The sequence below is a fragment of the Acuticoccus sp. I52.16.1 genome (assembly GCF_022865125.1).
GTDB lineage: Bacteria > Pseudomonadota > Alphaproteobacteria > Rhizobiales > Amorphaceae > Acuticoccus.
The window spans coordinates 4790464-4848134 of the sequence record NZ_CP094828.1 but is presented as its reverse complement, the minus strand read 5'-3'; the positions used below and the strand labels follow the sequence as shown (position 1 = coordinate 4848134).

Genomic DNA, 57671 nt, shown 5'->3' with positions numbered 1-57671 from the left:
CGGGGGCGGCTCCAGTCCCTCGCCATATCGGCCGCGCGGTCGACGTCCTCGGCGAGCATCCGGCGCTCGGCGACGAGTGCCTCGGCCGCGGCACGGATGGCGGCGACATAGGCCTCCGCGGACCCGTAGCGCGCGAGGATCGACGGGCGCGGGTCGCGGAGCTGGGCGCGCTCGTCGTCATCCTCGGGGAACGGCAGGGTGGACCCGGTGATGCCGAGCATCGCCCCGTACCCGGCGCCCCGCCGGCGCACCGACCAGCCGACGTAGGTGGCGAGCGGCGCCTCGACCATCGGCGCGCGCACGCCCGCGACGTCGTTGCCGTCGGCGTCGACCGCCGGAACCAGCACGGGGTAGCTCTCCCCCTCGACGATGCGCGGCGGCTCGTGAGCGATGATGCCGCGCTCGACCTCCGGCCCGAAGTCGAGCCGCTCCAGCGTGGAGGGGCCGCGCGGTGTGACGACGCCGGGGATCGCCGGGAAGGCGACCCGCCACGTGTCGACGTCGACCAGCGTGCCGCCGGCCACGGTCGGATAGCGGCTCGCCGGCGGCTCGGTCCCCTCGCTCACCCAGGCGTCCAGCGCATCGAGCGTGGCGCGGAAGAAGGCCGACGTCGCCACCACGTTGATCGGCTCCAGGGCGAGGCCCGTCGTCGGCGTCGCGGTCGGCGAGGCGAAGTGCTGCGAGGACGCCCAGAGGTAGACGCGCACGTTGTCCGGCGGCGCGAGGTCCCGCCCCTCGGTATCGGTCACCACCAGCGAGGCGCGGCGGTGCCAATACTCGGACGCGGTGTCGGTGTGCATCACTTTCGGGTCGGTCTCGGGCCGCTTGCAGATGCCGTCGGTGATGCCGGTGAAGTGGTCGGTCGAGACCGCGTAGGCGAAGGGGAAGCGGTCGGCCGGGGTGAAGTGGTTCTCGTGCTCCTGGCCGGGCAGTAGGACGACGTTGGCGAAGCGGTGGTTCATCCACATCTTCCCCGCCCCGGCGACGTGCGGCAGCACCCCGTCGAAGACGCGCCGCCCGCCCGCGTCGTTGAAGCCGAGGTGGAGGAAGTCGCGGATGCAGCGGCCGGTCTGCGAGCGGCCCCAGGCGTAGGCGGTGTCGACCGTCACCGGCGACGGGTTGCCGGCCGCGTCCGCCGCGCCCGACTTCAGATGGTCGACGAAATCGCGCACCGCGACGTGGGCGAGGCCCAGGATCCGCGGGTCCTTCGCCTGGTACACCAGCTCGTAGATCCAGCCCGGCACGAAGCTTTCGGGGAGATGGATGTGGCTGTCGGACGGGATGACGGCCCGTTCCATCCCCTGATTGTCGACACCGCCGCCGCGGTCGACCCGCGCGAACGCCCAGCGGTCCGGCGCGATCTCCTCCCGCTCGCTCATCGCGAAGCGGCGGCGGGTGAGCCGGGCCTTCGTGGTGTCGAGCGAGGCGGCGGGGTTGGAGCGCGTCGAGATCAGCGTGGACAGCGGGAAGGTCGTCGTCCCCTCGGCGACGGCGATATACTCGGCGCGGGTGACGCCGGTGATCGGCTCGCCGCCGTCGGTCGCGACCGGAACGTCGAGCAGCATGCGTCCGTCGCCCGGGAGGAGATCGCCCTGCCAGCCGAGCCAGGCGATGGTGTAGCCGCGGCGCATCAGGAAGCCGTTGCCGGCGTCGGCGAGCGTGCGCAAGTCGTTGGAGGCGGGCGCGTCGTTGAAGAACTGGAGCGCGCGCTTGTTGCCGCGGTTGCCGTAATCGAAGAAGAGCCGCCCGTTGCCGCGGGCGGGGTCCGCCGGGCGCAGGATCGTCACGTCGGCGGACAGGGCGACGAGGCCGTCCGCGTCGCGCGGCGCGTAGGCGATGTCGGTCACGGCGGCCTGGGCGGGGTCGGCCGGGTCGATGCGGAAGTCGACGCGGCCGTTCAAGAGCTCGTAGGCGCCGGTCTCGGCGAAGGGCGCCCCGTCCGCGAACGGGACCGTTTCATGGATCGTGATGGTCAGCATGGGGTCAGTCCGCGGCCGCAGCGGCCGGTGTATGATCGGGGTGATGGCAGCGGTAGACGTGCGCCGTGCCGCGCGGCGCGGGCGCCTCCTCGCGGCACCGCGCGGTGGCGCTCGGGCAGCGGGGGTTGAAGGCGCAGCCTGGCGGCGGCGACAGCGGGCTCGGAAACTCCGCCTCCAGCGCCAGGTCCGGCAGGCGGGCTCCCGCGCGTGGCGGCAGCACGGCCTTCAGGAGCACGCCGCTGTACGGGTGGCGCCAGCGGGCGAAGATCTCGGCCGCCGGCCCACGCTCGACGATCTGGCCGAGGTACATCACCGCCACCTCGTCGGCGAGGTGGTGAACCACCGCCAGATTGTGGCTGATGAGGATCATCGTCAGGTTCAACTCCGCCTTCAGCCGGTGAAGGAGGTTGAGGATCTGGCTCTGCACCGAGACGTCGAGCGCCGATGTCGGCTCGTCGCAGATGAGGATCTCCGGCTCGCCGATCAACGCCCGCGCGATCGCCACGCGCTGCCGCTGCCCGCCGGAGAGCTGGCTCGGATAGGCGTCGACGAGATGGCGCGGCAGACCCACCTCGGCCGCCAGCGCGTCGACCTTCTGGCGCCGGGTGCGGGAATTGCCGATCCCCCTCACCTCCAGCGGTGCGGCGATGATCGCGGCGACCGTCTGGCGCGGATTGAGCGAGGAATAGGGATCCTGAAACACCGGTTGGACGAGCTGCGCCCGCTCCGTGCGGCCATAGTCGGCGACGCGCTTGCCGGCGATGAGCACCTCGCCCGAGGTCGCCGGCTCGATGCCGAGGAGCACCTTGGCGAGGGTGGACTTGCCGCACCCCGATTCGCCGACGAGGCCGAGCGTGGTGCCCTTGGCGATGTCGAGGTCGATCCCCCGCAGCGCGCGCAGGGTCTTCTTGCGTGCGAACGCCCCGCCGACCGCGTAGTCGCGCGTGACGCCCTGCATGACGAGTGCGTCGGTCATGACAACTCCTTGGCGCGCACCCAGGCGTCCGGATCGCGGCCGGACCCGTCGGCGGGCAGCACGCAGCGCATCGTCTGCCGCCCGGAGTCGCGCATCGCGACGGGGCCGGCGGCACACGCGGCGCGGCTGTAGGGGCAGCGGTCGAGGAAGCCGCACTGCGTCAGCTCGCCCGTCTGGCGCGGCACGACGCCGGGGATGAAGCCCAGCATCGCCCCCTGCGCCGTCTCGCCCGGCACCGGGATCGAGTGGATCAGACCTTCGGTGTAGGGGTGGCGCGGATGGGCCAGCACGTCGTCGCACGGCCCGGTCTCCACCACCTCGCCGCCGTACATGACGACGATCCGGTCGGCCATTCCGGCGACCACGCCGAGATCGTGCGTGATGAGGACGAGGCCGATCCCGGTGTCCCGCTGGATGTCGCGCAAGAGCCGCAGGATCTGCGCCTGGATGGTCACGTCGAGCGCGGTGGTCGGCTCGTCGGCGATGATCAGCTCCGGCTCGCACAGGAGCGCCATGGCGATCATGACGCGCTGCCTGAGGCCGCCCGAAAGCTGGTGCGGATACTGCGTCAGCCGCTCGGCCGGGGACGGGATGCCCACCTTGCCGAGGAGTTCGAGCGAGCGCTCGCGCGCCTCGGCCCGCGACACCTTGCGGTGCTGTTGCAGGATCTCGCGCATCTGGTCGCCGATCCGGTAGCACGGGTCGAGCGCGGTCATCGGGTCCTGGAAGATCATCGCGATGCGGTCGCCGCGGAGCTGGCGCCAGCGCCGGCGCCCGGCGTGCGCCAGGTCCTCACCCGCAAGCGCCACCCGCTCGGCCGTCGGCCGGGCCCGGCGCGGCAGCAGGTTCATGATGGCGAGCGCCGTCAGGCTCTTGCCGCAGCCCGATTCGCCGACGACGGCGACCGTCTCGCCCCGCGCGACGGTGAGGTCCACCCGGCGCACCGGGTGCAGCATCACGTCGGTCAGCGGAATGTCGACCTTGAGGTTCTTCACCTCCAGCACGGGCGCGCTCATGCCTTGCCCTCCGGCGTGGTGACGTCGCGGATGGCGTCGCCCACCAGGTTGATCGCGAAGATGAGCAGCACCAGCGCCACGCCCGGCACCGCGATCATCCACGGCCGGAACAGGAGCTGGTTCTTCGCCTCCGCCACCATCAGCCCCCACGACACGCTCGGCGGCTGCACGCCGAGGCCGAGGAAGGAAAGCGCGGCCTCCAGAAGGATCGCGTGCGCCAGCTCGATGGAGCCGACGACGACCAGCGGCCCGGTGATGTTGGGCAGGATCTCCTTGACGAGGATGCGCCAGGTGGACGAGCCGATCGTCCGAGCGCTGGTGATGTACTCGCGCTGAGCGAGCTGCTGGGTGGAGGCGCGCACGACGATGGCGAACCGGTCCCACAACAGGAGGCCGATCACCATGATCATCAGCCACAGCGACGAGCCGACCAGCGCGACGACGACGAGCGCCACCAGTACCACCGGCATCGTCAGGCGGATGGTGATGACGAAGTTGACGACGAGGTCCACCGTGCCGCCGAAGTAGCCGGCGGCGACGCCCATCACGGTGCCGATGAAGCCGGAGATGACCACCGTCAGGAAGCCGATCAGCAGCGAGATGCGGGCGCCGTAGAGCAGCCGCGCCAGCACGTCGCGGCCGAGGCCGTCGGTACCGAGGAGATGCTCGGTCGACCCATTCGCGGCCCAGAACGGCGGCACGTAGCGCGAGGCGAGATCCTGCGCGCCGGGGTCGTAGCTCGTCAGCAGCGGGGCGAACAGCGCGGCGAAGACGATGGCGAGGATGATCGTGCCGCCGACCCAGAACGAGCCGTGGCGCAAGGCGCGCTGCACGGTGATCCGGCCGGGAGAGCGAGCGACCTCGCGCGGGACGTTTTGCGAAACTGTGCTCATGGCGCTCACGAGATCCGGATGCGCGGGTCGAGCGCGGCGTTGAGGAGGTCGCCGAGGAGGGTCAGCAGCGCGTAGGACGCGGCGATCACCAGGAGGATCGCCTGGATCACCTCGATATCGGCCCGCTGGATGGACTCCCAGGCGAGATAACCGATGCCCTTCAGCGAAAAGATCGACTCGATGACGATCGACCCGCCCAGCATGAAGCCGAGCTGCACCGCGCCGAGCGAGACCACCGGAATGATCGCGTGGCGCAGCCCGTGCCGCACCACCACGCGCCACGGCGACAGCCCGTAGGCCCGCGCGGTGCGCACGTGGTCGGACTGCATGACGTCCATCATGCCCGAGCGCGTCAGGCGCATGATGGCGGGCGTCGCGTAGTAGCCGAGCGCGATCGCCGGCATGATGTAGTGCGCCCAGGTCGACCCGCCGGAGATCGGAAGCACGCGCAGGTAGACGCCGAAGAGGTAGATGAGCCCGAGCGCGAAGAGGAAGGACGGCAGCGCCTGCCCGGCGACGGCGAGCCACAGCGCGAACCGGTCGATCAGCGTGTTGGGCTTCAGCGCCGCGGCGACGCCCAGCGGGATCGACAGGCACATCGCGAAGGCGAGCGCCAGGATGCCGAGGCGTGCGGTCACGGGCATGTACTCGGCCAACACGTCCGCCACGTCCATGCGCAGGTAGTAGGAGCGGCCGAAGTCGCCCGAGAGGATGCCGCCGACCCAGTCGGCATACTGCACGACGATCGGACGGTTGAAGCCGTAGGCCTCGGCGACGGCGGCGACGTCGGCCGGGCTCGCCCCCTCCCCGGCCATCGCCGCGGCCGGATCGCCGGACAGATGCACGAGCAGGAACGCCACGACCGACGTCACGCCGATCACCAGCGCGGTCACGATGAGGCGCTTCAAAATGAAAAAGGCCATCGATACTCCGGTTCACAGGATGGCCGCCTCAAGCGGCCGCGGAACGGCCGAAAGCAACCTTGGCACCGTTCGTGGCGGCCTCGGCGAGGCCGCCACGAACGGCGAACGGGCGAGGCCGCGGGGCCTCGCCGGCAGTCTGTCGGCTCGGTTACTTCCAGTTGCCGAGATAGAAGTGTGCCATCTCGTCGTCCGTGATGGGATACTCGAACTCGGAGTTGAACGCGTAGGTCCGACCGTAGACGTAGAGCGGGATGTAGTAGGCCTCGTCGGCGATCTTGCCGAGCGCCTTGGCGTAGAGCGCGTTGCGCTCGGCGGTGTCGGTCTCGGTCTCGGCGGCGGCGAGCCACTCCATCACGTCCGGATCGCGGGCATAGTCGTCGGACGAGCCCTGGAAGTAGTGGCCGGTGGAGGCCGACGTGTCGAGCATGCCGTTGGAGCCGAACGTCAGGTGCGCGATCGGCGTCTTGTCGTCGACGATCAGCGGACGCAGCGCGCGCCACTGCAGGAAATTGAGGTCGGTCTCGATTCCGACGTCACGCAGGTAGTTCAGCACCGCCTCGGTGTAGGGACGGTCGCGGTAGGCGTAGAACGGGGTGGAGAAGCCGCCCTCGTAGCCCGCCTCGGCCAGCAGCTCGCGCGCTTTGTCGGGATTGTACTCGTACTGCGTCACATCGGTGGCGCAGCCGGCCTGAACGGGCACACACATCGATTCCTGCACCTTCGCGCCGGGGCCGACGAGGTTCTTGGCAATCGCCTCGCGGTCGATCGCGTATCCGACGGCCTGCCGCACGCGCTTGTCGGTGAACGGGTTGTCGGCACCGGTGCGGCCGGCCGCGTCGAGCGCCAGGAACGACATGCGCATCGTCGCCGCGCTCTCGACCGTGATGTTGTCCATCGAGCCCAGCATGTCGGCGTTCTCGGGCGGCACGCCCCAGATCCAGTCGACGCCGCCGGTCACGAGCTCGGCCATCTGCGTCTCGGGATCCTTGATCGTGCGGTAGACGATCTTGCCGATCGTCGGCTTACCCTTGGGGCTGCCGTCGAAGTAGTCCTCGTTGATCTCGAGGGTCAGCGACTGGCCGGGCTGATAGTCGGTCAGCTTGTAGGGGCCGGTGCAGACCGGGACGACGGCGCCCCAGTCGCGGCGCGTCCCGTCGGCGCCCGGCACTTCCGGCGCGCTGTCGTAGTGGCCCGAGGGGAAGATCGGCGCGGTGCCGGTGAGGTACTCGAACGCGGCCGGCGTCGGTCCCTTGGCGTGGATGCGCACCGTCAGCGGGTCCACCGCCTCGACGTTGTCGATCCAGTCGACGATGACGCGCAGCTTCATGTCCGAATCGGGCGCGGCGACGTGGTTCAGCGTGTAGGCCACGTCCTCGGCGTCGAAGTCGGTGCCGTCGTGGAACTTGACGCCCTCGCGCAGCTTCAGCTCCAGCGTCGTGTCGTCGGTCCACTCCCACGAGGTGGCGAGCAGCGGCTCGTACTCGTTGGTGATCGGATCGCGGTGGATGAGGCTGTCGCACTGCGCGTAGGTGGTGATCAGCGCCTCGCGCTGGTTGCCGTAGTAGATGTCCGGCGTGTCCATCTCGGTGGACGTCGTCCACGTGAAGGTGTCGTCGGCCTTGCCGGCGAGGGCCGGCGTCGCCGCGAGCACGGCAAGGCTCGCGGCCGAAAAGAGGGTCTTGAGGTTCATCGTGCTTCCTTGCGGTTGACGTCGCCAGCGGTCGGAGCCTGCACCGGCAATTCGAGGCGAGAGCCGGTGTCGGCACCGTAGTGGATGGAAATCATCGGCGGCCGTCCATGCGGCAGCTGGACGTAGTGGTCGGCGTCCGCGCCCGCGAAGGCGAGGCGGATGCGGCTGCCCGCGGCGAACTCCCAGGCCGTCGGCAGCAGCGCGAAGCGCATCACCTCGGGCGCGCCGGGCGTCAGCGGGCGGGCGCTGGCGGCGCAATAGTCGCGGAAGGGCCAGGACCAGACCTGCCGCGGGTCCGGCTCGGCGAGCGTCCGGTGCAGCGCGCGCAGGTGGCCTTCTGTGACGTAGCGCACGGTGCCGTCCGCCTCGACCTCGCACAGGTACGCGAAGAGCACCGCGTCGCCCTGGTCCGCGCTCAAGGTCACCTCGATCACCGGGTGACCGGCGACGGCGAGCGGCGCGGCGAGCGGCGCGGAGGTGTAGGCGCTGAGCCCCTCCATCCGCGCGCCCCAGTCGTCGTAGTAGGTGGTGGTGGCGATGGCGGCGAGCCGCTCGTGGCGCGTGTTGAGCCCGGTGCCGCGGTTGAAGTCGGCCCGCCAGACGTCCGTCCCGGTGCCGTTGGCGGCGCCCAGCGCACCTTCGGCGGCGAGATGCAGCGTCTCGGCCGCCGGCGCGGGCGGCCAGGACGGGGCGGCGTGCCAGGCCTCTTCGTGAAGGGCGAAGTAGTGCACCGGGGCCTCGTCCTTCAGCCCGGTATCCCGCTCCATCAGGTAGGTGTCGAAGAACCGCAGGATCTCGCCATAGAGCGGGAACTGCGCGGCGGTCTCGGCCCGCCAGGGGGAGACGTTGGTCCGCGCCCCGTGGTCCCACGGCCCGAGCAGCAGATGCTGCGGGTTGGGGAGCGTCAGGTGGCGCGCGATGGCGCCGTTGGCGAACCCCGCCCCGTCCATCCAGCCGGAGATGTTGTAGATCGCGCAGTCCGGCCGGATGGCGTCCGAATAGTGGTAGGGGCTGAAGGAGAAGGCGCCGAACGTGTCGTCGTAGGCGAGCGTCGAGTCCGCGTACGGGAACTCGCCGATGAAGTCCGGCATGTGGAAGTTGTTGCGATGCTCGGCGATCGCCTCGGCGAGCAGCGTGCCGTCGTCCTCGTCCACCGGCTGCGGGCCGCGATAGTCGGGATGGCCGAAGTAGGCCGTCTCGGCGAGGATGTCGCGCCGGTCGTGATCGAGGCCGATCATCAACCGGTCGTAGCTGGCGGGGAGCGTGTTCATGCGCACGCCGCCCGGATACTGGTGGTCCACCCAGGTGTTCCACACCGCGAAGAGCGGCGCGATCGCCTTCACCGCCGGGTGCCCGGTCGTGGCCAGGAAGCACGATGCCGCGCCGAGATAGGAAATACCCGTCGAGCCGAGGCGGCCGTTGCACCACGGCTCGGCGGCGATGGCGTCGGCGATCTCGGTGAAGTCGTCCCGCTCGGTCGGCGAGCGGAAGCTGTCGCGGGTGCCGAAGCTCGCCCCGGTGCCGCGCACGTCCACCACCACCAGCGCGTAGCCGTAGGGCACGAACGCGTCGCGGTAGCGCGCGGCGTTGGGCGTCGGCTCGGCGGCGGAGCCGGGTGTGCGGGCGAAGCGGCGGTAGTAGGGCGTCAGGATCAGGATCGCCGGCACGCCCCCCTCCGGCAGCGCCCCCTCCGGCAGGTAGACGTCGATGGCGATCCGGCACCCGTCGCGCATGATCAGGTACCGCGACGTGGGCGCCGCGACGGCATGGGTCTTCTGGCGCCGCTCGAGGTATTGGCTCGGGGAGACGGACCAGGCGTGCGTGGTCGTATCGGTATCGGACATCGGCTCTGAACAGACTTTAAGCCGGCCACGATAAGTGGCATTTGAAGTGCGTCAATTTCGAATTTCGCAGCATCTCATGCGTTTCTCGCATGGTTGGAGGCGCCGTGAATCTGAAGGGCCTGGAAGCCTTGCGCGCCTTCATGGAGGGTGGGTCGCTGCAGGAGGCGGCCAAGCGGTTGCGGCGCACCCAGCCCCAGGTGAGCCGGCTTTTGTCGGCACTGGAGGACGAGGTCGGCTTCCCCCTCTTCAACCGCGAAAAGCGCCGGCTGATCCCGACCGACGACGCGCGCACCTTCTACATGCGCGTCCAGCACGCGCTCTACAGCCTGGACGAGGCGCGCGACGAGGCGCGGCGGCTGCGCGAGCACCAGCACCAGCACGTGACGATCCTCACCGCGCCGCACGTCGTCGGCGCGCTCCTGGTCGAGCCGCTCTCCGTCATGAGCGAGGAAGTGCCGACCTTCACCGCGACGATCGACAGTCGCTCCCGGCTCGACATCGAGCTGTGGCTCGGCAAGGAGGCCTTCGACCTCGGCATCACCGTGATGCCGATCGAGAACCCGGCGGTGCTGGTCGAACCGCTGGTCGACGTGCAGGCGGTCGCGGTGATGCGCGAGGACCACCCGCTCGCGACCCGCGCCGTGGTGCGGATCGAGGATCTCGTCGACCTTCCGCTGATCGCCAACAGCCCGCGCACGGTGATGCGCCAGACGCTCGAAGCGGCGTTCCGGCGTATCGGCGCCGAGCCGGACATCCGCTTCGAGACGCCGAACGGGCAGATCGCCTGCGAGATGGCCGCGCGCGGTCCCGGCCTCGCGGTGGCGGACGGGTTCGTCGCCCGCTCCAGCCTCCAGCCGGGCATGGTGATCCGCCCGTTCGAGCCGACGATCCGGCTCGGCTACGTCATGATGTTTCCCAAGTTCCAGACGCGCACGCCCCTCCTGACCCGCCTCGCCGGGTTGATCCGCCAGAACGCCGAGCGTCAGGCCGGCGCCCTCTTCCGCCCCGCACCGGGCGCGCGGTAGGCCGAGGGGGCGAGCTTGCGCCGGGCGCAAGTGATGATGCGCCGAACGAAATTGACGGCCTCCGGGCGAGCGCCGATGTTGGCCGCCCGCCGTGACGGCGTCCCCCCACCCGCCCCCGCGACGGGGCCTCCCACAGGAGCCTGACCGTGAGCCGCGAAGCCGCCATCAAGCGTGCGACAGACCATTTCGATTCCGGCGCCTTCCGCGACGTCCTCGCCCGCCGCGTGGCGATGCCGACCGAGAGCCAGAACCCCGACCGCGCCGACGTCCTCGCCGCCTACCTCGAAGACGAGATGGTCGCCGAGTTGCAGGCACTGGGCTTTTCGACCGAGATCCTGACCCACGAGCTGGCGACCGGCCCCTTCCTGGTGGCCGAGCGGATCGAGGATCCGGCGCTGCCGACGATCCTGGGCTACGGCCACGGCGACGTGATCCGCGGGCTCGACGACATGTGGGACGAGGGCCTGTCGCCCTGGCGCCTCACCGAGCGGGACGGGATGTGGTACGGCCGCGGCGTGGTCGACAACAAGGGCCAGCACGCGATCAACCTCGCCGCCATGAAGGCGGTCCTGGAGACGCGCGGCAAGCTCGGCTTCAACGCCAAGTACCTGATCGAGATGGGCGAAGAGGTCGGCTCGCCGGGCCTGCGCGAATTCTGCCGCGACCACGCGGAGCGCCTTTCCGCCGATGCGCTGGTGGGCTCGGACGGGCCGCGCCTGTCGGCCGGGCGGCCGACGCTCTTCCTCGGCTCGCGCGGCGGCGTCAACTTCGACATGTGGATCGACGCGCGCGAGGGCGGGCGCCACTCGGGCAACTGGGGCGGGCTGTTGTCGAACCCGGCGATCCAGCTCGCGCACGCGATTTCCATTCTTGTCGGCCCGACCGGGCAGATCCGCGTGCCGGAGATGGTCCCGCCGGAGCTTCCCGCCGCCGTCCGCCGCGTGCTGAAGGACGCCGACATCACCGAGGGACCCGAGGGCGAGGAGATCGAGCGCTGGTGGGGCGAGCCGGGCCTCACGCCGAGCGAGCGCGTCTTCGGCTGGTCCTCGCTGGAGGTGCTGGCTTACGAGGCCGGCACGCCCAAGACGCCGGTCAATGCCATCCCGCCGCGGGCCTGGGCGCGGTTGCAGCTGCGCTTCGTGGTCGACGTCGATCCGTTCGCGGTGCTCCCGGCCGTGCGCCGCCACCTCGACCGTCACGGCCTGACGAACGTCGAGCTGGCGCTCACCAAGGAGGCGATCTTCCAGGCGACCCGGCTCGACCCGGACGATCCGTGGGTGACGTTCGCGTCCGCCTCGATCGCCGAGACCACCGGCAAGCCGACGGCGATCCTGCCCAATCTCGGCGGCTCGCTCCCCAACGACGCGTTTTCGGAAGTGCTGGGAATGCGCACCATCTGGGTGCCGCATTCCTACCCCGGCTGCTCGCAGCACGCCCCGAACGAGCACCTGCCGCCCGAGATCGCCCGCGAAGGCCTCGCCCTGATGGCCGGCCTCTACTACGACCTCGGCGACGCGAATCTCCCGCGCTGATCCTTCTCTCACGCGGCGCGCAGCGGCGCGTCGCGGTCGGACGCGCGGCGACCCGGCAGGGCTCCAGAGGGCCGAAACGACTGCGGCGACGCAGACGGGGGTCCACGTCGCCGCAGCGTGTTCGACGATCGTCGGAAGGAGCGCCGCACGGCGCCATCGGGCTTCTAACGGTATGGAATGATTGGTCGGAGTGGCAGGATTCGAACCTGCGACCCCCTCGTCCCGAACGAGGTGCGCTACCAGGCTGCGCTACACTCCGGCTGTGCGGAGCGATGTAGCCGCGTTTGGGCGCAAGCTCAACCCTCGGCCAGCGTAATTTTTAGCGCTTGTGCACCCTCCCACAGGCAGCGGGTGCCGAGCGCGTGCAGGTTCTCGAGGCCCGAGGTCAGCGTCAGGAAGTGATTGCCCGCGAGCTGGCCCATTTTCGAGGCGAAATGGACCCCGCCGTAGGCCAGCAGGATCTCCGTCTCGGAGATGCCGCCCGGATAGAGGATCATCTGCCCCGGCGCCGGATAGCTGGTATGGTTCTCGTAGGTGACGCCGAAGTCGAGGTCGCCGAGCGGCACCCACACGCCCTCGCCCGACCAGCGCACATGCACGAACTGGCTCTCGAACGGCAGCGCCGCCTTGATCGCCGCGCACGTCTCGGGGGCGTTCTCCTCCTCCAAGACCGCGTCGAACACGAACGGCCCCGCCTCGACCTTCACCTTCGTCATGTCGTCCCTCTTTCCTGCCTGCTGCGCCGCCCGGCGCCGAACCCGATCGACCGGGCCATCATTCAAACCATGGCAAAGGTCAATGCCCGGCGTGTCGATCCTCGAGGCCTGTGTATGACGCGGCCGCTCCGGCGACGCTAAGCCGGGTCACGAATCGCTCCCTCACCCACCGAAACCGCACGTCGCACAAGCGGTGCCGCGCTCGGATGTTGATAACTCGACGAAGAGTACGGGACGGGTGTGCAAGACGCGCCCTTTTGTCGACTCTGGACGGGCCGGCCGCCGCTCTTCCAGCGCCTCGGAGAGCCCCGTGCGCCATCCACAGAGCGCCGCGCCGGCCCCATCCACAGCGGCGGACGGCATGAAGCTGAGTGCCGATTTGTTTGCCTTTAGTTCCGGCAGTGGTACTTTACGGAATGTTTACGCCTCACCCCGCCATTTAGTTGGACCAAGGGGGCTCGGACACCATATATGGTGTGTGGGGACGGTTCGGGAAGCCGGGGAAAACCCCGTTCGTCCACAGGTGAGGGCGGATGGGGGCCTAGCTCTCGGAACGCCCGTTGAGCACCTTCTCATGCCCAGAGCGGGCCTAGTTTGGTGAAGGACAGACGATGCGGATTGATCGGCGCTACACGACGGACGGAAAGTCCCCCTACGACGGGATCGAGTTCAGAACCGCAGTCTCGGAAATTCGCAATCCGGACGGGTCGACCGTGTTCCGCCTCGACAATGTGATGGTGCCCGCCTCCTGGTCGCAGGTGGCGACGGACATCATCGCGCAGAAATATTTCCGCAAGGCGGGCGTGCCGGCCAAGCTGACGGCGAAGGCCGAGGCGGGTGTGCCGGACTGGCTCGCCCCGCAGCAGCCCGACGAGGCGGCACTCGCCGAGCTGCCCGAGAAGGAGCGCACCGTCGGCGAGACGGACTCGCGCGCCGTGTTCGATCGCCTCGCCGGCGCGTGGACCTACTGGGGCTGGAAGTACAAGTACTTCGACACCGAGGGCGACGCGCGCGCCTTCTATGACGAAGTGCGCTTCATGCTGGCGACGCAGAAGGTCGCCCCCAACTCGCCGCAGTGGTTCAACACCGGCCTCCACTGGGCCTACGGCATCGACGGTCCCTCCCAGGGCCATTTCTACGTCGATCCCGACACCCAGGAGCTGGTCCGCTCGGAGTCGGCCTACGAGCACCCGCAGCCGCACGCCTGCTTCATCCAGTCCGTCTCCGACGATCTGGTGAACGACGGCGGCATCATGGACCTTTGGGTGCGGGAGGCGCGGCTCTTCAAGTACGGCTCGGGCACCGGCTCCAACTTCTCGTCGATCCGCGGCGAGGGTGAGCGGCTGGCGGGCGGCGGCAAGTCGTCCGGCCTGATGAGCTTCCTCAAGATCGGCGACCGGGCGGCGGGCGCGATCAAGTCCGGCGGCACCACCCGGCGCGCGGCGAAGATGTGCGTCGTCGACGTCGACCACCCCGACATCGAGGACTACGTCGAGTGGAAGGTGAAGGAGGAGCAGAAGGTCGCCGCCCTCGTCACCGGGTCGAAGATCGTCAAGAAGCACCTCACCGCCGTCATGAAGGCGTGCGTCAACTGCGAGGGCTCCGGTGACGACTGCTTCGAGCCGGAGAAGAACCCGGCGCTGAAGCGGGAGATCAAGGCCGCCAAGGCCGCGATGGTGCCGGAGAACTACGTCCGCCGCGTCGTCCAGTTCGCGCGCCAGGGCTATACCAAGATCGAGTTCCCCACCTTCGACACCGACTGGGACTCCGAAGCCTACCTCACCGTCTCGGGCCAGAACTCCAACAACTCCGTGCGCGTGACGGACGACTTCCTGCACGCGGTGAAGGCGGACCGCGACTGGGATCTCACCTGGCGCACCACCGGCGAGGTCGCCAAGACGCTGCCGGCGCGCGAACTGTGGGAGAAGATCGGCTACGCGGCGTGGGCCTCGGCCGATCCCGGCATCCAGTTCCACACCACGATCAACGACTGGCACACCTGCCCGGCGGGCGGTGAGATCCGGGCGTCGAACCCGTGCTCGGAGTACATGTTCCTCGACGATACGGCCTGCAACCTGGCCTCGATCAACCTGCTGCAGTTCAAGTCCGAGGACGGCACCTTCCACACCGAGCTGTTCGAGCATGCGGTCAAGCTGTGGACCATGGTGCTCGAAATCTCGGTGACGATGGCGCAGTTCCCCTCGCCGCAGATCGCCGAGCGCTCCTTCGAGTACCGCACTCTGGGGCTCGGCTTCGCCAACATCGGCGGCCTCCTGATGGTGTCGGGCATCCCTTACGACTCGGCCAAGGGCCGCGCGCTGTGCGGGGCGATCACCTCGATCATGACCGGCGTCGCCTACGCGACCTCGGCCGAGATGGCGCGCGACCTCGGCGCCTTCCCCAAGTACGCCGAGAACCAGGATGCGATGCTGCGCGTGATCCGCAACCACCGGCGTGCGGCGCGGGGCGAGAACGGCGGCTACGAGAAGGTGGCGACCCGCCCGGTCCCGCTCGACAGGGCCGCCTGCCCCGACGCCTCGCTCGTGGAGCGGGCCGAGGCGGCATGGGACCGTGCGCTCGGCCTCGGCCAGAAGTACGGCTACCGCAACGCCCAGGCGACCGTGATCGCGCCGACCGGCACGATCGGCCTCGTCATGGACTGCGACACCACCGGCATCGAGCCCGACTTCGCGCTGGTGAAGTTCAAGAAGCTGGCCGGCGGCGGCTACTTCAAGATCATCAACCGTGCCGTGCCGGCCGCACTGCGCGTGCTCGGCTACGAGAAGGCGCAGCGTGACGCCATCATCGCCTACGCGGTGGGCCACGGCACGCTCGCCGGTGCGCCGCACATCAACCCCGAGACGCTGGCCGACAAGGGCTTCCCGGCCGAAGCCATCGCCGCGGTCGAGGATGCGCTGAAGTCCGCCTTCGACATCCGCTTCGCCTTCAACAAGTGGACGATCGGCGAGAAGGTGCTGCGCGGGGTGCTGGGCAACGACGCCGACCTCGACAACCCGACCTTCGACGCGCTCGCCGCGCTCGGCTGGACGAAGAAGGAGATCGACGCCGCCAACATCTACGTCGCCGGCGCGATGACCCTCGAGGGGGCGCCGCACCTGAAGGACGAGCACCTCGCGGTGTTCGACTGCGCCAACCCGTGCGGCCGGCTCGGAAAGCGCTACCTCTCGGTGGAGAGCCACATCCGCATGATGGCGGCCGCCCAGCCGTTCATCTCGGGCGCGATCTCCAAGACGATCAACATGCCCAACGACGCCACCGTCGCGGACTGCGAGGCGGCCTACGAGCTCTCCTGGCAGCTCGGCGTGAAGGCGAACGCGCTCTATCGCGACGGCTCCAAGCTGTCGCAGCCGCTGTCGTCGGCCCTCGTCTCGGACGACGAGGACGAGATCGAGGAGATCATCGAGGCGCCGGTCGCGGCCCGCGCCACGAAGGTCGCCGAGAAGCTGGTGGAGCGCGTGATCGAGCGCGAGGTGATCACCCGCAAGCGCGAGTCGATGCCCGACCGGCGCAAGGGCTACACGCAAAAGGCCATCATCGGCGGCCACAAGGTGTACCTGCGCACCGGCGAGTTCGACGACGGCCGCCTCGGCGAGATCTTCATCGACATGCACAAGGAGGGCGCCGCCTTCCGTGCGATGATGAACAACTTCGCCATCGCGATCTCGCTGGGCCTCCAGTACGGCGTGCCGCTGGAGGAGTTCGTCGACGCCTTCACCTTCACCCGGTTCGAGCCGGCGGGCTTCGTCCAGGGCAACGAGGCGATCAAGAACGCGACCTCGATCCTCGACTACATTTTCCGCGAGCTGGCGATCTCCTACCTCGGCCGCAACGACCTGGCGCACGTCACGCCCGAGGACGTCGGCGGGGCGACGACGCTGGGCAACGGCGTCGTCGGCGACAAGCCGCAGCCGCAGCAGATGGTCAGCCGCGGCCTGGTGCGCGGGCAGCAGTTCCGCCTGATCCGCGCCGACGCCCCCGAGGCCAAGGCGGTGGACGTGATCGCCAACGCGCTGACGCGAGCCTCGGCGCCGCGTGGCGGTGGCGGCGCGGCGGCGACGGCGACGGCGCTCCAGATGGAAACGCACGCGGTTCCGGCCGAGGGCGAGCGTTCGCCGATCGACGAGATCCGGGCCGAGGTGGCCGCGCTGCTGGGTGCCGGCGACCATGATCCGGCCCCGGTCGAGGCTCCGCGCCAGACGGCCGGCCCGACCTCGAGCAGCGAGCGGGCGATGATCGCGCGCCTCAAGGGCTTCGAGGGCGACCCGTGCGGCGAATGCGGCAACTTCACCCTGGTGCGCAACGGCACCTGCCTGAAGTGCGACACCTGCGGCTCCACGTCGGGCTGCAGCTGAGCCTGTCGGCGGCGCCCTCCGGGGGGCCGCCTCGGCCGCATATGGCGGCGCGATCATGAAGAAAGCCCGGTGGCCGTCCGGCCGCCGGGCTTTCGCATGTCGGGGCGGCGCCGGCCTCCCCGGTCTGGCCTGTCCGCCGTCAGTTCGTCGGGCGCCAGCGGGTGTCCTGGCGCCGCTCGAACCGGTCGAGCGCGGCCTGCATGCGGGCGATCTCCTGCTCGCGCTGGGCGAGGCGCTCCTGCAGGCGCTCGACGCGGTCGCGCATGGGGCCGCCGTCCTCGCGCCGATCGCGGATGCGATCCATGATCGCCTGGAAGCGCTCGACCTGCTGGTCGCGCTCGGCGAGCGTGTCGCGCGTCTCGGCCAGCACCGTCTCGAGGTGGCCGATCTTTTCGGCCCGCTCGGACATGGCGCGCTGCAACTGGTGGATCTGCGCGGCACGGTCGCGGTCGCGGGCGGCGACCTCGTCGAGCTGCGCGGTGCGCTCCCGCAGCGACCGCTCCAGCGCGGCGTTGCGGCGCTCCAGCGCGTCGATCTCGCTGCGCAGCTCGGCGCCACGGTGACGGCCGCGGCCGTGGTCGCGCGCCGCCATCGCGTCGCGCTCGGCCCGCAGTTGCGCGTTCTCCTCGCGCAGCGCCTCGATCTCGCGCCGCGCATCCTGGCGGTTGCCGCCATATTGGGCGAGCTGGACCGCCTCGGCGCCATGGCCGGCGACCGAGGCCGGCAGGCGGGTGTCCGCCATCGCCGCGCTCGTCGGGATCAGCATGAGGGCGGCCAGCGTGGTGACAGTCAGTCGGTGCATGAGCTTCACTCCCGGTTCGTTGGGACGACCCTATGCCGCGCGGACTGAATGAAGTCGCAATGAGCTCTTTAGCTGAGGTTCAGGGAGATGAATCGGCCGCGCCCGCGGCCCCGTGGCGCGGCTTCGACCGCGTCGGGAAGGCGAGGACCGCGTTGTGCTCGGCATCGGCGTCTTCACGGCCGCGGATGTGCCGGGCGTACCACGCGGCGAACGGCGACGCGCTCACCCCATGCGCCACGATGGAGAGGACCACGGTCAGATAGGCGACGCTGACGATCTCGGAGAGCCCGGCCAGACCTTCCCCCGCCCCCTCGGTGATGATGAGCACATAAAGGATGGAGGCGAGCCCGCGGGGCCCGAACCAGCCGATGAACGCCACCGTGACCGCCGTCAGCCGCGTGCCGATCAGACACAGCGCCACCGGGCCCATGCGCACGAGGGTGAGCGAAAGGACCGCGTAGAGGACATGAGCGGCGGTGAGCGTGTCGATCAAGGTCGGCACCAGCACGGCGCCGAAGAGGAGGAAGACGACGAGATTGAGGAGCTGCCCCTCGGTCTCGCCGAAATCCTCTACCGCGTCCAGCAGCGTGCGCGAGCGGGTGCCGACCACCACGCCGGCGACGAAGGCGGCGATGAAGCCGTTGCCGCCGATCACCTCCGCCGTGCCGAACGCCAGGAGCGCGAGGCTGAGCACCGAGATCTGCACGAAGGCGCGGTTCATGTCGCCGCGCCGCGCCGCCCATTCGACGCACGAGGAGCCGACGACGCCGACCGCGAGCCCCGCCAGCGGCCCCAGCGCCAGCTGGCCGGCGACGAACAGCGCCCACGCCCCCAGCCCCCGCGCGGCCTCTTCCTCCACCGCCAGCGAGAGGACGATGAGGAGAACCGGGAAGGCGAGCCCGTCGTTGAGCCCACTCTCGACGTTGAGCGCCTGACGCACCCGGACCGGGACGGCGGGATTGGTCACCACTGCCTGGCCGAGGGCGGCGTCCGTCGGGGACAGGATGACGCCCAGAACGGCGGCCTCCCACAGCTCCATCGCCGGAAACAGCAGAAGCGCGGCAGCGGTGCCCAGGATCATGGTCACCGGCAAGCCGACGCCCAAGAGGCGCAGCGGCACGTTGTGCTCGGTGCCGAGGCGGGACACGTCGATCCGAGCGGCGTCGGTGAAGAGAACGAGCACCAGCGTCAACTCGGCGAGCGTGTGCATCACGCCGCCGTCGACCGCGACGTCGACCAAGTCGAGGAAGGCCGGGCCGCAGACGAGGCCGAAGGCGCAGAACACCATCGGCCCGGTGAGCGACCCGCGCTCACCCCAGCGCGAGAACAGGCCGTAGAGGAACACCCCGAGGGCGACGATCAGGAGGTCGGTCGTGTCCATGCCCCAAGCGGTCGTTGTGCAGCGAGTGCGCCGCGGCGGCCGCCAGCGTGGGGCGAACGCCCGGCGGGCGCAAGGGTCGGCAGGTGCGAGGGCCGGGCGTGCGCCGGCCCCGGGGCGGCCGCCCGCCCCGTCAGTTCGGCAGGTTAAGGCGGATGTGCAGCTCGCGAAGCTGCGCCGGCGTCACTTCGGACGGGGCGCTCATCATCAGATCTTCGGCGCGCTGGTTCATCGGGAACAGCGTCACGTCGCGCAGGTTCTCCCGCCCGCACAGCAGCATGACGATGCGGTCGATCCCCGGCGCGATGCCGCCGTGCGGCGGCGCGCCATACTCCAGCGCCGAGAGCATGCCGCCGAACTTGTCGTGCAGCACCTGCTCGTCGTAGCCGGCGATGGCGAACGCCTTCTTCATGATCTCCGGCTTGTGGTTCCGGATGGCGCCCGACGACAGCTCGATGCCGTTGCAGACGATATCGTACTGGAAGGCGTCGATCTCGAGCGGGTCCTTGGTCTCCAGCGCCTCGAGGCCCCCCTGGGGCATGGAGAACGGGTTGTGCGAGAAGTCGACCTTCTTGTTCTCCTCGTCCCACTCGAACATCGGGAAGTCGACGATCCAGCAGAACGCGAACTGGTCCTCGTTCATGAAGGTGCCGCCGGACAGCTCCTGCAGGTCCCGGCCGAGCTTCAGCCGCGCCTGACCGGCGAACGGGTAGAACTGGTCCGGCTTGCCGGCGACGAAGAACACCGCGTCGCCCGCGTCCACGCCGAGCTGCTTGCGCAGACTCTCGGTGCGCTCCGGGCCGATGTTCTTGGCGATGGGGCCGGCCGCCTCCGTCTCGCCGCCGCCCTCGGGCGTGCGCCAGAAGATGTAGCCGAGGCCCTTCTGCCCCTCCGACTGCGCCCAGGAGTTCATCCGGTCGCAGAACGTGCGGGACCCGCCGCCCGGCGCCGGGATCGCCCACACCCGCACCTTCGGGTCCGAGGCGATCATGCCCGCGAACACCTTGAAGCCCGAGCCGTCGAAGTGCTCGGTGACGTCGGCCATCTCGATCGGGTTGCGAAGGTCCGGCTTGTCCGAGCCGTACTTGGCGATCGCGTCCTTGAACTTGATGCGCGGGAACTCGTCCGTGACGGGCTTGCCTTCGGCGAACTCGACGAAGAGGTCGCGCAGCACCGGCTCGACCGCCTGGAAGACGTCCTCCTGCTCGACGAAGCTCATCTCGATGTCGAGCTGGTAGAACTCGCCCGGCGAGCGGTCGGCGCGGGCGTCCTCGTCGCGGAAGCAGGGCGCGATCTGGAAGTAGCGGTCGAACCCGGCGATCATGCAGAGCTGCTTGAACTGCTGAGGCGCCTGGGGGAGCGCATAGAACTTGCCCGGATGGAGGCGCGAGGGCACCAGGAAGTCGCGCGCGCCCTCCGGCGACGACGCGGTCAGGATCGGCGTCTGGAACTCGGTGAAGCCCTGCTCGACCATGCGCCGGCGGATCGACGAGATGATCCTCGAGCGCTTGACGATGTCGTTGTGGATGGTCTCGCGCCGCAGGTCCAGGAAGCGGTACTTGAGGCGGATATCCTCCGGATAGTCGGGCTCACCGAAGATCGGCAGCGGCAGCTCGGGCGCGGTCGACAGCACCTCGATCTCGCGGGCGAAGACTTCCACCTCACCGGTCGGCAGTTTGGCGTTGACGAGCTCGGGGGCGCGCTGCTTCACCTCGCCGTCGATGCGGATCACCCACTCGGAGCGCACCGTCTCGCCGACCTTGAACGCCGACGAATCCGGGTCGATCACGACCTGGGTGATGCCGTAATGGTCGCGCAGGTCGATGAAGATGATGCCGCCGTGGTCGCGCACGCGGTGCACCCATCCGGACAGGCGCGCGGTCGTGCCGGCATCTCCGGCGCGAAGGGCGGCGCACGTGTGGGAACGATAGCGGTGCATGATGGGGCCTTTCCGGGGACAGTCGCCCGCGCATTCGCCACTCCAGGCCCCGCCTGTCAAGCGCCGCGCCGCCCGCGCGGGTCATTGCGCACCGGCGAAAGCACCTATAACCGCACCATGCGAACGATCGATCAGGCCCGACCACGGCAACGCCTCGTCCCCGAAACCGCCCGGTTTGCAGCGGGTTGTGCCGGGTCTCCACCGGCGGCCGGCGCGGCGGGCGCCCTCGCCGCCGACCGGACGCACGCCGATGCGTGACGCCGACCCGATCATCCTGACCCTGCAACTCGACGGGGAGACCACCGCCTTCTTCGAGAGTCAGCGCCGCGCCCACTTCCCGGCGGAGTTGAACCGCATCCCCGCCCATCTGACCTTGTTTCACGCCCTCCCCGGCGCAGAGGAACGCGCCGTCGTCGCAGCCGTCGCCGCCGCGGCGCAGCGCCGTCCCTTTCCGGTCGCGGTGGAGGGGTCGATGCCGCTCGGCCGCGGGGTCGCCTACCGCCTCGCCGCACCGCCGCTCATCGCGCTGCGGGCGGAGTTGGCGCGGCGGTTCGCACCCTGGCTCACCCGCCAGGACCGTGAGGCCTTCCGCCCGCACGTCACGGTGCAGAACAAGGTCTCGCCGCAGATGGCGCGCGCGACCGAGGCGCACCTGTCGCGCGACTTCGTCCCCTTCACGGCGGTGGCCGAGGGGGTGCAGCTCTGGTCCTATCGCGGCGGCCCCTGGGCGCCGCTGGGCGCGATCGCCTTCGCGGGGCGCTAGTCGACCGCCACCGTCCGACAGAGAGAACCGGCCAAACCCGTTGCGACCACATTCGCGCTTGCGCGAGGGGGCACACTGGGGAAAGGGTGACATAGCACGCATTGCCGTGCCCCGTGCGACGCCCCATGTCGCGGTGGACCAAAGCCGCCTAGCCAACCAGCGGCGCGAAGAGGGACAGATGACCAAACCCATCGACCTGTACTACTGGCCGACCCCGAACGGCTTCAAAGTCTCGATCTACCTCGAGGAGGTGGGCGCGCCCTACGACACGATCTACGTGAACATCGGCGCCGGCGATCAGTTCAAGCCCGACTTCCTGGCGATTTCGCCCAACAACCGCATGCCCGCCATCGTCGACCACGACGGGCCCGGCGGCAAGGAGATCTCGGTCTTCGAGTCCGGCGCGATCCTCCTCTACCTCGGCCGCAAATTCGGCCGGTTCTACCCGACCGACGAACGCCAGCGCGTCGAGGTCGAGGAGTGGCTGATGTGGCAGATGGGCGGGTTCGGTCCGATGCTCGGCCAGAACCATCACTTCAACACCTACGCGCCGGAAGACCTGCCCTACGCCAAGAAGCGCTACACCGACGAGACGCACCGCCTCTACGGCGTCCTCAACAAGCGCCTCCAGGGGCGCGAGTTCATTGCCGGCGACTACTCCATAGCGGACATGGCCTGCGTCGGCTGGGCCAACGGCTGGGAGCGCCAGAAGATGGACATCGCCGAGTTCCCCAACGTCGAGCGCTGGCTGGCCGCCGTGAAGGCCCGCCCCGCCGTGCAGCGTGGGATGGCGCTCGGCCAGCACGAGCGCGCCAAGATGAACCTCGCGACCGACAAGGATGCGCAGAAGATGCTGTTCGGCCAGCGCGCGCGCTGATCGGAGGCCGCACCGCCCCGCGGAGCGCCCGGCCGGGTGCCGGTGGCGCCGCTGCATCGAGGGGGGTTCCCCCCTCGAGCTCCCTCCGCCTCGCCGGCGGGCAGCCGTTCAGATCATCCAGCCGCGAAGAGCGGCTGACCGAGCTGAACAGCAGCCCCCGAGGCTGTGGAGGATCGAGACCGCGTCAAGGGTGAAGGCTTCGCCCGCTTCGCGCCCTTGACCCGGCCTCGATCCTCCAGGCCGTGCCTGTGGGACGGCGCTTCGGGCCACGCTGCGACGACTACGCCGCCGGGCGCTTGCGTTGCAGGCCCGAGCGCTTGCACGAGGCGACCAGCTCGCCCTTCTGGTTGAAGGCGCGGTGCAGGAAGGTGACGATCCCCGCGTTGGGGCGCGACTTGCTCTCGCGCAGGTCCACAACCTCGGTCTCGACCCGGATCGTGTCGCCGTGGAAGAGCGGCTTGGGGAAGCGCACCTCGTCCCAGCCGAGGTTGGCGATCGCCGTTCCCAGGGTCGTGTCGCCGACCGAGATGCCCACCATCAGCCCCAAGGTGAAGCACGAGTTGACGATGCGCTGGCCGAACTCGGTCTCGGTCCGGCAATATTCCTCGTCGAGGTGCAGAAGCGCGGGGTTGTGCGTCAGCGCGGTGAAGAAGACGTTGTCCGCCTCGGTGATCGTGCGGCGCAGCGGGTGCTGGAACACCTGCCCCACCGTCAGCTCGTCGAAATAAACGCCAGCCATCGAGTTCCTCCTGTTGGCGGACGTCCTACCGCAGCCGTGGCCGGGAGCAAGCGCCCGCGCGCCGTGCACCGAACGTCCTGCGTCGGCACGGCACCGGCGTGGGGGACTATGCCCGCGTCAGACGCGCGACGGCGTATGGCTTCAGCGTCAGCGGCGTCGGCTGGGGGTGTGTCGGCAAGGGCTCGGCGGCCGCGCATGCGTCGGCGAGGCTCTCCTCGTCGAGGATCCATCCGTTCGCGCCGCTCCAGCCGGAAAGCGTCACGTCGACGCTTTTGCCCGTCAGGTTGATGAGCACCACGACGGGACCCGCCTCTCCCTCCACCGCGAGCGCCTTGACCGCTGCCGGCCGATCGCACTCCGCCGCCAGCACCGCGCGGCCGGTGAGCGACGCCGCCAGCGCGACGACGTGCCAGCTCGGCATCACCTCCGCCCGCGCCGCATCGAACCAGGGCCGCGCCGTTTCCCCCGGCGCGCTGACGATCCCGGAGGGACCCGCGACCGCCGCCATGGTGACGGCGTCGACCCCGCCCTTCGCCGCCTCCGCGAGGGTGCCGGCATACCAGGCCGCCCCCAGCAGCGCCCGGTCGCGCGGGTCGATGCGGTTCATCGCCTGGCGGATGTTGTCCGGGTTCTCGGCCGGCACCGCGCCGTAGGGGTTCATCCGCATCGACACCGCGATGGGGAAGATCCAGTACGGCGTCGCCCCCGCGAAGGCGCGCACCGAGTGGAACACCGAGGGGAGCGATTGCAGCGTCTCCATCACGCTCTCGTCGTCGCCGGCGTGGACGATCGGCGCGCCGGAGTGACCCACGAAGTCGAACGTGCCCTTGGGCGGACGCTTGCGGTTCAGCTCGGTGAAGTAGGAGAACATGCCCCCGCCGACCGGGACGCCCGGAAAGGCCCGCCGCGTCTCGGCGACCAGCCGCGACCAGTCCGGCGCCGGCGGGAACTGCGTTCCCGGCAGCGTGCATTTCAGGTCCGAGCCCGGCGACACGGCGACATGCGAGAAGGTGAACCCCATCGCCGCCGCGGCAATGCCGGCGATGTCGCGCGTCAGGACGGCCGGATCGTCGGTCGGGTTGCCGGAGGCGTCCTCGCACGGCACCACCGCCTCCAGCACCAGCGGCGCACCGACCGCCTCGCCCAGCGCCGCATACTCGGCGATGGTCGAGCGGTCGTGCCCGGCGCGCGGATCGAAGTGGCAGACGAGGAACGACGGCTTCGCCGCGGCGACGAGGTCCGCCCGCTCCAGCGCCGAGGTCGTCCACGCCGCCGGCACCGCGAGGCCGAAGCGCGGCACTTCGGTCCCCGTCGCGGCGCCCAGCGTCACCGTCACCGGCCCGCCTGTGCCGCCGGTCGCAGCCGGCACCTTTCCCTCGAGCGTGATCGTCACCGACTGCCGGAACGCTTCGCCCTCCCCCATCGTGTATGGCCACGGTTTGGCGAGCGGGCGGATGTAGGTCTTGAACGAGGCGTCGAGCCAGTTGCGGTGGTCCTCCATCTCGTAGGCGTCACCCTCCATCCGGCAGGTGAGCGACACGCCGGGGAGGATCTCGTGCGTCATCGCGCGGATGTTCTCGAACGGGCATGCCGGGTTCACCTCCACCGGGAAGCGGCTCTCTTCGACGCTGCCGTCGGTGTGCTCGATCCGCACCGGGTGGTCGATCACCCCGTCGAGCGGGTGCAGCACCACGAAGCCGGTCCGGTTGGTGACGAAGTCGGTGTCCGGCGCACCCTCGGCCGTGAAAGTGAGGCTGCCGTCCGCGCGGCCTTCGATCCGGGCCGTGTAGGAGAGGCTCTGCGCACTGTCGCCCACCGTGGCGCGGTAGGAGACCGTGAAGCCATCGGCCCGCTCGTCGACCGCGAGGTCCTCGATGCGGGCGTTGTAGGTACCCCAGTTCCTGTCGCGCGCCAGGAAGGCGACGCCGCGGATCGCTTCGACGCCGCCGATCATGATGTAGCGCAGGTTCCCGGCCTCCAGTCGCGCCTCCAGGACGCCGGCCTTCAGGATGCGCGGCGGGGCGACCGGCTCCTCGGTTCCGAAGCGGGCGATGGCGGGAGACGGTGCGGCGGTGGCGTCGATCATTGCGGGGCTCCTAGCGCGCGGCCATCGGCGTCGAACAGGGTGGTGCGGGCCATGTCGATCGTCAGCGGGAGTTGCGCGCCCGGCCGCTCCACCGTGTGGGCGGGCAGCTCGGCCGTGACTTCCACGTCACCGATGCGGAACTGGGTGTAGGTGCGGGTACCGGTGGGCTGGACGAGGTCGATGAGGGCGTTGATCTGCCCCTTGCCGGGCGCCGGAGCCGCCTCGCCGGCCCGCGACAGGTGCTCGGGACGGATGCCCAGCACCATCGCCCCGGTCGCGCCGTTCGCCTGGGGCGGGCACGGCAGGATCTGTCCGTCGGCGAGCCGGATCGCGTCCCCCTCCAGCGTCACGGGCAGGAAATTCATCTGCGGCGAGCCGAGGAAGCCGGCGACGAAGCGCGTCTTCGGGCGCTCGAACAGCTCCAGCGGCGGCCCCTGCTGCTCGATCCGGCCGTCGCGCAGGAGGACGATCCGGTCGGCCAGCGTCATCGCCTCGATCTGGTCGTGCGTGACGTAGATCGTGGTCTTGCCGATCTCGCCGTGCAGACGCTTGATCTCGGCGCGCATCCCGTCGCGGAGCTGCGCGTCGAGGTTGGAAAGCGGCTCGTCGAAGAGGAAGAGCCGGGCGTCGCGCACCACCGCGCGGCCGATGGCGACGCGCTGCCGCTGCCCGCCGGAGAGCTGGCGCGGCTGGCGGGCCAGAAGCTGGGAGATGCCGAGCATTTCCGCCGCCTCGCCGACGCGCCATTTCACCTCCGCATCCGGCGCCTTGCGGGCGCGCAGGCCGAAGGCGATGTTCTCGAACACCGAGAGGTAGGGGTAGAGCGCGTAGTTCTGGAACACCATCGCGATGTTGCGGTCGCGCGGGCGCAGGTCGTTCACCACCTCGCCGTCGATGGCGATCGTCCCCTTCGAGACCTCCTCGAGGCCCGCGATGGTGCGCAGCAACGTGGACTTGCCGCAGCCGGACGGGCCGACGAAGACGCAGAACTCCCCCTCCGGCACGGTGAGGTCGATGCCCTTCAGGGCCTCCATGGAGCCGTAGAATTTGTGCAGGCCCTGGATGTCGAGACGCGACATAACCTATCCCTTGACGGCGCCGAGCGAGATGCCGCGCACGAGGTAGCGTTGAAGGAAGGCGACCACGATGAAGATCGGCACCGTGCCGAGCATCGACATCGCCGCGATCTTCGCCCAGAAGTTGGACTGGCCGCCGAAATAGTGGGTCACCTGGACGGGGAAGGTCGTCACTTCGTTGCGCGTGAGGATCAGCGCGAAGATGAACTCGTTCCAGGCGAAGACGAAGGTGAACACCGCGGTCGCGAAGAGCCCGCCCCGCACCATCGGCAGCACCACCTTGCGGAACACCTGCCAGCGCGTCAGCCCGTCGACGAGGGCCGCCTCCTCCAGCTCCAGTGGCACGTCCTGCACGTAGCCGCGCATCATCCAGATCACGTACGGCAGGTTGAACGCCGTGTAGAGGAGGATGAGCCCGGTGTAGGTGTCGACGAGGCCGAGCGCCACGAACAAGAGGAACACCGGGAAGACGATGACGATCGGCGGGATCATCCGGTTGGAGATGATCCAGTCGGAGAAGAGGTTGCCGCCGGTGCGGAAGCGCGCGATCGAGTAGGCGCACATGGTGCCGAGGAACATCGCGATGACGGTGGAGACGCCGGCGATGAAGAGCGAGTTGAACACCGTCTCCGCATCGCCGTCCTTGAAGAGCACGCGATAGTTGGCGAACTGGATCTGTTCGGGCCACCACACCGGCGGATAGGCGAAGATCTCGTCCGGCGTCTTGAAGGCGATGATCGCCAGCCAGTAGATCGGGAACAGGAAGAAGGCGAGCACCGCCAGCGCCGCGACGAATCGCAAGGCGAGGCCGAGGCCGCGTTCGGGGTGCAGCCTCATCGGTCGATCTCGATTCTGCGCAGGATGATCGTCACCGTGACGGCCAGGATGATGATGATCATGAAGGCCATGGCGGCGGTGTAGCTCGTCTCGAACTGCTGGAAGCCCTGGACGTAGGCGTAGATCGAGATCGTCTCGGTCATCGTGCCGGGGCCGCCTTTGGTGAGCGCCCAGACGACGTCGAACAGGCGGAAGAGGTCGAGCGCGCGGATCAGCACCGCGATCGCCACCACCGGCCAGATCGCCGGCATCACGATGAGCCGGAAGGTGCGCCACCAGGATGCGCCGTCGAGCTCGGCCGCCTCGATCTGGCTCTGGTCGACGTTGGAGAGCGCCGCCCACAGGAGCAGGAACATGAACGGCGTCCACTGCCACACCTCGGCGATCAGGATCGCCGGGTAGACGAGGTTCGGATCCACCGTCCAGAGCAGCGTCACCTCCTCGCCGGTGATCCAGCCGAGCACCTGGTTGATCGGGCCGTAGCGGTTGTCGAACAGGAGGCGCCAGGTGGCGCCGGCGACGATCGGCGAGACCAGCACCGGCAGCACCAGGAGCGTCACGAAGATCGGCCGGCCGGGCATCCGGTCGACGAAGAGGTAGGCCATCGCCAGGCCCAGCAGGAACTCGACCGGCAGCGCGATCGCCACGAAGATCAGCGTATGGCCGAGCGCCTTCCAGAAGCGGGTGTCGTGCAGCAGCGCTTCGTAATGGATGAAGCCGTTGTAGCTCGTGTCCATGTCGAACATCGTGATGTTCTGGACCGACTTCATCGCGGTGTAGATCACCGGGAACAGGCCGATCAGCAGGATCACCGCGACGGCCGGCAGGATCATCCAGTAGCGGAAGCCGCGCGCACGCCAGCTCACCCGGGCGCGCTTGGCACCGGGTGCGCCGGGTCCGCCGGGGATCGTCAGGGAATCGCGGCTCGCCTCAGTGGACACGGGCGCCCTCCTCCGCCCGGCGCACGCATCGCGCGCCGGGCCGCATCATCGTGGCGGTGAGGCTCATTGGTCGGGGTAAGCCGCCGGGTTGGAGGCCCAGGCCGCGTAGGCCTCGCGCTGCTTGTCGAGGCCGATGCGGTCGGTGAGGCTGTCCCACTGCGACGCCGCATCGTCGAGGATCGCCTTCGGGTCCTCGCCCGACCACAGCCGGCTGACGGACTGGCGCAGCACCTCCTCGTAGCGGTCGGTCTGGATGATCGAGAGATCGAGCAGGCCGTTCACCGCACCGTCCTGCAGGGCGGCGAGGTACTGCGGCGCTTCGGGCCAGCGGCTCTTGTACTCCTCCGAGGCGAAGTGGCTGTCGCGGAACGGGTCGCGCAGGGCATAGGGGAGCTGCACGCGTTGCAGGCTGATCTCGGCCGAGTTGAGCCACTGCAGGAAGAGGTAGGCCGCCTCCTTGTTGCGCGAGTCGGACGAGACCGAGAGCGCGAAGCCGAGCGCCAGCTGCGGGCGGCCGCCGGGGGGCATCGCGTAGCCCACCTTGCCGCCGATCTGCGACTTCGGCACCCACGACAGCGCCTCGGAGTCGGTGCCGTAGCCGGCGGCCCAGCGGCCGTAGGGCGGCCAGGAGACGGTCATCGCCGTGTCGCCGCGAAGGAAGGCGGCGAGGTTCTCCACGAACCCCCACGTCTCGACCCCGGCGGGCATCCACTTGTTCTCCGCCACCCACTCGGTGAACACCTTGACGCCGACGTCGGAGTTGATGGTCGCCTTCATCGTCTCGGGATCGAAGAACTTGCCGCCCTCGTTCCGGAACCGCTCCTGGAAGAAGAGCGAGCCGTAGGTCGGCTCACGCATGAAGGCCGAGCCGTAGACCTCACCACCCGAGTGCTCGGTGATGAACTGGCCCACCTCGTCGAACTCGGCCCAGGTGGTCGGCGGGACGGGCATGTCCTTGCCGAACTTCTCCTTGAAGGCCGCCTGAAGCTCCGGGTCGCCCAGGATGTCGGTGCGGTAGTAGAAGACCAGCACGTCGCCGTCGTCCGGCAGGCCGTAGATCTTGCCGTCGACCATCATCTGGTTGTCGCGGTAGACGGGGGCGATCGTCTGCAGCTCCTCGCGGTAGCCGTACTTGTCGACGTAAGCGTCGAGCGGCTCCAGCGCGCCGGCGCGGACGAGGTCCGGCATCCAGGCCGGGACGACGTTGAGCGCGTCGTAGGCGGCGGTGCCGGCACGGTGCTCCTGCAGGATCTTGGTGAACATCTCCGAGGTCGGCACCTCGACGACGTTGACCTTGATGCCGGTCGCCTCCTCCCACATCGGGCCGGAGAAGTTCAGCGGGTCGAGCGCCTGGAGGCCCGCCTCCCAGACGATGGTGATCTCGGACCCCGCATACTGCTTGGCCGCCTCCACCGCCTTCTGCGCCGCCTGCGCGTTGGCGATGCGCGGCCAGCCGACCGCGGTCATCCCCGCGAGCGCCCCCGAGCCGATGACGAATTGCCGTCGATCCATGTGGTCCTCCCCTGTTCGGCCGTCGTTGCGCGGCCGCTTCTGCCTTCGGCCGTCTGCTGCGGCCGTCAGTTCGTGCCGCGGCCGCAGGGGCCGCGGGATCGCTCAGGCGCGTTCGGCGAAGGCCGCCAGGCGCTCGCGAAACGGCGCGCTCTGGAGCACGTCGCGGTTGACGACGCCCTCCGGCGCCCGGCCGGCCGCGATCGCCTTCATCGCCGCGACGTCGGCCGCGCCGTTGCCGGCGAAGCACTCGTCCGTCCAGCACAGCGCATGCGGGGCGCCGATCACCGTATCGAGCCCGAAGAGCGGCTCGTCGGCCGGCGCCGGCTCGATCTCGTAGACGTCGAGCCCCGCCCCGGCGATCGTGCCGTCGATCAGCGCCGCGTAGAGCGCCTTCTGGTCCACCAGCGGCCCGCGCGCGGTGTTGATGAGGATCGCGCTCGGCTTCATCAGCGCCAGCCGCTCGGCGTTCACGAGGTGGCGTGTCGCCTCCGACAGCGGCACCGAGACGGACAGGACGTCCGACTGGCGAAACACGTCTTCGAGACCGACGAGTTCGATCCCCAGCTCCGCCGCCAGGGCCGGGTCGGCATAGGGGTCGTGGGCGATGAAGCGCATGTCGAACGGCTTGGCGAGGCGGAAGACCTCGGCGCCGATATTGCCGATGCCGAGCTGCCCCAGCGTCTTGCCGACGAGGCCGGTGCCCATGTGGTCGACCCGCCGGGCCCAACCCTCCGGTCCGCCGCGCACGAGGCGGTCCTTGATGACGAGCTTCTGCGTCAGCGCCAGCATGTAGGTGATGACCGCCACCGCCACCGGACGGCGTACCCCCGACGGGGTGATGACGACGGCGATCCCCGCCGCCGTACAGGCCGCGACGTCGACATTGTCGTAGCCGACGCCGAAGCGGGCAACCGCCATCAGCGTCCCCGAGGCCGGGATCGATTCGGCCGTGAAGCGCGGCGCCAGCAGGATGAGGCCGTGGCAACCCTCCAGCCCCGCGGCGGGGATGACACCGTCCACCGGCTCGACCCAGACCATCTCGACGGCGGGATCGTCCTCGAGGGGCGACAGGTCGAACATGGGGAAGGTCAGGCTGCCATCGGGCTTGCGGAAGTCGCCCGAGAGCGCCACCCGTAGCCGCGCCATCAGCGGCGGCCCCCGGCGCGGATCTCGTCCACCGCCGCGCTCAGCGCCTGCGTGAACACCCAGACGTCGCCCGAGTAGCAGATGAGGTCGAACCCCTGGGCATGCATCGCGATGCCCTCCTCCACCGAGCCGACGAGCCGCCCGGTCGCCTTGCCGTTGGCGCGCGCGGCCTCGATCGTGCGCTCGATCGCGGAGGTGAAGAGCGGGTTGTCGAACTCGCCGGGGATGCCGAGCGAGGCCGACAGGTCGAAGTGGCCGACCCAGAGGCAGTCCACCCCGTCGACGGCGGCGATCTCCTCGACGTTCTCCACCCCCGACGCCGTCTCGACGAGGGCGAAGACGGTGGTGCGCGCGTTGGCCGCCATCAGCTTCTCGAGCACCGCGCCGCCGCGATAGCCGTCGTGGGCGATGCCGAGCGCCACGCCGCGGTTGCCCTCCGGCGAATATTTCACCGCGTCGACCACGGCGCGCGCCTCGGCGGCGTCGTTGACCATCGGCACCATCAGCCCCTCGGCGCCCATGTCGAGCACGCGGGCGATGTGGTGGCTGTCCTTGGACGGCGCGCGCACGATCATCGGCAGGCGCGCGGCCTCCATGTATCGCACGGCGTGCTTTACAGTCTCCAGCGAGAAGCCGGAGTGCTCCATGTCGAACAACGTAAAGTCACACCCGGCATTCTTCATGAGATGCCCGATGCCGGGGGTGGCGAATTCGACGATGAAATGCCCCACGGCGAGCCCGCCTCGGGTCATCTCCTTGAGCGAGCGCTCTCTCAACGCTGCCCTCCCTTGATATCCGGCTCTTGATTATTGGTCGGCCGGTGAATTTCGTGAGAGGTTATACCAGTAGACCAACCCCTACAAGGCGTATAGCGACCTGAAATTTCGATCTCTTTGGGTCACGGTGTGACACTCAGGACCGATGCACGTAGAGCGCGGACGAGCGGTCCAGATGCGCGCGCATCGCCTCCACCGCGCCGTCCACGTCGTGCGCCTCGACGAGGTCGACGATGGCGGCGTGCTCGGCGAGGGTGACGTCCTCGTTGCCGGACCAGTGCAGCAGCGAGTGGTGATACTCGAAGAGCCAGCGCAGCATCGCGTCGCTCACGGTGACGATGATCGGGTTGCCCGTCAGCGCCGCGATGCGCACGTGGAAGCGCATGTCGACGGCGACGAAGGCGGGCGCGTCGCCGATGTGGCTCTCCTGCTCGGCGACGAGGGCGCGCAGGTCGGCGACATCCTCCGCCTCGGCACTGCGCGCGGCGATGCCGACGACCCCTGTCTCGAAGAGCCGGCGCGCTTGCTTGAGATATTCGAGGTTGGAGGGCTCGGTCGACAGGAGCAGGCGCGCGACCTCGTTCATCTGCTCGACCGCGAGGTCGGTGGAGAGGACGTTGACGCGGCTGCGCTCGCCGTGCGCGATGGTGATGAGGCCCTTGTTCTGGAGCGACTGCAGCGCCTCGCGGATCGCCGGGCGGCCGACGCCGAAGCGCTCCATCAGGTCGCGCTCGGAGGGCAGCACGTCACCCGGCTTCAGCTCGCCGCCGATCATCGCATGCAACCGCTCGAACACCTGGTCCGAGAGTTTGCGCCGCACGATCCGCTCCGCGCCCGGCTCGTCTCCCAATCGCCGCTCCTTCAACGCTTCGTCCCCACCTGCCCGCTCCTTCACGCCATCGGCGCCGGCCTATGCCATCGCGGCCGGCGCGTCAGTCATACGACCAGTGCTCGCCACGAAGAAATCCGCCGCGCCCATCTGCCCACCCTTGAGCGCCAGCTCCAGCCCGTCGAACGCCGGATCGTCGGCCCAGGTGCGGCAGAGCGGCGCGCCCGGCGCCAGCGGCGCCAGCGCGGACAGGGCATAGACGCCGAGCTCGGCCGTCGCGTAGCCGGAGGTGTCGCCGCCGCTGATGACGGCGCGGGTGAGGCGGTGGCGCGAGACCAGCTCGCGCACGATGCGACCCAGGCCGCGACCGATCCGGCGGGCCGCCTCGCCGCGTGCGGTGCCGGTGCGGTCGAGCGCGGCGTCGAAGCGGGCGACGGCCGGGTCGTCCGGTCCGCGGGCGGTGACGATCAGCGGGATGCGCCCCGCCTCGATCGCCGCCGAGGCCGCGCCGATGGCCGCCTCCAGCGCCGTCACCCAGGCCGCATCGTCGACCGTGGCGGCGACGTCGAGCGGCTGGACGGCGAAGCCGCGCGCCTCGGCGTGGGCGATCTGCGCCGCGGTGGTCGGCGAGACCGACCCGGAGACCGCGATCATCCGATCGACCGCGGCTATCGGCGCCACCGGCTCGGGCGGGGCGAGGAGTCCGGCGTCGCGCCAATGGGCGATGAGCGCATATTCCACCCCCTGGCTCCCCGCCGCGAACACGCCCCGTCCCGCCTCGGCCCACAGCGCCGCTCCGACGGCGGCCAGCGTCTCGCCGTCGACCACGTCCATCGAGACGATGCGGGGGGGATCGCCCTCGCCCACCGCCGCCCGCTCGGCCCCCAGCCGGGCGACGCCCTCCCCGGCCTTCAGCGCCAGGAGGTCGATCAGGGCGGTCGGCCACTCGGTCTGCGCGGCGAGGTGCCGGGCGAGGTCGGCCTCGTGCATCGGCGTCGCGGGGTGGCGCGCCATGACCGGGTGCCGGTCGAGGCGGTGGACGGCCCCGTCGAACGCGGCGAAGAGGTTGCCGAAGGCCTGCCAACGGCCGATCTGCGGCGCCGCCGTCACGAGCGGCACGACGCGGGCGCCGAAGACGGGCGCGCCCAGCTCGATCGCGCGTCCGATGGAGCCGAGGTCCGGCGCCGAATCGAACGTCGAGCACACCTTGTAGTGCGCCACGGGGGCGCCGAGCGCCTTCAGCGCCTCGAATGCCGCCGGGAGGTGGGCGTCCATCCACCCCGGCCCCATCGAGCGTGCGGTGCTGGCGATGCCGATGGCGCGATAGGCGGCGAAGCGCTCCAGGCGGGCGGGGTCCGGCGGCTCGAGGAACATCACCGTCGGCAGTCCCGCGAAGGTCATCACCTCCATCACCGCGGACGAGCCGGTAAAGTCGTCGCCATAGAACGTGAGGACGCGGTGGGGGAGCGTGTCCATCTCAGGCTTTCAGCGTCATCGCGCCGGCGAGCGCGGGCTCGGCCGCCGCGGCCTCGGCGAGCGGCGTGCCGGCCATCGCCGCCTCCCAGGCGCTGCGCAGCGCCGTGACGCCGGCGGCCGGACCGTCGGGATGGGCGAGAATGCCGCCGCCGGAGCAATGGATGAGATCGGCCGAGCCGAGGGCGGCGTAGGTGCCTTGCGCCTGCCACACCGTCTGCCCGGAGGAGAACACCGGCATCACCGTCATCGGCGCACCGTCGATCAGCGGCTCGGCGCACGAGCGCGCCGCCTCGACGACGCTGTCGTCCGCCTCGGCGAACTTGTTGGCGAGACCGTTGACGTGCATGTGGTCCGCCCCCGCGAGGCGCCACAGCGCCGCCCAGGCCGGGTACGACCACCCCAGCGACGGGTGCCGCGACAAGTACCCCCAGCCGTTGCGGTGGGCGTGGATCGGCAGCGCGCAGTGGCGCCGCAGCTCCACCATGCCGACGAGGCCGACCGAGTTGAGGCTCGCCATCACGCAGGTCCCGCCCGACTCCAGCACATGGTCGTGCCGCCGGCGCATCTCGTCGAGATCGCCGGTGAGGTTGAACGCCACCATGACCTTCTTGCCGGTCTTGTCGGCATGGGCGTCGACCACGCGCATCACCGCATCGACCCGCGCCTCGAACGGGCATGTGGGGCCGGCCGATTGCAGCTCGTCGTCCTTCACGAAGTCGATCCCGGCCGCGCACAGGGTGGCGACGAGGTCGGCGGTCTGTTGCGGGTCGAAGCCGATGGAGGGTTTGATGATGGTGCCGATCATCGGCCCGCTCTCCACGCCCGCCAGCCGGCGCGTACCGGCGACGCCGAAGGCCGGCCCCGCATACGCCTCGCCGAAGGCCGGCGGCAGGCGCAATCGCTCCAGGCGCAGACCCGAGACCTGCCGCAGCTCGAAGAGGTTGCCGGCGACGGTGGCGAGGAGGTTCGTCAGCGACGGGCCGATATTGTCGAGCGGCCAGGAGAGCGTCACCCGTGCCCGCGAGGCGCGCCGCTGCGGGTCCACCCCGGCGCTGGGGAGCGCTTGCGGCAGGTCGGTGGCGATCACCTCGCACGCGCTCACGCGGGCGGCGGAGCGGGCCTTCAGTTCCGCGCTCTCGCCCGGCACCTTGACGAACGTCCCGCTCGACTGCTCGCCCGCCATCGTTTCGGCGACCTTTGCCGGATCGGCGGTGGTCTCCAGGATGTAGTCGGCCTCGAAGCGATCGATGAGAGTGGTCACGGGTCAGGGCTCCAATCGCGTCATCGGCCCCTCGGCGGAGCGGTACACCGCCTGGACGAGGGCGAAGGTTTTCAGGTTGTCGGCGCCGTGCGTTTCGGGCAGGCGGCCGGCGGCGAGAGCGGCGGCGGCATCGCGCTGGAAGGCCAGCACGCTCGCCTGGATGAGGTGCGCCGGCCCATCCGCCCAGGCGAGCGGCGGGGGCGGCGCCTCGCGAACCTCCGTCCCGCCGTCGCGGCGGTGGATGGTGAGGCGGTAGTCGGCCGCGAGGCGCAGGGTGCCCTCCGACCCGTCGACCTCCACCAGCGTCTGCGGGAACAGCTCGTCCGGGAGCGCCGTGGCGTACGAGCAGTCGACGATGGAGGTGAGGCCCCCGGCGTGCTGCATGAGGACGGTGGCGACGTCCTCTCCGCGGATCTTCGGGTTCACCCGCCGCACGGTCGCCGCCAGGCTCTCCACCTCGCCGAACAGAAACCGCGCGATGTCGAGGATGTGGATGCCGAGATCCTCGACGATGAAGCGCGCGTCGGTCGCGAGGTAGGGCTGGCGGGCGTAGACGTCGAACGCGGAGCGGAACGAGCAGCGCCCGAAGAAGGGCGTGCCGATGGCCCCCTCGTCCATCGCGGCTTTGACGGCGCGGATCGGCGCCTGCCAGCGGAAGTTCTCGTGGATCGCGAACGGCACCCCCGCCTCGGCCGCCGCGGCCACCATCGCCCGCGCGTCGTCCATCGTCTTGGCGATCGGCTTCTGGCACAGGATGGCGATGCCGCCGTGCGCGGCCACCTCCTCGACCAGCGCGCGGTGGGTGCGCGGACCGGTGGCGATGTCGACGAAATCCAGCGTCTCGGCCGCCAGCAGCGCGGCGACGGTCGGGTAGGTTCGGGCGATGCCGAACTTCGCGGCGGTGGCGGCGAGGCGTTCGGCGTCGGTGTCGCAGAGGGCGACGATCGCGGCATCCGCGACCTCGGCCCAGGCGTGGAGATGGTTTTCGGCGAAGTAGCCGCAGCCGATGAGCGCGCCGGTGAGCATCAACCGAGCGCCGCCTGGCGCTGCAGGGCGGCCCGCTGCTGCAGGCGCTGCTGGAACTGGTCGACGACCACCGCCGCGATGATGACGACGCCCTTGATCACCGTCTGCCAGAAGGACGACACGCCCATCATCACCAGCCCGTCCGACAGGATGCCGATGACGAAGGCGCCGACGATGGTGCCGGCGATCCGCCCCCGCCCTCCCGACATCGAGGTCCCGCCCAGCACCGCCGCGGCGATGGCGTTCAGCTCGAAGGTCTCGCCCGTCGCGGGGTGGGCGGCGACGAGCTGCGAGGAGATGACGATGCCGACGATCGCCGCGCAGAAGCCGGAGAACATATAGACGAAGAGCTTCACCCGATCGACCTTCACGCCCGACAGCGCCGCCGCGCGCTCGTTGCCGCCGACGGCGTAGATGTGCCGCCCCAGGGGCGTGCGCTGGGCGATGTAGGCGGCCACGCAGCCCACCACGATCAGCATCCAGATCGAGAACGGGATGCCGAGGATCGAGCCCGACCCGATCCACGGGTAGGTGTCGGTTCCGTACCGGGCCTGGCCGGAGAGGTTCGGGAAGGTGCCGCCGTCGGACGACAGCAGCCCCAGCCCGCGCGCGACGTAGAGCGTGCCGAGCGTGGCGATGAACGGCGCCACGTTGAGCTTGGTGATCAGCATGCCGTTGACGAAGCCGACGAAGATGCCGACGCACAGCGTGATCAGCACGATCTCGTAGGTGTTGAAGAACACCGTGTAGCCGATGGGGCCGAGGTCGATCCCGTTGAGCACCAGGTAGCCGGCGACCATGCCGCACAGGCCCACGATCGAGCCGACCGACAGGTCGATCCCGCCGGTGATGATGACGAAGGTCATGCCGATGGCGAGGAAGGCGTTCAGCGCCACATGCTCGGACATGATGACGAGGTTCGCCGGCGACAGGAAGTTGGGCGCCGCGAACGAGAAGAAGGCCAGCACCGCGATCAGCGCGATGAAGGTGCGCCCCTTCAGGAGCAGCATCCCGATGTTGACGCCGCGGCCCGGTCCCGCCGCATCCATGGTGCCTGTGGTCACGCGGCGGTCTCCTCGAATGCGTGGTGGGGGCCATGGCCGACCGACGAGAGGCGCACGATGGTGGCCTCGTCCGCCGCGTCGATCGCAAGCTCGCCGGTGATGCGGCCGTTGGACATGACGATGATCCGGTCCGACAGCTCCATGACTTCCTGCAGGTCGGAGGTGACGAAGAGGATGCCGAGCCCCTCGGCCGCCAGCTCGCGCATGACGCGGAAGACCTCGGCCTTGGCGCCGATGTCGATCCCGCGCGAGGGCTCGTCCATGAGGAGCACTTTGGGGCCGGTCATGAGCGCCTTGCCGATGACGACCTTCTGCTGGTTGCCACCCGACAACGAGGAGACCGGATTGGCGACGTCCGCCACCTTCACCGCCAGGCGCTTGACGTAGTCGGCGATGGTGCGCCGCTCGGCACCGACGTCGAGGTGGAAGAGGCGCACGAACCGGGAGAGGCTGGAAAGGCTCATGTTTTCCGAGACGGGGAGGATCTGCACCAGCCCCTCGGCCTTGCGATCTTCGGGAATGAGGGCGATTCCGGCCTCGATCCGGCCGTGGATCGAGCGGCCGGAGATCTCCCGGCCGGCCAGCACGACCGAGCCGGTGGCCGCCCGCTCGCGGCCGATGATGCAGTCGAACAACTCCGAACGCCCGGCGCCCATGAGGCCGTAGATGCCGACGATCTCGCCCTCCTTGAGCGACAGCGAGACGTGGTCGACCTTGAAGCCCCCGCCCCGCCGCGGCAGCGACACGTCGCTCACCGCGAGGACGGTTGCGCCGTAGTCGTGCGCGACCTCCTTGGCGAAGTCCTTGGAGCGGGCGCCGATCATCGCGCGCACGATCCAATCGACGTCGACGTCGGACATCGGCTGGCTGCCCGTCACCTTGCCGTCGCGCAGCACCGTGATCCAGTCGCCGACCCGCACCAGCTCCTCGAGGCGGTGCGAGATGTAGACGATGGCGGTGCCGGCGGCCTTCAGCTCGCCGATGACGCGAAAGAGGATCTCCACCTCCGCCGCCGACAGCGCCGACGTCGGCTCGTCCATGATGATGACGCGCGCGTCCTGGGAGAGGACCTTGGCGATCTCGACGATCTGCTGCTCGCCGATGCGCAGGTCCGCGACCGGCGTGTCGGGCGGGTTGTCGTGCTCCAGGCGGGCCATCAGCGCGCGCGCCGTCTCCCGCTGGCGGCGGGCGTCGATGTCGATCCCGCCGCGCGTCACCTCGCGGCCGATGAAGATGTTCTCGGCGATCGACATGTTGGGGAAGAGGTTCAGCTCCTGGAAGACGATGCCGATACCGTGGCGCGCGGCGTCCGCGGGGCTCTCGAAGCGGACCGGCGCGCCGTCGACCAGCACCTCCCCCTCGGTCGGACGTTCCACCCCGGCGATGATCTTCATCAAGGTGGATTTCCCCGCCCCGTTCTCGCCGACGAGGACGTTGACCATGCCGCGGCGGACGTCGAAGTCGACGGCGTCGAGCGCGCGGGTGCCGGGGTAGACCTTCGACGCCCCGCGCACGGAGACGACGACGTCGCCCGTCTTGGTGGCCGGTGCACCGCTCACGATGCGGCCTCGATGGTGATCTCGACCGGGGTCACCAGCAGCGTCTCGTCCGCCTTGCGTACGGTGACGGCGCCGATCGCGGTGACGCTCGCCCCCACCAGCGCCTCGCGCGGCAGCCGTTCGAGGACGGTGTCGTAAGCCTCCTGGTTGAGCGCCTTGCCGATGCGCGCGAACTCGATCTGGTTCTCGAAGTCGGTGAACGAGACGAAGGGCAGCACGTCGCGGATCGCGGTGCCGCGGATGACGGGGCCGAGCTGGAGCGTGGCGTCGGCCGCCCCGTCGCCGTCGGTGTCGACGCCGGCGGTCGCAGCGCGCGACTGGGTGTTGGCCTCGACGATCGTGCCTTCGACGCGGACGACGTAGCTGAACGGCGTCCCCTCGCCGCCCTCGCGGTGGCCGTATCGCATCCCCGCTCCCTCCGGCCCGTCGCCGGCGAGGGCGGCGGCGAGGGTGGCGATCGGCACGGCCGTCTGGCGCATGTGGGGCAGCACCCGGCCGGTCCATTCGCCGGCCGACGTCTGCGGCCTGGCCTTGGCCGCCTTGGCGGCCTCGGCCGCCGCCACCAGCTCCGAGGTCTCCACGAACTTGCAGCCCCCGAGCCCGGCCGCCAGCAGCAGCGCGAGACTGAGGCTTCGCACGCATCGGTTCATCGCGTGTCCTCTCGGCAGTCATCGGGACGGTGTCGTGCCCCCGCGCGCCCGGCGCGTGAGGCGGGTGGCGGGGGCGTCGGCGACGGTGCGGCCGGGCACCGGGCCGCGCTCGCCGGTGGAGGCCCGCCGCGGGGCGGGCCGCCGCGGTCAGTCGCCGAGGGCGAAGGTCTCCAGCTTGTCGGCGTTCTCGTCGGTGATGAGGACGAGGTCCATGAGCTGCTTTTCCGGCTGCCCGGTCTCGCCGTTCTTCAGGTAGGCGTCGGCCTGCTCGACGGCCATCTCCGCCTGCCGGTAGGCCGGCTGCAGCACGGTCGCCTTGATACCGCCGTCGCGGATCGAGTCGCGCACGTCGTTCGACCCGTCGAAGCCGACGACGATGACGTCGTCGCGCCCGGCCTGCTGCAACGCGGCCCAGGCGCCCATCGCCATGGTGTCGTTGCCGGAAATGACGCCCTTGATCTCCGGATGCGCCTGCAGGATCGTCTGCATCTTCTGGAAGGCTTCCGGCTGGCTCCAGTTGGCCGATTCCTGCGCGACCATCTCGAGGTCCGGGTACTGGTCGATCACGTCGTGGTAGCCGGCGGAGCGGATGCCCGCGTTGGTGTCGCTCTCCTTGCCGACGAGTTCGGCGTACTTGCCCGCCTCGCCCATCAGCCGCACGAACTCCTCACCGCCGAGCTGCGCACCCTGGTAGTTGTTGGAGACGATCTGCGAGATGGCGATGCCGCTCTCGTTGATCTCCCGATCGATCAGGAAGGACGGGATCCCCGCCTCCTTGGCCTTCTTCACCGGCGCGACCGAGGCGTCGGCCCCCGCGTTGTCGAGGATGATGGCGACCGCGCCGCGGGCGATCGCGGTATCGAAGAGCTGGTTCTGCTTGTTGGGGTCGTCGTCGTGGACGAGGACGAGCGGCTCGTAGCCCAGCTCCTCGGCCTTGGAGGCGGCGCCTTCGGCCTCGGCCTTGAAGAAGGGGTTGTCGTGGCTCGGCGTGATGATGGCCATGATGCCGTCGGCCGAGGCGGTGGCGGGCAGCGCGATGGCAGCGGCCGCCGCGAACGCCGCCGAAAGAAGCTTAGTCGTCAAACGCATGGGTCTCTCCCTCGAAATTTTCGTTGTTGCGCCGGCAGCTTATGGGTGCCGCCGGTCGGACCTGGTCGGGACGGGTCTCACTCCCGTCCCACTGCGCATCCTCAGGTGATGCGCCGGATGCTCTCCATGATTTCGTCCGGCTCGAAGACCCTCTTCCAGTCCGGCTGCATCAGGACGGGCATCGCGTTCTCGATGGCCTTGTTGCAGGCGTCGGAGAACACACCCTCGACCTCCTCGAAGATCACCGCACCGAGGACGTTCATGTGGCCGAGGAGGAAATCGCGCGCGGCCTCCTTGTCGACCCCGCGGGCGACGACTTCGTCCATCGCCTGGCGCATGGCCAACAGCAGCGTCGCGGCGACGGTCTCCGACAGGCCCGGCTCCAGGAGCGCCATCTGCTCCACCGTGACGCGATGCGAGCGCAGGATCGGCTTCCAGATCGTCTTGGCGATCCCCTCGCCGAGCGCGTAGTGCTCCTCCGGCCCCTGCATCAATGCATTGACGATGGACTGCTTGGCCGCGATTCCGCCGAAATGATCCTGCAACGCGGCAAGATCCGGCTCGTCGCCGAAGATCGGCGGGTGGCACGGGTGGGTGACGAAGTAGGTGATGTCCGCGCGCTCCGGCAGGTGGCCGGCGTGCGGCGCCGCAGCGTCGAGCGCGATGACGATGGTGCCGGGGTCGAGCTTGGGGACCAGCGGCCCGGCGACCTTGCCGATCAGCGTGTCGGGAACCGCCAGCACGACGGCCCCGGCCCCGGCGATCGCGGTGTCGAGGTCGACGCAGTCTGCGCCGATGGCGTCTTTCAGGCGCTTCCGGCCGACGTCCGAAACCTCGACATAGGCGACCTCATAGTCGGACCCGACGAGGTTGTTGGCGAGCCTGACCCCCATTTTTCCGCCGGCGCCGAGGAGTGCGATCTTCATTCTAGTCCTCCCTGATTGAGGGGAAGCTCGCTCGCGCTCATCACCTTGTCAACTGGTATCAACTGTCGCGACGCAGGTTGTGCTCACCCCTTAGGCACAACCGCTGTTCCCCCATGCCGTGCAGAGTTCAACTTGTCGCGCAATATACTGTCTCTGCTGTTGATTCTGTCGCCACATTTCGGCACGTTAAACGCTCATTAACCAGACTTTCGCCGCAATTGCGGATGCGCTCTAATGCAATGCGGACTCGGGGTTGTGTCGAGTAGCACTCCAGGTTGAACGACAAGGATATCTTCGTGATCGACGTCGCTTACTCGGTTGTAAACGCGTGGGGTTCCGGATTTCAGGGTGCGATCTCGGTCGAGAACCAAGATCTCACCGCGACCGACGGGTGGCAGATCACCATCCAGTCCACCGCGCCGATCACCTACATCTGGGGTGCGCGGATCGTCTCGCAGACGGGCGATCTCTATGTCATTGAAAATCTGTCCTGGAATGGCGCCGTCCCGCCGGGTGGGGCGGCCAGCATCGGCTTCATCTCCGCCCACAACGGCGCCGGCGGGGAAGTCGTCGCGGTCACGACCGGCGCAGGGACCGCGCCGCCTCCGCCCCCGGTCGTCCCGCAGGTCTCCATCGCCGACGTCACGGTCGACGAAGAGAGCGGCACCGCGACGCTGAGCCTCACCCTCGACCGCGCGGCCACCACCGCGACCAGCGTCGCCTACGCGACCGCCCCCGGCACGGCCGGCGCCGCGGACTTCGTCGCGACCTCCGGCACCGCGACTTTCGCCGCCGGAGCGACACACGCCACCCTCACGGTCGACATCCTCGACGACGCGTCGGCCGAGGGCGCCGAATCGTTCGCGGTGATCCTGTCCGACGCGGTCGGCCTGACCATCGCCGACGGTTCCGCCGCGGTGACGATCGCCCCCAGCGATCCGGTGGTGGTGCCCTCGGTGTCGATCGCCGACCTGACCGTCGACGAGACCGCCGGCATCGCGCGGCTCACCGTCACGCTGAGCGAGCCGACCACCGCGGCGACCAGCGTCACCTATACGGCCACGCCGGGCACCGCCGGTGCGGCCGACTTCGCCGCCGCCACCGGCACGCTGACCTTCGCGCCGGGGGAGACCACCGCGACCGTCGCCGTCACCATCCTCGACGACGGCCTCGTCGAGGGGGACGAAGCCGTCACCGTCACGCTTTCCGGCGCCGTCGGCCTCACCCTCGCCGATCCCGCCGCCTCGCTGACGATCACCGACGACGACACCGCGCCCGCCGTCACACCCGCCGGCATCACCGCCGAGATCGGCCTGCGCGAGTCCTGGACCGGCGGCTACATCGCCGACGCCTCCGTGCACAACGGGACGACCGAGCCGGTCGACGGTTGGACCGTCGAGGTGACGGTGGACGGCACGATCCGCGAGATCTGGAACGCGCGGATCGTCTCGCAGTCGGGCGGCACCTACGTCATCACGAGTATCGACAGCAGCGCCCGCGCCGCCCCCGGCGCCTCCGCCCAATTCGGCCTCGTGGTCGACGGTCCGACCACCGCCATCACGATCGCCGCCCCCTCGCAGGACACACGGGACACCGCCGACGCCCCCCCGGTCGTCCCGCAGGTCTCCATCGCCGACGTCACGGTCGACGAGGACGCCGGCACCGCGGTCCTCACCGTGACGCTGAGCGAGCCCACCACCGTCGCGACCAGTGTCGCCTACGCCTCGACACCCGGCACCGCCGGGGCGGGCGACTTCACCGCTGCCGCCGGCACGCTCGCCTTCGCCCCCGGCGAGACCTCGGCCACGATCACCCTCGCCATCACCGACGACACCGCCACCGAGGACGACGAGACGTTCACCGTCGCCCTCTCCGGCGCCACCGGCCTCACCATCACGGACGGCACCGCCACCGTGACCACCGAAGCCAACGACCCCCCGGTCGTCCCGCAGGTCTCCATCGCCGACGTCACCGTCGACGAGGACGCCGGCACCGCGGTCCTCACCGTGACGCTGAGCGAGCCGACCACCGTCGCGACCAGCGTCGCCTACGCCTCGACCCCCGGCACCGCCGGCGCGGGCGACTTCACCGCCGCCGCCGGCACGCTCGCCTTCGCCCCCGGCGAGACCTCGGCCACGATCACCCTCTCCATCACCGACGACACCGCCACCGAGGACGACGAGACGTTCACCGTCGCCCTCTCCGGCGCCACCGGCCTCACCATCGCGGACGGCACCGCCACCGTGACCATCGAAGCCAACGACCCCCCGGTCGTCCCGCAGGTCTCCATCGCCGACGTCACCGTCGACGAGGACGCCGGCGTCGCGCTGCTCACCGTGACGCTCAGCGAGCCGACCAGCGTCGCCACGAGCGTGGACTTTGCGACGGTCGCCGGGAGCGCGAGCGCGGCCGACTTCGTCGCACGGAGCGGGACGCTGACCTTCGCCGCGGGCGAGACGACCGCGACGCTCGCCATCGACATCGTCGACGATACCGCCACCGAGGGCGACGAGACGTTCACCGTCGCCCTCTCCGGCGCGGACGGCCTGACCATCGAGGGCGGCACCGCCGCGGTGACCATCCAAGCCAACGATCCGCCCGTCGTGCCGCATGTCTTCATCACCGACGCCGCGGTCGACGAAGACGCCGGCAAGGTGACGCTCGCGGTGACGCTGAGCGAGCCCACCACCGTCGCCACCAGCCTCACCTACGCGACGGCGCCCGGCACCGCCGGCCGCTCGGACTATACCGCCGCGTCGGGCGTCCTGGCGTTCGCGGCCGGCGTGACCGCGGGGACCATCACCATCGCCATCGCGGACGATACCGAGACCGAGGGCGACGAGACATTCAGCGTCGTCCTCTCCGACGCGGACGGCCTGACCATCGACGACGGCACCGCAACGGTGACCATCGCCGCCAACGACCCGCCGATCGTACCGGAGGTCTCCATTGCCGACCTCACCGTTGACGAGGATGCCGGCACCGCGCGGCTCACGGTGACGCTCGGCGAGCCGACCACCGTCGCGACCAGCGTATCCTACGCGACCGCCGCCGGCACGGCCGGGGCGGACGATTTCACCGGGGCGGCCGGCACCCTCACCTTCGCCGCCGGCGAGACGAGCGCCACCGTCGCCATCGCGATCACCGACGACACGATCGCCGAGGCGGACGAGAGCTTCACCGTCACCCTCTCGGAGGCGAACGGGCTCCGCCTCGCCGACGACACGGCGACCGTGACGATCGCGGCGAACGACGTCGCCGCCGAGCCGCCGACGCCCTCCATCGCCCCCGCCGTCGCCGTGCAGGAAGGCGACCCGATCGCCTCGGGCTGGCTCTCCACCAGCGGGTCGGACATCGTCGACAGCGCCGGAAACGTCGTCACGTTCACCGGGGTCAACTGGTACGGCGCCGAGACCGCGCGCATGGCCCCCGACGGCCTCGACACGCGCCACTACACCGATGTCCTGGACCAGATGAAGGCGGTGGGCTTCAACTCGATCCGCCTGCCCTTCTCGAACGATACGCTGCGCGAGGGGGCGACGCCGCAGACCATCGACTACTCCGTCAACCCCGAGTTGGAGGGCCTCGACGCGCCGGAGGTGATCGACGCGATCATCGCCTATGCCGGCGAAATCGGGCTGCGCATCATCCTCGACAATCACCGCAACGCGGCCGGCGACAGCGCCTCGGCGAACGGCCTCTGGTACGGCGAAGGCTACACCCAGCAGGATTGGATCGACGATTGGGAGATGCTCGCCGAGCGCTACAAGGACGACCCCACCGTCGCCGCCTTCGACCTCTCCAATGAGCCGCACGCCGCCACCTGGGGCACCGGCGACCCCGCGACCGACTGGCGGCTGGGCGCCGAGAGCGCCATCGAGGCGGTGCACGCGATCAATCCCGAGGTCCTCGTCGTGGTGGAGGGCATCGGCGGATCATACTGGTGGGGGGGCAACCTGACCGGCGTCGCCGACGCGCCGGTGCGCCTCGACGCGAGCGACAAGCTGGTCTACTCGGCGCACGTCTACCCCAACTCGCTCGTCCAGCAGAGCTGGTTCTCGGACCCCGCCTACCCCGCCAACCTGGAGGCGATCTGGGACGAGAACTTCGGTTACATCGCCCAGCAGGACATCGCGCCCGTCCTCGTCGGCGAGTTCGGCTTCGCGCTGGATCAGGCCAAGGACGCCCTCTGGCTCAGCGAGATGATCCCCTACCTCGCCGACAACGGGTTGAGCTTCACCTACTGGGCCTGGAACTCCAACTCCCATGCGATCGGCGGCATCCTGACATCCGACTGGATCACGGTGAACGAGGACAAGCTCGACGCGATCGCCCCCGTCCTCGGCGACCTCATCCCCGCTGGCGGGGCGGACGGCCTGTCGACCACCCCGGTGCAGGTCGAGGTGACCCTGGCCGAGCCTTCCGCGCAGGCGGTCACGGTATATTGGGCGACGGCGGACGGAACCGCCGTCGCGGGAGTCGACTACATTCCAGACGGCGGCATCGTCACCTTCGCCCCCGGCGCCACGAGCGCGACGGTGGAGGTGGAGGTCGTCCGCGACACGCTGGACGAAGGGGACGAGGACTTCTTCGTCTTCCTGACGGACCCCGGCGGGGCGCCGCTGCCGGCGAGCCGGTCGGTGATCACCATCACCGACGACGACGACGTGCCCGCCGCATCGCCCCAGCAAGAGACGCGGGTCGACGAGAACGGTGACGGCTTCCACTCCGAGGGCAGCGTGCGCCAGGCTTGGAACGGGGGTTATGTCGGCGACGTGTTCATCCTGAACGAGACGTCCACGGGCGCGCGCGGCTGGACCGTCGAACTGACGCTGGACGCCACGATCCGCGACATCTGGAATGCCCAGATCGTGTCCCAGGTCGGGAACGTCTACACCATCTCGAACATCGGCGTGAGCGCCAGCATTCCGGCCGAGGGCGAGGCGAAGTTCGGCTTCGTCGCCGACGGGATGACGACCGAATTCGCCGTCAGCGACGTGATCCTCGCCTGACCGCGGCGAGGTCACGCACCGGGCCGCCCCGCCCGCGCGGGCTCAGACGAACCGGTTGACATAGTTCTCCAGGATCTCCTGCCGGCCGGAGCGGGGCTGCGGCTCGATCCCCCGGTCGACGACGCGCGCGGCGATCCCGCCGAGGCCGCCCTCGAGCAGGTCGCCGGTGTCGTCCCATCCGGCGTAGCGTGCGGCGCGAGCGGTCTCCAGGCCGCCGTCTTCCAGCATCGCGGCCGCCGCCTTCAGCCCGCGCGCACACACGTCCATCGCACCGACATGGGCGGCGACGAGATCCTTCGCGTCCAGCGACTGGCGCCGCAGCTTGGCGTCGAAGTTGGTGCCGCCGGTCGTGAAGCCGCCCGCCTTCAACACCTCGTAGTAGGCGAGCGCCACCTCCGGCACGTTGTTGGGGAACTGGTCGGTGTCCCAGCCGGACTGGTAGTCGTTGCGGTTCATGTCGATCGAGCCGAGGACGCCGAGCGTGCGCGCCATGGCGAGCTCGTGCTCGAACGAATGGCCGGCGAGGATCGCGTGGCCCTGCTCGATGTTGAGCTTCACCTCGTTCTCGAGGCCGTATCTCTTCAGGAAGCCGTAGCAGGTGGCGACGTCGTAGTCGTACTGGTGCTTGGTCGGCTCCTGCGGCTTCGGCTCGACGAGGATCTGCCCCTCGAAGCCGATCTTGTGCTTGTAGTCGACCACCAGCGACAGCATCCGGCCCATGTTGTCGAGTTCGCGGCCGAGGTCGGTGTTGAGGAGCGTCTCGTAGCCCTCGCGCCCGCCCCACAGCACGTAGTTCTGCCCGCCGAGCCTATGGGTGGCGTCCATGCAGGCCTTGATGGTCGCCGCGGCGTAGGCGAACACCTCTGGGTCCGGGTTGGTGGCCGCGCCCGACATGAAGCGGCGGTGGGAGAAGAGGTTCGCCGTGCCCCACAGGAGCTTCACCTTCGCGCGCTCCATCTTGGCGGCAAAGACGTCGACCATCTCGTCGAGGTTGCGCTTCGACTCGGCGAAGTTCGCCCCCTCCGGCCGCACGTCCGCGTCGTGGAAGCAGAAGAAGGGGACGCCGAGGATCGCGAAGAGGTCGAACGCGGCGTCCGCCTTGGCGCGGGCGTGGTCCATCGTGTCGCCGAACCAGGGCCGGTCGAAGGTCTGCCCGCCGAAGGGGTCGCCGCCCGGCCAGGCGAACGAGTGCCAGTAGGCGACCGCGAAGCGCAGGTGCGCCTCCAGCGTCTTGCCGCCGACGACCTCGGTCGGGTCATAGTGGCGGAACGCGAGGTCGCCGTCGCCCTCGGGGCCGGCGTAGTGGACGGGCGCGATGCCCTCGAAATACGACATGGGTTCGCTCTTCAAGCGTGGTGCGGCAAAGGCCGCGGGATTGGGTGCCCGCCGTCGGCCGGGCGGGCGCGGGGTCAGGCGGCGGCCGCCTCGCGCGGGTTCTTGCCCAGGATGATCATCGACAGGATGTCGTCCTCGGTGACGTCCTCGACCCGCTCGGTGCCGACGACCTTGCCGTTCTTCATGACGGACACGCGGTCGCACAGGCTCATCATCTCGCGCGTGTCGTGGCTGATGAGGATGATGCCGAGGCCCTGCTTCTTCAGCTCCTCGATCAGCTCCGCCACCATCTGCGTCTCGTGCACGCCGAGCGCCGCAGTCGGCTCGTCCATGATGAGGATCTTGGCGTTGAAATAGACCGCGCGGGCGATGGCGACCGACTGGCGCTGCCCGCCCGAAAGCGCCGCGACAGGCTCCGACAGGCGTTGGAAGTTGGGATTGAGGCGCGCCATGATCTTACGCGTCTCGGCCTCCATCTTGGCGTCGTCGATGAAGCCGAGCGGCGTGACGATCTCGCGCCCGAGGAAGAGGTTGGCGGTCGCGTCGAGGTTGTCGGCGAGAGCGAGCGTCTGGTAGATCGTCTCGATGTTGTAGCGCCGCGCGTCGCGCGGGCTCTCGATGTCGACCTTCTTGCCCTCGATCTGGATGGTGCCCGAATCCATCCGGTAGGCCCCGGACAGGATCTTGATGAGGGTCGACTTGCCGGCGCCGTTGTGGCCCAGGAGGCCGAGCACTTCGCCCGGCCACAGCTTCAGCGACACGTGGTCCACGGCGTGGACGCCGCCGAAGGCGAGGCAAATCGTGTCCATTTCGACGAGCGGCGTATCGGTGCGGGTGGTCATCGGGTCGCTCCCCCTCACTTCACGCCCAGCCGGCGGCGGTAGATGATGTCGATCAGCACCGCGAGCACCAGGACGGTGCCGACGACGATGTTCTGGAACGGCGCGTCGACGCCCACCATCGCCATGCCCGATTGCAACGACTGCATGATGAGCGCGCCGAGGATCGCGCCGTAGATGGTGCCGACGCCGCCCGACAGCGCGGTGCCGCCGATGACCGCCGCCGCGATCACGCGCAGCTCGTCCAGCGTGCCGATGTCGTTGGAGTGGAACGACAGGCGGGCCGAGGCGACGACCGCCGAGATCGCGCACAATGCGCCCATCAGCGCGAAGACCTTCACCGTGAGAAGGCGCGTGTTGATGCCCGACAGCTCCGCCGCGTCCGGGTTGCCGCCGGTGGCGAAGATGTAACGGCCGAGCCGCGTGCGGCGCGCGACAACGGTCATGACGACGGCGATCGCGAGGAGCAGGAGCACCGAGATCGGCAGGCCGTAGGCGGCGACGAAGCCCTCCGGCACCTCCTCGCCCCGCTCGCGGAACATGCGGCGGACGGCGCCCGCCGGGATCTCGTAGGCGTTCAGCATTGCGACGAAGCCGAAAATCGCGCCGACCGCGATCAGCATCATCAGGACCTCGGCCCAGATCGGCTTGACCGGAAACCCGTGCGCCACCTTGGATCGCCGGGCGTTGAAGAGGATCGCCACCGCCGCCACCGAGGCGACCGCCGCCACGATCCACGACGCGTCGACGCCGATGGTACCGGTGATGCCGCCGAACATGCGGTAGGTGTCGTCGAGCGGGCCGATCGTCTGCCCGCTGGTGAGATACCAGGCGACGTTGCGCCACACGAGCAACCCGCCCAGCGTGACGATGAAGGCCGGGATCGTCAGATAGCCGATCAGCCATCCCTGGAAGGCGCCGATCGCGGTGCCGGCGGCGATGCCGACGAGGATGGTGACGACCCACGTCGCCGGATTGCCGAAGCCGAACCCGAGGAGATCCGGCAGCACCCACGTCTGCGTCATCGCCATGATCGCCGAGCAGGTGGCGAGCAACGAGCCGACCGACAGGTCGATGTTGCGGGTGACGATGACGAACACCATGCCGGTCGCCATGATGGCCACCGAAACGGTCTGGATCGTCAGGTTGAAGATGTTGCGCGGGGTGAGAAAACGCCCGCCGGTGAGCAGGTCGAAGGCGACGCACAGGACGACGAAGGCGCCGATCATACCGAGGAGGCGCAGGTCGACCTCCAGCGCTCGGAAGATGCCGCGGCGGGGGCGCTCGGTCGGCGCGCTGGTCGCTGTGTCGGTCATACGTCGCTTCTGAAGAGGAGAGCGGAACGGCCTGCGCCGCCGCGGCGGGCGCGGCGGCGCAGACGCATCATGCGATCAGTTGCAGGGCGCCGGGCCGCCGGAGACGCCCTGGCAGAGCGCGTCCTTCGTGATCCAGCCCGCGTCGACGACCGTCGCGAGGTTCTCCTCGGTGATCGGCACCGGCTTCAGGAACTTGGCCCACAGGGTGTTGCCGCCCGGCGATTCCCACTGCTGCGCCCCCTCGATCCCGCTCATCTCGGCCCCGTTGGCGAGCTCCAGGGCGATTTCCGCCGCCTCGCGGCCGAGGTCGCGCGAATCCTTCCAGACCGACACGGTCTGCGTGCCCTGGGCGATGCGGTTCAGCGCCGCGTGGTCGGCGTCCTGTCCGGAGACGGGGATGCCGTCCATGCCCTGGGAGGTCAGCGCCGCGACCGCGCCGCCGGCTGTGCCGTCGTTGGAGGCGACCACCGCGTCGACGGCGTTGTCCTCGGCGGTGAGGATCTGCTCCATGTTGCGCTGGGCGTTGGCGGGGAGCCAGCCGTCGGTATAGGCCTCGCCGACGATCTTGATCTTACCGGCGTCGATCGCCTCCTGGAGGACCTCCTGCTGACCGCCGCGCAGGAAATCCGCGTTGGGGTCGGTCGGCGAGCCCTTGATCATCACGTAGTTGCCTTCCGGCACCTCGGCGAGCACCGCGCGGGCCTGCATGCGGCCGACCTCGATGTTGTCGAAGGTGAGGTAGAAGGCGCGCGGATCGTCGATCAGGCGGTCGTAGCCGACGACCGGCAGGCCGACGTCCGCCGCGGCCTGCACCGCCGGCTGGATCGCCTGGGAGTCCTGCGCCAGGATGATGAGCGCGTCGACGCCCTGGGCGATCAGGCTCTCGACGTCGGAGAGCTGCTTGGCCGAGGAGGACTGCGCGTCGGTGGAGACGTAGGCGGCGCCGGCCTCGTCGAGCGCGGCCTTGATGGCCGCCTCGTCGGTCTTCCAGCGCTCTTCCTGGAAGTTGGACCAGCTGACGCCGACGGTGAGATCTTGCGCCATGGCCGGGCCGGCGAGGCCCGCGATCAGGGCCGCGGCCAAAAGGGTGTTCTTGGTCACCGGTGTCCTCCCCTCGCCGGGCGGCGCCCGGACGAATCCGTTTCGGTTTGCTCGGATCGTCGCACAATTAGTTCAGCCTGAAAATTAAAAAATCTTTTGCATGTGCGAAATAGCCTTCGCAGTCGCACAATATACGTTCGGACTGGCATAACTCGCGCATAAGGGCATGATGGAGCACCATGTTTGCTTTATCGGCTGAAGGTATGCTGGGCGACGACACCTCCGACCTCGTCAGAACCGGATGCGGGCCCCTGCTCCCGACGGTGACCGAGACGCGCCCTTTGCGTCAGCGTCTGTTCGAGTGCCTGCGTGCCGCCGGCGCCTCCAGCCGCGCCGACCTCGCCCGCTGGCTCGACTGCTCGCCCGCCTCGGTGACGTCCGTCGCCGCCGAGCTGATCGAGGCCGGCCTCGTGCGCGAACTCGACGGCCCGCGCGAAATCGCCCGCGGCCGCCCGCCGGTCTCCCTCGCCGTCGCGCCCGACATCACCAAGGTCGCCGGCATCAAGCTCACCGACGACGCCCATACCGCCGTCGTCATCGACTTTTCCGGCGCCGTCCTCTCCGAGGCGACGATGCCGTCCGCCGCGCACCGCCAGTCGCTCACCGCCACGCTCGACGAGGCCGAGACGCTCCTCGACATGGCGCTCGCCGAGGCCGATCTCAGCCGCGCGGACCTCTCCTGGGTGGGGCTGGGTCTGCCGGGGGTGGTCGACCATGCCAGCGGCGTGGCGCGGTGGTCGCCGCTGCTCACCCAGCGCAACACGCCGCTGCGCGAGGCGTTCGGCGAGCGCATCGGCCTGCCCGTCGCGGTCGACAACGACGCCAACTTGCTGGCACTGGCCGAATTGTGGTTCGGCGCCGGGCGGGCGATGACGGACTTCGCGGTGGTGACGATCGAAAACGGGGTCGGCATGGGGCTGGTGCTGGGCAACCGCGTCTTCCGCGGCGGCACCGGCCTCGGCATGGAGCTCGGCCACACCAAGGTGCAGCTCGACGGGGCACTGTGCCGCTGCGGCAGCCGCGGCTGCCTGGAGGCCTACGTCGCCGACTATGCCCTCGTGCGCGAGGCCCAGACCGCCCTCCACTGGGACCGCGACACGGCGGGGTCGGCCCGCGCCCTCCTCGAAACGCTCTATGCGGAGGCGAAGGCCGGGCACAAGGCGGCGCTCTCCATCTTCAACCGCGCCGGGCGCTATCTCGCGGTGGGGCTCGCCAACGTCACCGAATTGTTCGACCCTCACCTCATCATTCTGTCGGGAGGCGAGATGCGGTTCGACTTCCTCTACGCCGACGCGGTGCTGGCCGAAGTGGAGGCGCTGACCCGCCAGACCGGCCGCGCCCCGCCGAAGATCGAGATCAACGCCTGGGGGGACATGGTGTGGGCGCGCGGGGCCGCCGCGCTCGCCCTCGCCTCGCTGACCGAGCAGCTCCTCGGCGAGACCCGGCCGGGAGGCGCGCCGTGACGCGCCGCCGCCTCCTCCTGCTGGCGCTCCTCGCTGCCGGCCCGGCGACCGCCGCCTCCGGCACGCCGCCCGCACCCGCGGAGCCGGGCCCGCAGGTCCCGCGGTTCGAGGACGCGTCGGGCGCCCTCCCCGGCCCGCCGCACGCCTACGCCGGCGGGTGGGAGCATTTCGTCGGTGGCGGCGTCGCCGTGTTCGACTGCAACGGCGACGCGCGGCCCGATATCGTCGCCGCCGGCGGCACCGCCCCCGCGCGGCTCTACGTGAACGCGTCCGCGCCCGGCGCCATGGCCTTCACCGCCGGCGTGCTCCCCGCGCTCGGCGAGACCACCGGCGTCTGGCCGCTCGACATCGACGGCGACGGCCGGCTCGACCTCGCGGTCCTGTCGGTCGGCACCAACCATCTCCTGCGCGGCGACGGTGCCTGCGGCTTCGCCGACGCCTCGGCCGACTGGAGCTTCGACGGCGGGGACCGCTGGAGCACCGCATTCAGTGCCACGTTCGAGGCCGGCCGCGACCACCCGACGCTCGCCATCGGCAACTACGTCGACCGCACCGACCCCGCCGGCCCGTTCGAGGCGTGCGACGTCAACGCCCTCTACCGCTGGGAGGGCGCGGGCTACGCGCCCCCCGTCACGCTGGAGCCGGGCTTTTGCGCCCTGTCGATGCTCTTCTCCGACCATGCGCGCCGGGGCACCGCGGACCTGCGCGTCTCCAACGACCGGCACTATTATGTGCGTGGCGGCTCCGAGCAGATGTGGCACATGCCCGGCCTGACCCCGATGGGGCCCGAGGACGGGTTCGACCCGGTCTCGATCTGGGGCATGGGGATCGCCAGTCGCGACCTCACCGGCGACGGCCTGCCGGAGATCGTGCTCACCTCGATGGGCGACCAGCTGATGATGCTGGCCGAGCCCGGCGGGTGGCGCCCCGCGCCCTATTCCATCGGCACTTACGCGCAGCGCCCCTTCCTCGGCGACGACGGGCGCCCCTCCACCGGCTGGCACGCCGAGTTCGCGGACGTGAACAACGACGCTCTGGCCGACCTCTTCATCGCCAAGGGCAACGTCGACCAGATGCCGACGAACGCCATGGAGGACCCCAACAACCTCCTGCTGCAACGGGCCGACGGCACCTTCGAGGAAGCGGCCGACCGGGCCGGGATCGCCACGGTCGAGCGCGCCCGAGGCGCCGCGCTGGAAGACTTCGACGGCGACGGCGCACTCGACCTCGTCGTCGTCAACCGCCGGGCACCGTTGGAGCTGTGGCGCAATGCCGGCGTCGCGGGCCGCGCGGTGCGGGTGGAGGTGCGGCAGGACGGGCCGAACCCCTTCGCGGTCGGTGCCTTCGTGGAGCGGCGCCGGCCGGACGGCACCCTGGAGCCGGTGGAGATCACCGTCGGCGGCGGCCACGGCGGCGGCCGCGCCGGCCCGGTCCACTTCGGCATCGCCGACGCCGACGCCGCGCAAATCCGCGTCGTCTGGCCGGACGGAACGGCCTCACCGTTCGTCAGCGTCGCGGCCGGGCGGGCGGTGCTTCACCGCACTGCCACGGGGATCGACCTGCGATAGTCTAGCGCTCCACCTTCAGCCCGCTCGGCACTTCGGCCGGGATGCCGAGGCGCCCGCCTAGCGCGACCGGATCACTCAGCGTTTCCAGGAAGGCGATCAGCGCGGCGATGTCCGTCCCGTCGAGCGGCACCCCGCCCTCGACGGCGGCGGCGCGGATGAGCGAGACCTCGGCGGCATCGTCCAGCGCGTCCCAGTCCGATGCGCCGGGGAGCTCCGGCAGGCGCGCCGCGGTCCGGTCGTAGTGCGACAGCGCGTCGGCGGGGGTGGCATGGTCGGCGAGGAAGGCGGCGAGGTCGTCGTGGGCGCCGGCGTGACCCCAGGGGCCGGTGCGCGCCACGTTGCGAAGCGAGGGGGTGCGGAACTTGTAGGCGTCGTCCGGGTGGCCGGTCACCTCCATGCGCCCTTCGTCGCGGCGGTGGCGCTCGAACCTGGCGCCCTTGCCGGGGCCGATCTGCGGCGCGCCCATGGCGTGGAAGGCGTGGTCGGTCAGGAACGGGCCGCGGTGGCATGCGGCGCACCCGGCCGCGCCGTAGAACAACCCCTGGCCGCGCGCCGCCGCCCCGGTCGCGACCCGCTCGCCCCGCAGCACCGCGTCGAACGGGGCGTCGTCGGAGCGCCACTCGAAGGCGACGAAGGCCGCCACGGCGTTGGAGATGTCGGTGAAGGCGATCGGCCGGCCGGCGGCGATCTCCGGATAGGCCGCCCGGAACATCTCGGCATATCGCGGGATCGCGGCGACGCGGCCGGCGATGATGTCCCACGCGCCGCCGGCTCCCGCGAGCCGCCCCAGCCGCACCGCGCGGCTGACGTCGCTTTCGGAATAATGGCCCGCCATCTCGTCCGGCGAGAGGACCGGGAACATCGTCTGCGCCGAGAGGACGCTGTCGAACCCGGCCTCCATGTCGGCCCCCAGCGGGGTGCGCAGGCCGGTGGGCCGCGACGGGTCTTCCTCGATGCGCCCGTCGTGGAAGAGGACGGTGAACTCGCGCGCGCCCAGGTTGAAGAGCGCCTGCGCGTTGCGCGGCACCCGCTGCTCGGGGACGTTGTCCGGGTCGACGACGCGGTCCGGCCCCAGCCCGATGCCACCCTCGCCCAGCGACAGCGCCATCCCGTCGCTGGTGCCGAAGCGCGGGTGATGGCACGTCGCGCACGAGATATTGCGATTGCCCGACAGGATCGGGTCGTAGAACAGGAGCTGGCCCAGCCGCGCGGCAGCCGCCTCCACCGGCCGATAGTCGGCGTCGACGACGGCGCGCGGCAGGGCGGTCTCGCCGCGCGGCTCGGCCCCCGCGGTCGCCCGCGCCACCCCCACGGCCACGATCGCCGAGACCAACGCCAGCATGATGTGAGACGTCGTGGTTTTCATGACAGGTCGCAGCCTAGCACACGCGCAGTGATATTTCACAATCTATCGCAGCGGGCGAATATATCCGGGTTTCGGCGAATTTTGCCAAGTCTTCGGCCGCCGTGGACTTGACGGCACTTCCGGATACGCGTGCATGCTACTTTTCCGAGTATCATTTGCAGTCTCACTTGTTTCGTGAACGGAGGTCGCCGTGTCCATGCCCGCAAGCCTAGACCTGTCTGCCGACTGGCATAGCCCTCCGCAGACCACCGAGCGGCCGGGCGAAGGTGTCCCCGCCGCGCAACGCGTCCTCGCCGAGCTGCGCGACATGATCATCCGCGGCGACCTCGCGCCCGGCTCACGCATCGTCGAGCGCACCCTCTGCGCCCGGCTCCACGTCTCCCGCACCCCCATGCGCGAGGCGCTGAAGCTCCTCGAGATCGACGGGCTGATCGAGATCTCGCAGAACCGCGGCGCACGTGTGCTGGAGTTCACGCCGGGCGAGGCGCTGGAGCTGTTCGAGGTGCTGTCCAGCTTGGAGGGGGTCGCCGCGGAGCTCGCCACGCAGCGGATGACGGAGAGCATGGCCTCCTACATCGGCACCCTGCACGAGGCGATGCGAACGCACTACACCGCCCGCGACCGCGACGCCTATTTCGACTGCAACAGCCTGATTCACGAGGCGATCGTCGAGGCGGCGGGCAACCGCACCCTGCTCGCCACCTGGCACAGCCTGATGCGCCGGGCCCAGCGCGGGCGCTACATGGCAATCGTATCGGCGACACGCTGGCACCAGGCGATGGACGAGCACGAGGCGCTGATGGCCGCCCTCCACGCCCGCGACGCCGCCGAGGCCGGCCGGGTGTGGCGCCTCCACCTGATGCACACCGGCGAGACCATCGCCGGCGTCATGACGGACGCCGCGCCCGCCGGCCGCGATTAGCGAGGCGGCCACGGCCGGTGGCCCCGCCGTGCCCCCCGCACGACGAGCCGCACCGAGCCCGCCGATCAGCGCGCCAGCGTCTCGATGACCTCGCGGATCATCGCCTCGGCCTCGCCGTCGTCGTCGACGAGGCCGTCGATCTCCAGGAGGTTGCGCAGGATCACCGAGCCCAGCATCAGCCCCATCAGCACCGCCGCCCGCTGACGCTTGGGCTCCTGTAGACGCTCGCGCAGCGGCGCGAGCATGTTCGTCTCCAGCCGGTCCTTGATGATCGACTTGGCGGTCGCGTTGGAGAACGAGTGGAGCACGATCTTCAGCCGCTTCACGTTCGGCGCGGGCGTGTCCTTGCGTTCGAACAGGACGTCGGTGAAGGAATCGGCGAGGTTTTCCTCGCTGCGCACACTGGCGTGCGAATCGCAGAAGACGTGATCCATCACCGCCACGAACAGCCCCTCCTTGGAGCCGAAGCTGCGGTGCACCAGCGCCACGTCGATGCCGACGTCCCGCGCGATCCGGCGCAGCGAGACCGCATCGTAGGAGTTGGCCGCGAACGCGTTCACCGCCGCTTCGAGGATGCGGGCCTGCGTGGCCTCCGACGCGCCGCGGTGCTGCACCTGCTTTCCCCTCTCGGTGGTGTCTCGAATGCGCACCTTGCCCAGCTTGCATTCGATTGGAAGTCAAACGAATTGACCGATTGCGTGTCAACACCTGTTGACCGGACGATCCCGCGCACCTAGATGGCGCCCAGTTCACGGTCCGGTGGGGTGCGCCAGCGGTCGTCCTCGGTACCGGTGGTCCGCCTCGTCGCGGGCCGGCCGGCGCCCGGGAGCGGCCCCGCGCCCCCTCCCGGCGCCGTGTCCCGCCGGTCGCTGTGCCATACCTCTGAAACAGGTTCCGTCCGTATGAGTTCTCCCCCCACGGCCGCCGCCGACGCCGCGCGATGCGTGCGCCGCATCGCGGTCCGTCTCGCGCTTCTGGCGGGCCCGCTCGCCGCCGCCGGCTTGCCGCTCTCCGGCCCGGCGTCGGCCCA

Annotated in this window: 44 protein-coding genes and 1 tRNA gene (2 of these 45 only partly in view); 10 read left to right on the top strand and 35 right to left on the bottom strand. The window is 69.9% G+C overall.

Going from position 1 to position 57671, the window contains the following annotated elements; genetic code table 11:
• The 7 genes from MRB58_RS21655 to MRB58_RS21625 form a co-directional block, all read right to left on the bottom strand.
• A protein-coding gene (locus MRB58_RS21655; protein ID WP_244779151.1) for an alpha/beta hydrolase domain-containing protein crosses the window boundary here: on the bottom strand, positions 1 to 1979 show its 5' portion. The gene continues 43 nt to the left of window position 1, outside the view; 1979 of the gene's 2022 nt are visible here — the first part of the coding sequence; its start codon is at positions 1977 to 1979; its stop codon lies off the left edge, out of view.
• Between the two features lie 4 nt (positions 1980 to 1983).
• Entirely contained in the window at positions 1984 to 2955 is a 972-nt protein-coding gene (locus MRB58_RS21650) for an oligopeptide/dipeptide ABC transporter ATP-binding protein (protein ID WP_244779150.1), read from the bottom strand.
• Positions 2952 to 3971: an ABC transporter ATP-binding protein gene (locus MRB58_RS21645; protein WP_244779149.1), complete on the bottom strand. Its 1020-nt coding sequence runs from the start codon at positions 3969 to 3971 to the stop codon at positions 2952 to 2954. The genes MRB58_RS21650 and MRB58_RS21645 overlap by 4 nt, the downstream gene beginning before the upstream one ends.
• Positions 3968 to 4864, bottom strand: a complete 897-nt coding sequence (locus MRB58_RS21640; RefSeq protein WP_244779148.1) for an ABC transporter permease — start codon at positions 4862 to 4864, stop codon at positions 3968 to 3970. Before MRB58_RS21640 ends, MRB58_RS21645 begins: the two co-directional genes overlap by 4 nt.
• A 5-nt stretch (positions 4865 to 4869) precedes the next feature.
• Positions 4870 to 5787, bottom strand: a complete 918-nt coding sequence (locus tag MRB58_RS21635) for an ABC transporter permease (protein WP_244779147.1) — start codon at positions 5785 to 5787, stop codon at positions 4870 to 4872.
• A gap of 148 nt (positions 5788 to 5935) precedes the next feature.
• Positions 5936 to 7477 carry an ABC transporter substrate-binding protein gene (locus MRB58_RS21630; RefSeq protein ID WP_244779146.1) on the bottom strand — a complete coding sequence of 514 codons (1542 nt, stop codon included), beginning with the start codon at positions 7475 to 7477 and terminating at the stop codon, positions 5936 to 5938.
• Positions 7474 to 9321: a CocE/NonD family hydrolase gene (locus MRB58_RS21625; RefSeq protein ID WP_244779145.1), complete on the bottom strand. Its 1848-nt coding sequence runs from the start codon at positions 9319 to 9321 to the stop codon at positions 7474 to 7476. Before MRB58_RS21625 ends, MRB58_RS21630 begins: the two co-directional genes overlap by 4 nt.
• Positions 9322 to 9425: 104 nt before the next feature.
• On the opposite strand from MRB58_RS21625, the gene MRB58_RS21620 reads away from it, so the two are divergent.
• Both MRB58_RS21620 and MRB58_RS21615 read left to right on the top strand, forming a co-directional pair.
• Positions 9426 to 10346 carry a LysR family transcriptional regulator gene (locus MRB58_RS21620; RefSeq protein WP_244779144.1) on the top strand — a complete coding sequence of 307 codons (921 nt, stop codon included), beginning with the start codon at positions 9426 to 9428 and terminating at the stop codon, positions 10344 to 10346.
• A 146-nt stretch (positions 10347 to 10492) separates the two neighbouring features.
• Entirely contained in the window at positions 10493 to 11878 is a 1386-nt protein-coding gene (locus MRB58_RS21615; RefSeq protein ID WP_244779143.1) for a M20 family metallopeptidase, read from the top strand.
• A gap of 182 nt (positions 11879 to 12060) precedes the next feature.
• Here MRB58_RS21615 and MRB58_RS21610 read toward each other — a convergent pair.
• Both MRB58_RS21610 and MRB58_RS21605 read right to left on the bottom strand, forming a co-directional pair.
• A tRNA-Pro gene (locus MRB58_RS21610) sits at positions 12061 to 12137 on the bottom strand.
• 37 nt (positions 12138 to 12174) lie between these two features.
• Entirely contained in the window at positions 12175 to 12594 is a 420-nt protein-coding gene (locus MRB58_RS21605) for a DUF3830 family protein (RefSeq protein WP_244779142.1), read from the bottom strand.
• Positions 12595 to 13205: 611 nt separating this feature from the next.
• Here MRB58_RS21605 and MRB58_RS21600 point away from each other — a divergent pair.
• On the top strand, positions 13206 to 16967 hold the full coding sequence (locus MRB58_RS21600) for a vitamin B12-dependent ribonucleotide reductase (RefSeq protein WP_244779141.1): 3762 nt from the start codon (positions 13206 to 13208) through the stop codon (positions 16965 to 16967).
• A gap of 139 nt (positions 16968 to 17106) precedes the next feature.
• On the opposite strand, the gene MRB58_RS21595 is transcribed toward MRB58_RS21600, so the two are convergent.
• The 3 genes from MRB58_RS21595 to aspS all read right to left on the bottom strand — a co-directional run bounded on the left by MRB58_RS21595 (position 17107) and on the right by aspS (position 21086).
• Positions 17107 to 17769 carry a hypothetical protein gene (locus tag MRB58_RS21595; RefSeq protein ID WP_244779140.1) on the bottom strand — a complete coding sequence of 221 codons (663 nt, stop codon included), beginning with the start codon at positions 17767 to 17769 and terminating at the stop codon, positions 17107 to 17109.
• Between the two features lie 79 nt (positions 17770 to 17848).
• Positions 17849 to 19150: a sodium:proton antiporter gene (locus MRB58_RS21590; RefSeq protein ID WP_244779139.1), complete on the bottom strand. Its 1302-nt coding sequence runs from the start codon at positions 19148 to 19150 to the stop codon at positions 17849 to 17851.
• Positions 19151 to 19280: 130 nt separating this feature from the next.
• Complete coding sequence (gene aspS, locus MRB58_RS21585) at positions 19281 to 21086, bottom strand: aspartate--tRNA ligase (protein WP_244779138.1); 1806 nt, start codon at positions 21084 to 21086, stop codon at positions 19281 to 19283.
• A gap of 250 nt (positions 21087 to 21336) precedes the next feature.
• On the opposite strand from aspS, the gene MRB58_RS21580 reads away from it, so the two are divergent.
• A complete protein-coding gene (locus MRB58_RS21580; protein WP_244779137.1) occupies positions 21337 to 21849 on the top strand; it encodes a 2'-5' RNA ligase family protein in 513 nt (170 codons plus the stop codon).
• 178 nt (positions 21850 to 22027) lie between these two features.
• Positions 22028 to 22726 (top strand): glutathione S-transferase N-terminal domain-containing protein, encoded by a 699-nt coding sequence (locus tag MRB58_RS21575; protein WP_244779136.1) that lies wholly within the window; start codon positions 22028 to 22030, stop codon positions 22724 to 22726.
• Positions 22727 to 23006: 280 nt separating this feature from the next.
• Here the strand turns inward: MRB58_RS21575 and MRB58_RS21570 are convergent, their stop codons facing one another.
• The 17 genes from MRB58_RS21570 to MRB58_RS21490 all read right to left on the bottom strand — a co-directional run bounded on the left by MRB58_RS21570 (position 23007) and on the right by MRB58_RS21490 (position 41719).
• Positions 23007 to 23465 carry a MaoC family dehydratase gene (locus MRB58_RS21570; protein ID WP_244779135.1) on the bottom strand — a complete coding sequence of 153 codons (459 nt, stop codon included), beginning with the start codon at positions 23463 to 23465 and terminating at the stop codon, positions 23007 to 23009.
• Positions 23466 to 23571: 106 nt separating this feature from the next.
• A complete protein-coding gene (locus MRB58_RS21565; RefSeq protein ID WP_244779134.1) occupies positions 23572 to 25551 on the bottom strand; it encodes a hypothetical protein in 1980 nt (659 codons plus the stop codon).
• On the bottom strand, positions 25548 to 26630 hold the full coding sequence (locus tag MRB58_RS21560) for an ABC transporter ATP-binding protein (RefSeq protein WP_244779133.1): 1083 nt from the start codon (positions 26628 to 26630) through the stop codon (positions 25548 to 25550). Before MRB58_RS21560 ends, MRB58_RS21565 begins: the two co-directional genes overlap by 4 nt.
• A 3-nt stretch (positions 26631 to 26633) precedes the next feature.
• A complete protein-coding gene (locus MRB58_RS21555; RefSeq protein WP_244779132.1) occupies positions 26634 to 27464 on the bottom strand; it encodes a carbohydrate ABC transporter permease in 831 nt (276 codons plus the stop codon).
• Positions 27461 to 28405 carry a carbohydrate ABC transporter permease gene (locus MRB58_RS21550; RefSeq protein ID WP_244779131.1) on the bottom strand — a complete coding sequence of 315 codons (945 nt, stop codon included), beginning with the start codon at positions 28403 to 28405 and terminating at the stop codon, positions 27461 to 27463. The genes MRB58_RS21555 and MRB58_RS21550 overlap by 4 nt, the downstream gene beginning before the upstream one ends.
• A gap of 63 nt (positions 28406 to 28468) precedes the next feature.
• Positions 28469 to 29917: an extracellular solute-binding protein gene (locus tag MRB58_RS21545; protein ID WP_244779130.1), complete on the bottom strand. Its 1449-nt coding sequence runs from the start codon at positions 29915 to 29917 to the stop codon at positions 28469 to 28471.
• Positions 29918 to 30019: 102 nt separating this feature from the next.
• Positions 30020 to 31063: an NAD(P)-dependent oxidoreductase gene (locus MRB58_RS21540; protein WP_244779129.1), complete on the bottom strand. Its 1044-nt coding sequence runs from the start codon at positions 31061 to 31063 to the stop codon at positions 30020 to 30022.
• Positions 31063 to 31839 (bottom strand): HpcH/HpaI aldolase/citrate lyase family protein, encoded by a 777-nt coding sequence (locus tag MRB58_RS21535; protein WP_244779128.1) that lies wholly within the window; start codon positions 31837 to 31839, stop codon positions 31063 to 31065. Before MRB58_RS21535 ends, MRB58_RS21540 begins: the two co-directional genes overlap by 1 nt.
• 136 nt (positions 31840 to 31975) lie before the next feature.
• On the bottom strand, positions 31976 to 32689 hold the full coding sequence (nanR, locus tag MRB58_RS21530; RefSeq protein ID WP_244779127.1) for a transcriptional regulator NanR: 714 nt from the start codon (positions 32687 to 32689) through the stop codon (positions 31976 to 31978).
• A gap of 60 nt (positions 32690 to 32749) precedes the next feature.
• Positions 32750 to 34144 carry a four-carbon acid sugar kinase family protein gene (locus tag MRB58_RS21525; RefSeq protein ID WP_244779126.1) on the bottom strand — a complete coding sequence of 465 codons (1395 nt, stop codon included), beginning with the start codon at positions 34142 to 34144 and terminating at the stop codon, positions 32750 to 32752.
• A 1-nt stretch (position 34145) separates the two neighbouring features.
• A complete protein-coding gene (locus MRB58_RS21520) occupies positions 34146 to 35405 on the bottom strand; it encodes a ribulose-bisphosphate carboxylase large subunit family protein (protein ID WP_244779125.1) in 1260 nt (419 codons plus the stop codon).
• 3 nt (positions 35406 to 35408) lie between these two features.
• Positions 35409 to 36431 (bottom strand): Gfo/Idh/MocA family protein, encoded by a 1023-nt coding sequence (locus MRB58_RS21515; RefSeq protein WP_244782075.1) that lies wholly within the window; start codon positions 36429 to 36431, stop codon positions 35409 to 35411.
• Positions 36431 to 37480: an ABC transporter permease gene (locus MRB58_RS21510; RefSeq protein WP_244782074.1), complete on the bottom strand. Its 1050-nt coding sequence runs from the start codon at positions 37478 to 37480 to the stop codon at positions 36431 to 36433. The genes MRB58_RS21515 and MRB58_RS21510 overlap by 1 nt, the downstream gene beginning before the upstream one ends.
• Positions 37481 to 37491: 11 nt before the next feature.
• Positions 37492 to 39054: a sugar ABC transporter ATP-binding protein gene (locus MRB58_RS21505; protein WP_244779124.1), complete on the bottom strand. Its 1563-nt coding sequence runs from the start codon at positions 39052 to 39054 to the stop codon at positions 37492 to 37494.
• Positions 39051 to 39704, bottom strand: coding sequence for a DUF2291 family protein (locus MRB58_RS21500; protein WP_244779123.1), 654 nt, complete (start codon positions 39702 to 39704; stop codon positions 39051 to 39053). Before MRB58_RS21500 ends, MRB58_RS21505 begins: the two co-directional genes overlap by 4 nt.
• Positions 39705 to 39851: 147 nt before the next feature.
• A complete protein-coding gene (locus tag MRB58_RS21495) occupies positions 39852 to 40793 on the bottom strand; it encodes a D-ribose ABC transporter substrate-binding protein (RefSeq protein ID WP_244779122.1) in 942 nt (313 codons plus the stop codon).
• Between the two features lie 101 nt (positions 40794 to 40894).
• Positions 40895 to 41719, bottom strand: coding sequence for a phosphogluconate dehydrogenase C-terminal domain-containing protein (locus MRB58_RS21490; protein ID WP_244779121.1), 825 nt, complete (start codon positions 41717 to 41719; stop codon positions 40895 to 40897).
• A gap of 296 nt (positions 41720 to 42015) precedes the next feature.
• Here MRB58_RS21490 and MRB58_RS21480 point away from each other — a divergent pair, with 296 nt between their 5' ends.
• Positions 42016 to 46731, top strand: coding sequence for a Calx-beta domain-containing protein (locus MRB58_RS21480; RefSeq protein WP_305853212.1), 4716 nt, complete (start codon positions 42016 to 42018; stop codon positions 46729 to 46731).
• Between the two features lie 42 nt (positions 46732 to 46773).
• On the opposite strand, the gene xylA is transcribed toward MRB58_RS21480, so the two are convergent.
• The 4 genes from xylA to xylF all read right to left on the bottom strand — a co-directional run bounded on the left by xylA (position 46774) and on the right by xylF (position 51265).
• A complete protein-coding gene (gene xylA, locus MRB58_RS21475) occupies positions 46774 to 48066 on the bottom strand; it encodes a xylose isomerase (protein ID WP_244779120.1) in 1293 nt (430 codons plus the stop codon).
• Between the two features lie 74 nt (positions 48067 to 48140).
• Complete coding sequence (locus tag MRB58_RS21470) at positions 48141 to 48908, bottom strand: ATP-binding cassette domain-containing protein (RefSeq protein ID WP_244779119.1); 768 nt, start codon at positions 48906 to 48908, stop codon at positions 48141 to 48143.
• A 14-nt stretch (positions 48909 to 48922) separates the two neighbouring features.
• A complete protein-coding gene (locus tag MRB58_RS21465) occupies positions 48923 to 50221 on the bottom strand; it encodes a sugar ABC transporter permease (protein ID WP_244779118.1) in 1299 nt (432 codons plus the stop codon).
• 75 nt (positions 50222 to 50296) lie between these two features.
• The gene (xylF, locus tag MRB58_RS21460) at positions 50297 to 51265 is read right to left on the bottom strand and encodes a D-xylose ABC transporter substrate-binding protein (RefSeq protein WP_244782072.1); all 969 of its coding nucleotides are present in this window, start codon (positions 51263 to 51265) and stop codon (positions 50297 to 50299) included.
• A 338-nt stretch (positions 51266 to 51603) separates the two neighbouring features.
• Between xylF and MRB58_RS21455 the strand changes: the two genes are divergently transcribed.
• Positions 51604 to 52785 carry an ROK family protein gene (locus tag MRB58_RS21455; RefSeq protein WP_244779117.1) on the top strand — a complete coding sequence of 394 codons (1182 nt, stop codon included), beginning with the start codon at positions 51604 to 51606 and terminating at the stop codon, positions 52783 to 52785.
• Positions 52782 to 54353 carry a CRTAC1 family protein gene (locus tag MRB58_RS21450; protein WP_244779116.1) on the top strand — a complete coding sequence of 524 codons (1572 nt, stop codon included), beginning with the start codon at positions 52782 to 52784 and terminating at the stop codon, positions 54351 to 54353. The genes MRB58_RS21455 and MRB58_RS21450 overlap by 4 nt, the downstream gene beginning before the upstream one ends.
• A 1-nt stretch (position 54354) precedes the next feature.
• Here MRB58_RS21450 and MRB58_RS21445 read toward each other — a convergent pair whose 3' ends face one another.
• Positions 54355 to 55719 (bottom strand): cytochrome-c peroxidase, encoded by a 1365-nt coding sequence (locus MRB58_RS21445; protein WP_244779115.1) that lies wholly within the window; start codon positions 55717 to 55719, stop codon positions 54355 to 54357.
• Between the two features lie 196 nt (positions 55720 to 55915).
• Between MRB58_RS21445 and MRB58_RS21440 the strand changes: the two genes are divergently transcribed.
• On the top strand, positions 55916 to 56641 hold the full coding sequence (locus tag MRB58_RS21440; RefSeq protein ID WP_244779114.1) for a GntR family transcriptional regulator: 726 nt from the start codon (positions 55916 to 55918) through the stop codon (positions 56639 to 56641).
• A 65-nt stretch (positions 56642 to 56706) separates the two neighbouring features.
• On the opposite strand, the gene MRB58_RS21435 is transcribed toward MRB58_RS21440, so the two are convergent.
• Positions 56707 to 57255, bottom strand: a complete 549-nt coding sequence (locus MRB58_RS21435; RefSeq protein WP_244779113.1) for a TetR/AcrR family transcriptional regulator — start codon at positions 57253 to 57255, stop codon at positions 56707 to 56709.
• Positions 57256 to 57543: 288 nt separating this feature from the next.
• On the opposite strand from MRB58_RS21435, the gene MRB58_RS21430 reads away from it, so the two are divergent.
• Positions 57544 to 57671 carry the 5' end (the start) of an efflux RND transporter periplasmic adaptor subunit gene (locus tag MRB58_RS21430; RefSeq protein WP_244779112.1) on the top strand. The gene runs 991 nt beyond the window's last position, so 128 of the gene's 1119 nt are visible here — the first part of the coding sequence; it begins with the start codon at positions 57544 to 57546; its stop codon lies beyond the right edge, outside the window.

What these genes read in the sequence shown, in the direction of transcription:
- MRB58_RS21650 (WP_244779150.1), bottom strand. Translation starts at nt 2,955, where the DNA reads ATGACCGACGCACTCGTCATGCAGGGCGTCACGCGCGACTACGCGGTC.
- MRB58_RS21645 (WP_244779149.1), bottom strand. Translation starts at nt 3,971, where the DNA reads ATGAGCGCGCCCGTGCTGGAGGTGAAGAACCTCAAGGTCGACATTCCG.
- MRB58_RS21640 (WP_244779148.1), bottom strand. Translation starts at nt 4,864, where the DNA reads ATGAGCACAGTTTCGCAAAACGTCCCGCGCGAGGTCGCTCGCTCTCCC.
- MRB58_RS21635 (WP_244779147.1), bottom strand. Translation starts at nt 5,787, where the DNA reads ATGGCCTTTTTCATTTTGAAGCGCCTCATCGTGACCGCGCTGGTGATC.
- MRB58_RS21630 (WP_244779146.1), bottom strand. Translation starts at nt 7,477, where the DNA reads ATGAACCTCAAGACCCTCTTTTCGGCCGCGAGCCTTGCCGTGCTCGCG.
- MRB58_RS21625 (WP_244779145.1), bottom strand. Translation starts at nt 9,321, where the DNA reads ATGTCCGATACCGATACGACCACGCACGCCTGGTCCGTCTCCCCGAGC.
- MRB58_RS21605 (WP_244779142.1), bottom strand. Translation starts at nt 12,594, where the DNA reads ATGACGAAGGTGAAGGTCGAGGCGGGGCCGTTCGTGTTCGACGCGGTC.
- MRB58_RS21600 (WP_244779141.1), top strand. Translation starts at nt 13,206, where the DNA reads ATGCGGATTGATCGGCGCTACACGACGGACGGAAAGTCCCCCTACGAC.
- MRB58_RS21595 (WP_244779140.1), bottom strand. Translation starts at nt 17,769, where the DNA reads ATGCACCGACTGACTGTCACCACGCTGGCCGCCCTCATGCTGATCCCG.
- MRB58_RS21590 (WP_244779139.1), bottom strand. Translation starts at nt 19,150, where the DNA reads ATGGACACGACCGACCTCCTGATCGTCGCCCTCGGGGTGTTCCTCTAC.
- aspS (WP_244779138.1), bottom strand. Translation starts at nt 21,086, where the DNA reads ATGCACCGCTATCGTTCCCACACGTGCGCCGCCCTTCGCGCCGGAGAT.
- MRB58_RS21580 (WP_244779137.1), top strand. Translation starts at nt 21,337, where the DNA reads ATGCGTGACGCCGACCCGATCATCCTGACCCTGCAACTCGACGGGGAG.
- MRB58_RS21575 (WP_244779136.1), top strand. Translation starts at nt 22,028, where the DNA reads ATGACCAAACCCATCGACCTGTACTACTGGCCGACCCCGAACGGCTTC.
- MRB58_RS21570 (WP_244779135.1), bottom strand. Translation starts at nt 23,465, where the DNA reads ATGGCTGGCGTTTATTTCGACGAGCTGACGGTGGGGCAGGTGTTCCAG.
- MRB58_RS21565 (WP_244779134.1), bottom strand. Translation starts at nt 25,551, where the DNA reads ATGATCGACGCCACCGCCGCACCGTCTCCCGCCATCGCCCGCTTCGGA.
- MRB58_RS21560 (WP_244779133.1), bottom strand. Translation starts at nt 26,630, where the DNA reads ATGTCGCGTCTCGACATCCAGGGCCTGCACAAATTCTACGGCTCCATG.
- MRB58_RS21555 (WP_244779132.1), bottom strand. Translation starts at nt 27,464, where the DNA reads ATGAGGCTGCACCCCGAACGCGGCCTCGGCCTCGCCTTGCGATTCGTC.
- MRB58_RS21545 (WP_244779130.1), bottom strand. Translation starts at nt 29,917, where the DNA reads ATGGATCGACGGCAATTCGTCATCGGCTCGGGGGCGCTCGCGGGGATG.
- MRB58_RS21540 (WP_244779129.1), bottom strand. Translation starts at nt 31,063, where the DNA reads ATGGCGCGGCTACGGGTGGCGCTCTCGGGCGACTTCCGCAAGCCCGAT.
- MRB58_RS21525 (WP_244779126.1), bottom strand. Translation starts at nt 34,144, where the DNA reads ATGGACACGCTCCCCCACCGCGTCCTCACGTTCTATGGCGACGACTTT.
- MRB58_RS21515 (WP_244782075.1), bottom strand. Translation starts at nt 36,431, where the DNA reads ATGCTCACCGGCGCGCTCATCGGCTGCGGCTACTTCGCCGAAAACCAT.
- MRB58_RS21510 (WP_244782074.1), bottom strand. Translation starts at nt 37,480, where the DNA reads ATGGATGCGGCGGGACCGGGCCGCGGCGTCAACATCGGGATGCTGCTC.
- MRB58_RS21500 (WP_244779123.1), bottom strand. Translation starts at nt 39,704, where the DNA reads ATGAACCGATGCGTGCGAAGCCTCAGTCTCGCGCTGCTGCTGGCGGCC.
- MRB58_RS21495 (WP_244779122.1), bottom strand. Translation starts at nt 40,793, where the DNA reads ATGCGTTTGACGACTAAGCTTCTTTCGGCGGCGTTCGCGGCGGCCGCT.
- MRB58_RS21490 (WP_244779121.1), bottom strand. Translation starts at nt 41,719, where the DNA reads ATGAAGATCGCACTCCTCGGCGCCGGCGGAAAAATGGGGGTCAGGCTC.
- xylA (WP_244779120.1), bottom strand. Translation starts at nt 48,066, where the DNA reads ATGTCGTATTTCGAGGGCATCGCGCCCGTCCACTACGCCGGCCCCGAG.
- MRB58_RS21470 (WP_244779119.1), bottom strand. Translation starts at nt 48,908, where the DNA reads ATGACCACCCGCACCGATACGCCGCTCGTCGAAATGGACACGATTTGC.
- MRB58_RS21465 (WP_244779118.1), bottom strand. Translation starts at nt 50,221, where the DNA reads ATGACCGACACAGCGACCAGCGCGCCGACCGAGCGCCCCCGCCGCGGC.
- xylF (WP_244782072.1), bottom strand. Translation starts at nt 51,265, where the DNA reads ATGGCGCAAGATCTCACCGTCGGCGTCAGCTGGTCCAACTTCCAGGAA.
- MRB58_RS21445 (WP_244779115.1), bottom strand. Translation starts at nt 55,719, where the DNA reads ATGAAAACCACGACGTCTCACATCATGCTGGCGTTGGTCTCGGCGATC.
- MRB58_RS21440 (WP_244779114.1), top strand. Translation starts at nt 55,916, where the DNA reads ATGCCCGCAAGCCTAGACCTGTCTGCCGACTGGCATAGCCCTCCGCAG.